The following is a 57,127-nucleotide window of genomic DNA, read 5'->3' as shown; positions in this document are numbered from 1 at the left end:
AGTCTGTAAGGTGATTGGACTGGATGACATGGCCAATCGAGGGAAAGTGGTATGGATACGGTGGGGCGGGCCGGGGGGCGGCTGGGAAGCCGGCAGCTGGCGGCGATGCTGCCGGAGCCGGCCGGGTTCCGGCCCGCGTACCGGTACCTGGCGCGGGCGGTGGGGGAGCTGATCCTGGACGGGCGGATCGCGCTGCATGTGCGGCTGCCGGCCGAGCGGGAGCTGGCCGAGGCGCTGGGGACGAGCCGGGCCACGGTCACGGCGGTGTACGACCTGCTGCGGGAGAGCGGGTACGCGCGCAGCAGGCAGGGCGCGGGCACCTGGACGGCGCTGCCCGAGGGCCGTACCCCGCGCGGGGTGACGAGGGCGCTGGGGGCGCCCGCGGCGGGCATCGACCTGGCCCGGGCGGCGCTGGGGCTGCCGCCGGCCGTGGCGGACGCGCTCGCCCGGGTCCGGGAGCGGCTGGCGGAGCACACCCACACCGCGGGCTACCACCCGTACGGGCTGGCGGAGTTGCGGGCGGCGGTGGCGGAGCGCTTCACCCGGCGCGGGCTGGCGACCGTACCGGAGCAGATCCTGGTGACCTCGGGCGCCCAGCACGCGCTGACGCTGGTGCTGGGCCTGCTGGCCGCGCCCGGCGACCGGATCGCGGTGGAGAACCCGTCGTACCCGAACGCCCTGGAGGCGATGCGGCGCGCCCGGCTGCGCACCGTCCCCGTCCCGGTGGCCGACACCGGCTGGGACACCGGGATCGTGGCGTCCACGCTGCGCCAGGCGATGCCCCGGCTGGCCTACCTCATCCCCGACTTCCACAACCCCACCGGCTGCCTGCTGCCGGACGCCGAGCGGGCCGGGGTGCTCGCCGCCGCCGGGCGCGCCGGCACCTGGCTGATCGTGGACGAGACGCTCGCCGAACTCGCCCTGGACGTCCCCGCACCCGCGCCGCTCGCCTCGCACGCGCCGCCGGGCGGGGCCGGGCAGGTCGTCACCATCGGGTCGATGAGCAAGACGCACTGGGCGGGCCTGCGCATCGGCTGGCTGCGCGCCCCCTCGCGGCTGGTCACCGAACTCGCCGCGCAGCGCGTCGCCTCCGACATGGGCGGCTCGGTGATCGACCAGCTCCTCGCGCTGGACCTGCTGTCCGCCGCGGACGGCGGCCCCGCGCCGGACCGGCTCGCCCTGCTGCGCGCCCGGCGCGACGCGCTGACCGGCGCCCTGGCCGCGGACCTGCCGCACTGGAGCTGGCACCTGCCGCCCGGCGGTCTGTCGCTGTGGGTCGACCTCGGCGCACCGGTCGCCACCGCGCTGGCCGAACGCGTCCTGGACTACGGGGTGCGGATCGAGGGCGGCGGCTACTTCGCCACCGACCCGGGCCTGTTCGAGCAGCGCCTGCGCATCCCCTACACGGCGCCGGCCGACACGCTGCGGGAGGCGGTGCGGCGGATGGCCGCGGCGCTCGCCGACGGGCTGCCGTCGCCCGCGGCGCAGCGGCGCCCGCACTGGATCGCCTGACCCCGGCGGCGGATCGCCCGCCTCCCGTGTGGTGTTGGGGTGGCTGCGGGTCACCCTGGCGGGGGACGGCCGGTCCGGTCGGCCGTCGCGCACGGATGCTTGCCGGGAAGATCCGGGTATGTCGCCCTCGGTGCCACCTGAGACCGCGCCCGCCGCCGGCCGGCCCGGCCGACCGTCGCCGCCCCGGGCGAAGCTGGCCCGCACCCTGACCACCCCGAAGGTCGCCTTCATCGCGGTGGCCGCGGCGGCCCCCCTGGCCACGGCGGTCGGCACGCTGCCGCTGTCCTTCGCGCTCGGCGCCGGCCCCGCGGTGCCCGCGCTGCTGCTGCTCGCCGGGCTCACCCTGCTCTGCTTCTGCTGCGGGTACGCCGCGATCAGCCGGGAGGTCGGCCAGGGCGGCGGCTTCTACGGGTGCGTCGCGCGCGGCCTGGGGCGCCCGGCCGCGGTCGGCGCCGGGATGGTCGCCGTGGTGGCGTACACCGCGGTCGTGGTGGCGCTGCTCGACGCGTTCGGGTACGCCGCGCAGGGCGTGGCCGCCGCGCACGGACTGCACCTGGCGTGGCAGGTGTGGGGCGCACTGGGGCTGGCCGCGGTGGGCGTACTCGGCTGCCGGCACGCCGGGGCGAGCGCCCGCGTGCTCGCGGTGTGCCTGGCCGGACAGGCCGCGGCGCTGCTCGCGCTCGACGTCGCGGTGCTCGCCGCGCACGGCACCGCCGCGCTCCCGGCCGCGTCCTTCGCCCCGCAGCGCGTGCTCGCGCCGGGCGCGGGCGTGTCGGTGATGTTCGCGTTCGCTTCGTTCGTCGGCTTCGAGTCGGCCGCGCTGTACGGGGCGGAGGCGCGCGACCCGGGCCGCAGCGTGCCGCGCGCGACGCTCCTGGCGGTGCTGCTGGTCGCGGCCTGCTCCGTGCTCACCAGCTGGGTCGCGGTCGGCGCGCTCGGGGCGGACCGGGTCCGCCCCACCGCGGCCGCGCACCTCGGGGACCTCTTCTTCGGCCTCGGCGCGCACTACCTGGGCGGCCCGGCCGCCACCGCCATGCAACTCCTGCTCTGCGCCAGCCTGTTCGCGAGCTGGCTCGCCCTGCACCACGCGGCCGCCCGCTATCTGCTGCTGCTCGGCCGGGACCGGCTGCTGCCCGGCCGGCTCGACGCGGTGCACCCGCGGCACCGCGCCCCGCACCGGGCCGGCGCCGTACAGACCGCATTGACCGCGGCGGTGGCGGCGGCCTGCGCCGCGGCGGGCCCGGACCCGTACCCCGGCATGTCCGCGCTGCTGGGCCTGGGCATCCTCGGTGTCATCGCGCTCCAGGCCGCCGCGTCGGTCGCCGTCCTCGGCTACTACCGCCGCCGGCCCGGCCACTGGTGGCACACCCGGCTCGCCCCGGCCCTGGGCGCGGCCGGCCTGCTGGCGGCCACCGTGCTGGTGCTGCGCGACTTCCCCGCGCTGACCGGCAGTTCGGACCCGGCCGTCACCGCACTGCCCTGGCTGCTGGCGGTGGCGGCGGCAGGCGGCGCCGCCTACGCATGCCGGCTGCGCGCGGCCCGCCCCGACCGCTACGCGCTCCTGGCGGGGCTGCGGGCCGGCGAGGGCCGCCCGGGCCTGCCGGCCCAGCGCGACCCCCGCGCCGCCCGCCGCACGGCCACCTGACGACGGCCGGCGCCTCACATCTGGCCCTCACATCTGACGGCCGGTCAGGCGGACGGCATCACCCCCACCACGCACTGCAGTAGGAGACACCCGAGTTGAGCTTGATGGTGACACCCGGCCGGTGCAGGCAGATCCGCGCGGAGACCTTCTTGGCCTTGCTGTAGGTCTTGCTGAAGGAGACGTGGTTGCTCTTGGTCACCTTGGAGTATCCGCCGAGCCGGCCGTCGATCCGGAACACCACGACGACCTGGCGGTTCTTGGGGGCGTGGTAGTGGTTGAGCTTGCCGCTGACCTTGCCCTTGTAGTAGCCGTGCCCGACGGACCGGTACGCGTGGACGATGTCGGTGTAGCCGTTGGCGCCGCTGCCGACCTGGGTCCACAGCCGCGCCCGGTCCGTCTGGCCGGCGACGTGCGCGGTGGCACCGCCCGGCGCGGTCGCCGCCGCGGCGGGCGTGCCGAGGGCGGCGCCCGCGCCGAGCAGCGCGGCCGACAGCGCGACGGTGATGCGTGTACTGGCGTTCATGGTCGTGGTTCCTCCGTTTCCCGTGGGATGGATGGGGCGTTGACCAGAAGTGTTCCGCGCGAGCGGACCGGGGTAATTGACCCATAGCGCACCGTTGTTGGCACACGGTGAAAAGCAGTGCGAGGGCGGGGAAATGGGCTGGGCTCAGATGCACACGGCCGACGTGCCGAAGGACGAGCGGTTCGGCTGGTGGCGCGACCTGCTCCTGAAGGACCTCGCGCCCACCCACATCGAAAGCCCCCACCGCGACGACTTCCGCGCCTCGAGCGCGGCGCTGGAACTCGGCCCCGTCAAGGTGTCCGTCCTGTCGTTCCCGCCGCTGGCCTCGGTGCGCACCGCGCGGCTGGTCCGGCGCGCCGACCCGGAGCTGTGGGAGCTGGGCTACCTGGCCGGCGGGATCATGGTGCTGGACCAGGCGCGCAACCACGCCCAGGTCACCGCGGGCGACCTGCTGCTGTACGACACGTCGCAGCCGGTGCGGATGCGGGTGACCCAGGGCGGCCGGCTGACCATCCTCCACCTGCCGAAATCCTCGGTGCCGGTGCCGGACCGGTCGATGCGGGAGCTGCTGTCGCGCCGGCTGCCGGCCCAAGGAGCCGGCTCCCTGCTCGCGGGGTTCCTCCAGGGGCTGGCCGGCGCCCAGTGGAGCGGGTGGGAGGCCGAACGCCTCGGCGCGGCCGCGGTCCACCTCGCCTCCGCCTTCCTCGGCGGCCTCGCCGACCGGGCGGACCTGCTGCCGCCGGAGACCCGGCAGAGCGTGCTGCTGCGCCGGGTCAAGGACTTCATCGAGGCGCACCTGTCCGACCCGGAGCTGTCGCCGCAGACGATCGCGGACGCCCACCACATCTCGGTGCGCTACCTGCACCACCTCTTCCGCCCGGAGCAGCGCACGGTCGCCGCCCTCGTCCGCGAGCTCCGGCTGGACCGGTGCCGTACCGACCTGGCCCGGCCCGGCCGCGCCGGCCACCCCGTCGCGGCGATCGGCGCGCGCTGGGGGTTCACGGACCCCGCGGTGTTCAACCGGGCGTTCAAGGAGGCATTCGGCATGCCGCCCGGCGCCTACCGCAGGTCGCTGGGCGCCTTCCGCGGCACCGCCGACCGCTCCTGACCGGCCCTGACCGGCCCTACGACGCGGCGCGGGCCCGGACGGCCTGGCGGCGGGCCGCCTGAAGGACGGCGAGGCTGGCCGCGGGCGGCATCGCACGGCTCTCCGCGGTGTCGAGCAGGCCCGGATACGGCCCGGGGGAGGCGGCAGCGCGGTAGCGGACCCCGGAGAAGTCGCCGAACTCCTCGGCGAAGAGCCGGTGCCGCCCGCCCGCCCGGACGAGTTCGGTGAGCAGCGGGGCGTCGGTGGGCTGGGCGTGCATGCCCACCAGCCGGACCGTGAGGGTGCCGCGGGCCACGAGCCCCAGCACATGGTCGAGTTGGTCGGCGGCCACCGCCGGGGCCAGCGCGACGTTCCACAGGTGGCACAGCACCATCTCGTCGAGGATCGCGGTGACCGGCACCCCCTCGGGCACCCGGGCCTGCGGCGTGAAGCGGTCGGCCGGCAGGTGGTGGGCGATGCGCAGCGCGTGGGCGTAGCCGGCCGTCCACAGCACCCGCGGGAAGACCGTCAGGGCGTAGACGCGGACCCGCCCGGCGCGTCCGACGCACGCCGCGAGCCGCTGCGCCCAGCCCGGCGCGAGGTCGTGCAGCGCCGCCGGGGTGGCGGCCCTGCGCGGGCCGGGCACCCTGGGCGCGCCGGGCCCGGCGGGCGCGCCCGGGTCCGTCATGACGGGGCGCCTGAGCCGCCGTCCGCGGCCGTGCCGGGCTCCGCCCGCAGGATCGCGGCCAACTCCGCGCCGAGCTTGGTCAGTTCGGCGCCCTCCGGCTCGAGCCGGCACTGCGGTCCGGCGATCACCAGCAGCACGCTGTCCGCGCCGGTCCCGGCGAGTACGATCCGCCCGTCGGCCATGTCCAGCACCAGCGTGCGGATGGCGCCGCCGTCGGCGTGCTCGGCCGCGCGCCGTGCGACGCCCATCATCGTGGCGGCCATCGCGGCCCAGTACTCGACGCGCTTGCCGTCCAGTCCGTACGCGCCCAGCGCCTCCCCGTCGGCGGTGACCACCAGGGCGCCGCGCACCCCCGGGACCGGTTCGAGGTGCTCCTCGACGGTCTTCTGCACGTCGGGGCGGACGGTGGGGATCATGGTGTCTCCGGATCGCTGTGGGAGTCGTGCCCCGCTGTCACGGCGTCACCGCCGCCTGTCGGCCAGGCGCCGGCTCCCGCGCGTCGCGCGGTCCGCGCGTGGCCGCCTGAGGAACCGTCACAGCAAAGGTCACGGCTTCACTATGCGCGTGCGTCCGATCACTCCGCAAGGGGCAAAGTGCATGATGCGGGGTGCCTGGCGGGGCCGGGCGTGGCAGACTGCGAGGTGGCCGCCGCGAGCCGGTCCGGCCGGGCGTACGTTTTCGAGGGGGATTCGAGGGGGAGCGCATCGCGGTGAGTGAACGTCGTGCCGCGCCCACGGTGTTGCAGATCTCGCTCGGCCGCAGGCTGCGGGACCTGCGCGAGCGGGCCGGGCTGTCGGCGGCGCAGGCGGGGGAGCGCATCCGCGTGGCCCAGTCCACCGTCACCCGCCTGGAGGGCGCCAGGACGTCCCTCAACTACACCACCGTCAAAGCCCTGTTGGAGCTGTACGGCGTGACCGGCGCGGAGGCCGTGGAGTTCCTCGCGCTGGTCGACAAGGCCAACGAGTACGGCTGGTGGCAGGACTTCCGCGACGTCCTGCCGGTCCGCTTCGGCGTGTACGTCAGCCTGGAGAGCGCCGCCGCCCAGATCCGCGCCTACGAACCGCAGGTGGTGCCGGGCCTGTTGCAGACCCCGGCCTACTGCGAGGCGGTGATCCGGCTCGGCTTCCCGGGCGACTCCGACGAGGCGGTGCGCCGCCGGGTCGCGCTGCGGCTCCAGCGGCAGCGCGTGCTGACCCGCGCGGACGGCCCGCCGTTCCTGTGGGCGGTGATCGACGAGACCGCGCTGCGCCGCCCGGCCGGCAGCAGCGCGGTGATGGCCGAGCAGATCGAGTGGCTGCTGCGGACGGCGGACCTGCCCAACGTGGCGCTCCAGGTGCACGCCTTCGAAGCGGGCCTGCACCGGGGCGCGTTCGGGCCGTTCACGCTCTTCCGCTTCCCGATCCCGGACTTCCCGGACATCGCGTGTGTCGACAGCCTGCGCGGCACCGCGTACCGGGACGAGACGGCCGACGTCGAGCTGTACCGCTCGACGTTCGAGCACCTGATGACCGGAGCACTGGCAAGGCGACGCACCAAGGGCTTCCTGGAGGCCCTGCGCAAGGAGTACCTGCGATGAACCCGACACACGTCGACAGCGCCCCCGCCGCCCTGGGGGCCGAGGGCTGGACCCGCCCGTGGAGCGGCACCAACGGCGAGGCCTGCGTGGAGGTCAAGCTGATACCCGGCCGCCGCGTCGCGGTCCGGCAGTCCACCGACCCCGGCGGGCCGGCACTGATCTTCCCGGCTGCGGCGGTGGCTCAGTTCGTGGCCGCGGCCAAGGACGGCCGGGCGGACTTCCTGGTCCGCCCGGACGCCCCGTGACCGGCCCCCGCACCGGCCCCGCACCGCGCCGGACCGTACCGACACCTCCCGGGAGACGACAGTGAACGAACCGGCGACCGAAGGCGGCCCCGCCACCGGCGACGAGGCGCACGTGCCCAGCCCGGCCCGCATGTACGACTACATCCTCGGCGGCAAGGACAACTTCGAGACCGACCGGGAGCGGGTGGACGCGGCCGAACGCGCCTACCCGGGGATCAAGGAGGCGGCCCGGATCAACCGGATGCTGCTGCTGCGCATGGCCCGGTACTTCGGCGAGCACACGGGCGTCGACCAGTTCATCGACGTGGGCACCGGCATCCCCACCGAGCCCAACTACCACCAGGTGGTCCAGGCGGCCCGGCCCGAAGCGCGCATCCTGTGCACGGACTTCAGCAAGACGGTGCTGCGCTACACCGAGAACCTCGCCGCGCAGGACCCCGAGGGCCGGATCTCCTACGTGCACGCCGACGTCCGGGAGCCGGAGAAGATCCTCGACGCCGCCCGGGCGCACCTGGACCTGAGCCGGCCGGTCGCGATGACGATGGTGGCGCTGCTGCACTTCATCTCCGACGAGTTCGACCCGCACGGCATCGTCAAGACCCTCACCGACGCGCTCGCGCCCGGCAGTTATCTCGCGATCAGCCAGGTCACCGGCGACTTCGACGCCGAGGGCGGCGACGGGGTGGTGCGGGTCTACCGGGCCGGCGGCACCCCGGCGCAGGTGCGGTCCTACGACGAGGTGGCGCGCTTCTTCGACGGCTTCGAACTGGTGGCGCCCGGCCTGGTGGTCGCGCCACGCTGGCACCCGGAGCTGGCGGTGCCGATGCCGTGGCCGGAGCCGGCCGGCAGCGACCGCACCCCGGTCTACGCCGCGATCGGCCGCAAGCGGTAGCGCGCCCGGCGCCGAGCCACGTGAGCGGCGCCGAACCACGTGAGCGGCCCGGACGGGAAGTCCCGTCCGGGCCGCGGTGCGCGGTCACGGCCCGCAGGCCGTCACCTCACTGGGCCAGCAGCGTGGAGGCGAGGGTGCCCGCGTTGTAGGAGCCCCAGCCGGTCACGAAGTCCCAGCCCTTGGCGGCGGAGAAGGCGCCGTTGCTGCCACTGGTGATGTCGTGGAAGCCGGTGCCGGCCGCGGTGTAGAGCGAGGGGTTGGCGAAGCCGAGGTTCGGCTTGCCGGCCGCGGCGGCCTGCTGGTTGTACAGCGCCGCGAACGCCGCCCACTCGGGCGCGGCCGCGCTGGTGCCGCCGACCTGGCCCCAGCTGCCCTGCGAGTAGATGGACACGCCCGGGCTCGGGTTGGCCAGCGCCGAGACGTCCGGCACCTGGCGCTTGCCGCCGCCCGCGCTCTGCTGGACCGAGGTCTGCCAGCTCGGGATGGTGAACTTGGTGGACACGCCACCGCCGCCGCCGGACCAGGCGGTCTCCTTGCTCCAGGCGTTCGCCGAGGTGACCGTCAGCGTGGTGCCGCCGACGCCCGTCACGTACGGGTCGGACGCCGGGTAGTCGACGGACTTGCCGCCGTTGCCCGCGTCGTCGGAGCCGTCGTCACCGGAGGCGGCGAAGAAGCCCAGGCCCTCGGCCGCGCCCTGCTTGAAGACGGCGTCCACGGCGCTGATGTTGGAGCTGGTGCGCTGCGACTCGGCGGCGCCCCAGCTGATCGAGGTGACGGGGATGCCGCTGTCGACGATCGCCTGGTAGGTGTCGACCTCGCCCGCGTCGGAGTTCGGGCCCTCGAAGACGGTGATGTTCGCGGCCGGGGCGACGGCGTTGAGCACCTCGATGTCGAGTTCGACCTCGACCTGCCCGTCGCCGAGCGAGCCGGAGCCGCCGTCCACCTTGCTCACGGTGGGCGCGGTGGAGCTGAGGCCGTAGTAGCTGTCGTACTTGGTGATGTTGGACTGCTGGAAGCCGTCGAACTCCAGCAGCGCGACCTTCTGGCCGCTGCCGGTGGCGCCGGAGACGTTGTAGCCGCCCTTGATCTGCGCCGGGGTGTAGCCGCCGCCGGGGCCGTTGTGCGGGGTGACCTGCGCCGCCTGGTGGTGCAGCAGGGCGCGGTTGTTCAGGCCGGAGACGTCGCCGACGATCGAGGCGATCGACGAGGGCACCGAGGGCGCGGCGGTGTTGGCGTAGAAGGTGCGGCCGGTGGCGCTGTCCTTGTAGTTCGACAGCGAGGTGCCGAACGCCTTCTTCACCTGGGCGGCGGTGCCGGTCGCGTCGACCAGCAGGTTGCCGGAGTGCACCTTGCCGACCTTCAGGCCCTGGCCGCGCAGGTAGTCGGTGACCTTCTGCACGTCGGCGTCGCTGCGGCCGTACGCGGCGGCGAACTGGGCCTTCGTCAGGTAGTGCCCGTAGGACGACGAGTGGGGGTCGCTGACCTTGGCGACGAAGGCGTCCAGCCCGGCCTCGTTGCGGGCCGTGAGGCTCACCGCGACGGATATCTGCTTTCCGGCCGCGACGTCACCGGTGCGGACCGCGTGCGAGGACAGGCCCGGCACCACGTCGCCGGACAGGGAGGTGCGGGCCGAGTCCGCTTGCGGGGCGGCGGCGTACGCGGCCGGGATCGCCGCGGCCAGCAGCGCCGGCGTCGCGGCGGCGACCAGCAGTTTCAGACGGAGCGTCACGAAGATCCTCCAGGAGGGGGGATGGTGTCCGGTTCGGGACGCCCACCACGCTAGGTGCGGCCGGGACGGCCGCATAAGCGTGGGAACCCTTGCGACGACTGTTAACGATGTGTTTCCTGTGGCGGACGTGGGGAAATAGTGGCCGGAGTGTGCCCGAGATGTGGGGGTCCGCGGGGTGTGGGTGCGCGAACACGGCGGAGGACTACGGCGGTTGGGCAGGTCGCGGCCGACCGGGCACGTCGGGAGGGCACTTCGGGCAGGCGGGTCGGGCGGGCGGGCCGGACTTACGGCGCGTCAGGCGGGGCGCGGACCCGCGGACGCCATCACATGGGCCAGTTCCGTCCTCGACCGGACGCCGAACTTGCGGTACAGCCGCGAGAGGGTGCCCTCCACGGTCTTCACGCTGATGAACAGCTCCGCGGCCACCTCGCGGTTGGTGGCGCCGCCGCGCACGAGGTCGGCGACCCGCGCCTCCGCGGGGGTCAGGCCCGCCGGGGTGGCGGCGCCGCGCACCACCGCGTCCACCCGGGCCAGTTCGTCGCCCGCGCGGGCGGCCAGCGGCGCCGCGCCGACCGCCTCGGCCAGCTCCAGCGCCTCGGCGAGCGCGGCCCGCGCCGCCGTACGGTGCCGGGCCCGGCGCTCCACCGTGCCGAGCGCGGTCAGCGTACGGACCAGCTCCACCGGCAGCTCCGACCCGCGCAGCCGCTGCACAGATGAACGCAAGCGCTCCACCCCCTCCTTCGCGTGCCCGGTCGCCGCCGCCAGCAGCCCCTCGGTGCGCTCCAGCGCCGCCAGCACACTGCCGGGCACCGCACCCGTCACCCGCGCGCGGGCCTGCCCGACCACGGCCGCCGCCGCGTTCGTCTCACCCGCGGTCACCAGCGCCTCGGCGAGGTCGGCGTGCCAGCCCAGCAGCGGCGGGTCCACCGCGCCCATCGCCGCGCCGATCTCCAGCGCCCGGCGCAGCGACTCCACCGCCTGCGCGGCCCGCCGCCGGTCGCCCGCGAAGAGCGCGGCCTGCCCCAGCGCCGCCAGCGCCCGCAGCAGGAACAGCTGGTCGCCGTCGGCCTGCGAGGCGGCCACCGCGTCGACCGCGAGGCGGCACGCGTGGTCGGTGTCCCCGCCGAACGTCTCGGCGAGCGCCGCCGCGTAGAGCGCGGGCGCGGACGTCAGCCCCGCGTCGGCGACCACCTGGGCGCAGTGCGCCGCGGTGCGCAGCGCCTCGCGGCACTCCCCGGCCCGCACCTGGACCCGGGTGAGCGCGACCAGCGACGCCACGTCCTGCTCCACGTCGGCCGCGCCACCGGTGGCGTCCAGCAGCGCCAGCACCTGCTCCCGGGCGGCGGCGACCCGGTCGGAGTCGAGGGTGAGGATCGCCCGCATCCGCTGGATGCCCCAACTGCGCGGCCCGTGGTCGGCGCGGGCCAGCGCCTGGTCCAACGCGGCCTCGGCGGCGGCCGGTTCACCGGTCAGCGAGCGCACCCGGGCGAGCGTGGACAGCGCGTCCACCTCCGTGCCGGTGTCGCCGACGGCCGCGGCGCGCCCGGCCGCGAGGAGCGCGTGCTCGGCCGCCTGCGCCAACTCCCCGCACAGCAGGCCGCGCAGGGCCGCCCAGTCGTACAGCTTCGCCTCCAGGGCCCGGTCCCCGGCCGCCTCCCGCAGCCCGTCCGTGATCAGCGCCGCCTTGTCGCGCAGCGCCTGGCCGGCGTTGCGCAGCAGCACCAGCCGGGCCGCGACCCGGCCGGGCGCGGAGGCGGAGGTGTCCAGCACGCGCTGCGCGATCCGCTCGGACTCCTCGCGGTGCCCGGCGTCGCAGGCGAACCCGGCGGCGGCCAGCAGTCGCTGGTCGTGCGGCCCGGTGCGGTCGGCCGGGGTGCGGCCGGCGGCGAGCGCGGCCAGCTCCGCTGCGGTGGCGGCGTCGCCGCGCTCGCGCGCGGTGTACGCGGCGGCCATCACCCGGCGGGCGGTCGCCTCGTCCGCCTGCGGGTGGGCCAGCGCCAAGTGGCGGGCCGCGGCCACGGGTTCGCCGACGGCGTCGGCCAGCAGCGCGTGGGCGCGGCGGCGGGCGGGGCCGGCGGCGTCGGCGCACAGCGCGGCCGGCAGCAGCGGGTGGCCGAACCGCACCGCGCCGGAGGGGTCGCAGGACGCGACACCGCACCGTTCGGCGGCCTCCAGCGCCGCCGCGGTGGCCTCGGTGCCGGCCGCCGAGCGCAGCAGCGCGAGCGTGGGGCGGGTGGCGGAGGCGGCCAGCAGCAGCACCGCGCGGACCGGCTCGGGCAGGGCGCGCACCTGCTCCAGCACCAGGGCGCGCAGCTGCGGGGGCACCGGCAGGTGCCCGTCGGCCGGCGACGGGGCGCCGGCGCGCAGCGCGCCGGCGCCCAACGCCAGCGCGTACAGCGGGTTTCCGGCCGCCGCGTGCAGCACCGCGCGCAGCACCGACGGCGGCAGGGTCACCCCGGCGGCGAGCAGCAGCAGCGTGACGTCGTCGTCGCCCAGCGCGGGCACCGCGACCTGGGCGCTGCCGGCCGGGCAGCAGTCGGCGCGCGCGGGCAGCGCGTCCTCGGCCACCCGCTCGGTCGCGGCGATCCGCACGTCCGCGCCGTCGAAGCGCCGTGCGGCGAACGCCAGCACCTCCGCGCTGGGCCGGTCCAGCCACTGCAACCCGTCGACCACCAGCACCACCGGCGCGCGCACGGCCAGCCGCCGCAGCGCCTCCAGCACCGCCAGCCGCACCGCGAGCCCGCCGTACGGCCCGACCGGGCCGTGCTCGCGCAGCAGCGCGGTGCGCAGCGCGGTGCGCGGCGCGGACGGCAGCGCCCGCACCACGTCCTCCGGTACCCGCGCGAACAGGTCGATGACGCCCAGGTAGGGCAGGGGGGTGTCGGCGGGCGCGGGGGAGCAGCGCAGGACGGTGGCGCCGGCGTCGGCGGCGCGCGCGGCGAGCGCGTCGAGCACCACGGACTTGCCGATGCCGGCCGGCCCGTGCAGCAGCAACCCGCCCTCCCGGCCCAGGTGTTGCCACGCCTCCTCCAGCAGCGCCTCGCGCCCGGTGGGCGCGGTCCACGGGCGCCGCAGCGGGCCGCCGCCGGTCCGCGGGGGCAGGGCGGCGGGGTGCGCGTACGGCCGGTGGACCGGTGCCGCGTCGGCGGCTTCGGGTGCCACGGTGCGAACCGACCTCCTCCTTCTCGGGCCGCGGGAACAGCGGGAACAGGTGGTCAGGACGTGTCCCGACCTGCGTCCATGACAATCACTGGGCGGGTGGCCTGTCAATGGCGCGCACCGCTGCGGCCTGCCCGTTTTCACGTGATGGTGACCGCGCGCAAGCCGCGGAAACGCGCCCGGCACCCGCCTGTCGCCTTCCCGGTGCGCCCGGCGCGCACCCCGCTGCCGCGCGCCGCGGGCGCTCAAATGATCACACTAAATCTTGCAAGAAAAAGTCGGTATTCAACGAAAGAGGATCTGGATATTGCGGCGATGTGTCGCAGCCGTTACGGTCCCTCGCGTTGCGGCAGTGTCGAAAGGAGCAAGACGTGTTCAGACGGTTGCGCAGTCTCAGACGCGCGGTCGCGGTCGCAGGCACCCTCTCGGTGCTCACCGCGGGCGGCGTACTCGGCCTCGCCCTCCAGCCGGCGGCGGCGGCCACCGCCGCGGCCGCCACCGGCGGCAGCGGCGCCAACCTCCCCTACACCGAGGTGCAGGCGGAGAACTCCGCCACCAACGGCACCGTGATCGGCCCGAGTTACGCCCAGGGACAGCTGGCCGACGAGGCGTCCTACCGCAAGGCGGTGACGCTCCAGGGCACCGGCAAGTACGTCACGTTCACCACGCCGGTCGCCACCAACTCGATCGACTTCCGCTACAGCATCCCGGACAGCGCCGGCGGCTCGGTCTACACCGCGCCGCTGTCGCTGTACGTGAACGGCACCAAGCAGCCGGACTTCACGCTGACGAACGCGTACTCCTGGTACTACGGCAGCTACCCGTTCACCAACACCCCGGGCAGCAACCCGCACCACTTCTACGACGAGGCCCACCGGCTGTTCACCACGACCTACCCGGCCGGCACCACCTTCAAGTTCCAGGTGGACTCGGGCGACACCGCGTCCTCCTACACGCTGGACTTCGCCGACTTCGAGCAGGTCGGCGCGGCGCTCACCCAGCCGGCCGGCTCCGTCTCCGTCACCAGCGAGGGCGCCGACGCCAGCGGCGCCGCGGACTCCACCGCCGCCTTCAACGCGGCGATCAGCGCCGCGGGTTCCGGCGGCACGGTGTGGATTCCGCCGGGCACGTTCAAGGTGCCCGGGCACATCAGCGTCAACAACGTGACGGTCGCGGGCGCCGGCATGTGGTACTCCACCGTCACCGGTGCGGCGCCCGGCTTCTACGGCAACTCCGCGCCGTCGCCGAGCACCAACGTGCACCTGAAGGACTTCGCGATCTTCGGCGACGTGCAGGAGCGGGACGACAGCGCGCAGGTCAACGGGATCGGCGGCGCGATGAGCAACTCCTCGGTCGCCGATCTGTGGATCGACCACCTGAAGGTCGGCGCCTGGATGGACGGCCCGATGGACAAGCTGGCCTTCAGCGGGATGCGCATCCGCGACACCACCGCCGACGGCATCAACTTCCACGGCGGGGTGACCAACTCCTCGGTGAGCGGCAGCGACATCCGCAACACCGGCGACGACGGCATCGCCACCTGGGCGGACTCCTCGCTGGGCGCGGACGCCAACGACACGATCTCCGGCAACACCGTCCAGTTGCAGATCCTGGCCAACGGCATCGCGATCTACGGCGGCCACGACAACACCGTCAGCGGCAACCTCGTGCAGGACACCGGCCTGGCCCAGGGCGGCGGCATCCACGTCGGGCAGCGCTTCACCTCCACCCCGGTGGGCACCACCACCATCAGCGGCAACACCCTGATACGTGACGGCAGCCTCGACCCGAACTGGCAGTTCGGCGTCGGCGCCCTGTGGTTCGACGGCAGCCAGGGCGCCATCACCGGCCCGATCAACGTCTCCAACGCCCTGATCGAGCAGAGCCCGTACGAGGCCGTGCAGTGGGTCGAGGGCACGGTGAGCGGGGTCAACCTGAGCAATGTGACGATCGCGGGCACGGGCACCTTCGCGCTCCAGGAGCAGACCGGCGGCGCCGCGAAGTTCACCAACGTCACCGCGACCGGGGTCGGCGCGTCCTCGCCGGTCTACAGCTGCGAGGGCGGGAACTTCGCGGTCACCGACGGCGGCGGCAACTCCGGTATCGACGGCACCCCGCTCTGCGGACCCTGGCCGACCCCGGTCTTCCCGCCCTACCCGGCCTCCGGGGTGACCGCCAGCCCGAGCGCGCTGTCCTTCGGCTCGGTCGCCACCGGCGGCACCAGCGCCGCGCAGTCCGTCACCGTCTCCAACCCGACCGGCTCCGCCGCGGCCGTCTCCTCGATCAGTGCCACCGGCGACTTCGCGCAGACCAACACCTGCGGCAGCTCCATCGCCGCCGGCGGCTCGTGCACGGTCAGCGTCAAGTTCAGCCCGACCGCGACCGGTTCACGCACCGGCTCGCTGACCGTCAACGCCGGCGGCGTCACCAGCACCGTCGCCCTGTCCGGCACCGGCACCGCGCCCGGCCCGGTGCTCGCCGCCGCCCCGGGCGGACTCTCCTTCGCCGCGGCCGTGGTCGGCGCCACCTCCGCCGCCCAGGCGGTCACCGTCACCAACTCCGGCACCACCGCCGCGACCGTCTCCGGCGTCTCGGCCACCGGCGACTTCGCGCAGACCAACAACTGCGCCACCGTCGCGGTCGGCGCGTCCTGCACCGTCAACGTCACCTTCAAGCCCACCACCGGCGGCGCCCGCACCGGCACCCTGACCGTGACCAGCAACGCCAACAACAGCCCGACCACCGTCGCCCTGAGCGGCACCGGCATCGACAGCGGCACGAACATCGCCGCCGGCAGGACCGCCACCGCCAGCAGCAGCAACTCCCCCTACGTCGCGGGGAACATCACCGACGCCGACACCTCGACGTACTGGGAGAGCGTCGCCGACGCGTTCCCGCAGTGGGCGCAGGTCGACCTCGGCTCGAACTTCTCCGTCGGCAAGGTCGTCCTGAAGCTGCCGCCGGCCACCGCGTGGGCCACCCGCAGCCAGACCCTGTCCGTGCAGGGCTCCACGGACGGCTCCACCTTCTCCACCCTGGTGGCCTCGGCCGCGCACACCTTCGACCCGGCCACCGGCAACACGGTCACCCTCACCTTCGACGCCGCCACCGCCCGCTACGTCCGGATCAACATTACCGCCAACACCGGCTGGAGCGCGGCCCAACTCTCCGACCTGGAGGTCTTCCCCAGCGGCAGCGGCACCACCACCCCGCCCTCCTCCGCGACCCTCGCCGCCAGCCCGACCTCGCTGGACTTCGGCAGCGTCGCCCCGGGCATCACCAGCACCGCGCAGTCCGTCACCCTCACCAACAACGGCTCCGCGGCGGCGCCGATCTCCTCGATCACCGCCTCGGGCGACTTCGCACAGACCAACACCTGCGGCACCTCGCTGGCAGCCAAGGCCAGTTGCACGGTGAGCGTCACTTTCACGCCCAGCACCACCGGGAGCCGCACCGGCACCCTCACCGTCACCGGTGACGCCTCCGCCGGCCCGACCACCGTCGCGCTGTCCGGCACCGGGACCGCCACCGTCAGCGCCGACCTGGCCCTGCACAAGGCGACCACCGAGTCCAGCCACACCGACGTCTACCCCTCGTCGAACGTGACGGACGGCAGCCAGGACAGCTACTGGGAGAGCGCCAACAACGCCTTCCCCCAGTGGGTCCAGGTCGACCTCGGCTCCGCGCAGAGCGCCAGCCGGGTGGTGCTCCAGCTCCCCGCGGGCTGGGCGGCCCGCAGCCAGACCCTGTCGCTGAGCGGCAGCACCGACGGCTCCACCTTCACCACCCTCAAGGCGTCGGCGAGTTACAGCTTCAACCCGACCGCGGCCAACACCGTCACCCTGACGTTCCCCGCGACCAGCCAGCGCTACTTCCGGCTGAACTTCACGGCGAACACCGGCTGGCCGGCCGGTCAGCTCTCCGAGTTCCAGGTCTGGAACATCTGACCCGCGACCGGGCCGGGACCGCCTGATCCCGGCCCCTCACCGGCGGTGCCGCCGGGCCGATCGGCCCGGCGGCACCGCCGCACGTCCGCCGCCGCACGTCCGCCGCGGCCCGCGGCCGGCGGGACGCCGACCGCGCCGTCATCGGCATCGGAGCAGGGCGGGCGCGCTCACTGCGTGACGGACCACACGAAGGTGGCCGAACCGGACACTCCTCTCGGGTCCTTGGCCGTCACGGTCACCGTGTAGGTCCCGGTGGCGGTGCCCGAGCCGGAGACGGTGCCGTTCGACGCGATACCGATGCCGGGCGGCAGCCCGGTCGCGGTGAAGGTGAGCGGCTGCGTGGTGTCGGAGTCGGCCGCCTGCACGGTGAACGACGCCGCCCTGCCCTTCGGGCTGCTGTAGCCGTGCGGATTGACCACGCCGACCGTCTCGGCGCCCGCCACCCCCGAGTTCGCGGTGACGTTCGCGCTGACGGCCGTGTTGGCCGGCGACACGCCGGCCGCCGAGGCACCGGCGGCGACCTGCCCGGTCAGGGTGTGCGCCAGGCCGGTCGAGCCGGACAGCGGCAGGCTGGCGGAGGAGTCCCCGACCTTGATCGCGTACGTGCCCGCGGCCGCCTCCCACTGGTTGTCCGCCGCCGACCAGGACGCCAGGTCGTGGACGGTGAGCGGGAAGGCGACCGTGGCGCTCTGCCCCGGGTCCAGCGACACCCGCTGGAAGCCTGCCAGTTGCTCCGGCGGGTCCTGGCTCGCCGCCGGGTCGCCGACGTACAACTGCGCCACGTCCGCGCCCGCCACCGACCCGGTGTTGGTGATCTTCGCGGTCACCGTGGCCCTGCCGTCGGCGTCGAAGGCCCCCACGCTCAGGTCGGAGAAGGAGAACTTCGTGTACGACAGCCCGAAGCCGAACGGGAAGGCGGGCGTGATGTTCTGCGACTGATACCAGCGGTAGCCGATGTGCACGCCCTCGCTGTAGACCGGCCCGGTCGGGGTGCCCGGCCACTGCGCGGTGGTCTGCGCCGGGACCTGGCTCAGGCTGCTGGGGAAGGTGACCGGCAGCTTGCCCGACGGGTCGGCGGCGCCGAAGATCAGCGCGGCCGTGGCGGCGCCGGTCTCCCCTCCGCCGTACCAGTTCTCGAACACGCCGGCGACCTTGTCCAGCCACGGCATGACCACCGGCGAACCGCTGTTGACCACCACGACGGTGTTCGGGTTCGCCGCGGCCACGTCGTTGATCATCGTCTCGTCCGTACTGGACAGGTCGAGCGTGGACAGGTCGCTCTCCTCGCCCTCCGGGGCGCTGACGTAGACGATCGCGTCGGTGGCGGCTTTGGCCGCGTCGACCGCCTGCTGGATGTCGGCGGTGCCGTTGTCGTCACCGGCGGTGTAGGTGACCTTGACGTTCGGGCCCACCGCGTCCTGCACGCCGGTCAGCGGCCAGACGGTGTTGGCGCTGGTGACCCCGCCGCTGCCGCCGCCGGCGAGTTCGACCGCGGCGCCGCCGTCGGTGCCGATGACCGCGACGGACCCGGTCATGTCCGGGTTCAGCGGCAGCAGCCCGTTGTTCTTCAGCAGCACGGTGCCCTCCTCACCGAGCTTCAGCGCGGTCTGCTGGTGCGCCTGCGTGGTGACGGTGGCGGAGAGCGACCCGGACGGCGGGTTGTCGAACAGGCCGAAGGCGAACATCTGGGTCAGGATGCGGGCCACCACGGCGTTCACGGTCGCCTGCTTCAGCGTCCCGGCGGTGAGCGCGGCGGAGACGTCGCTCGCGTCGGAGAACGGCATCGCCACGTCCATGCCGCCCTGGGCGTCCGCGACGGCGTTGCCCGCGGCCCCCCAGTCGGAGACGACGAAGCCGCCGTAGTCCGCCTGCTGGTCGAGCCCGCGCAGGAGCATCTGCGCGCTCGCGCACGAAGGCGCGCCGTTGACCACGGCGTACGAGCACATCATCGAGCCCGGCGCGGACTGCTCGGCCGCGGCCTGGAAGGGCGCCAGGTACAGTTCCTCGAGCGCCTTCTGACTGACCGTCTCGTTGTTCCCGCCGCCCGGGTACTGCTCCTGGTCGTAGGCGGCGGCGTGTTTGACCTCGGCCATCACCCCCTGGCTCTGGAGCCCCTCGACCTCCGCCGAGGTGACCTGGCCGGCCAGGTACGGGTCCTCGCCGTAGGTCTCGTAGGTCCGGCCCCAGCGCGGGTCGCGCACCAGGTTCGTCGTCGGGCCGAGCGCGACGTTCGCGCCCTTGCCGGCGAACTCCGCGCCCTTGGCCGCGCCCTCCTGCTGGATCAGCGCCGGGTCCCAGGTCGCGGCGGCGTTCTCGCCGTCGGGGAAGGCCGTCACACCGCCGTTGCCGTCACCGACCCCGGACGGGCCGTCCTCCAGGTTCAGCGCCGGGATGCACAGGTCCGGGATGCCCCCGACCTGGCCGATGTACGACGAACTGCCGTCTCCGGACAGCAGCGTGACCTCCTCGGAGCGGTTCATGGTGTCCAGCACCTGCTGCACCCGCTGGGCGACCGGCGCGGTGGAGCCCACCCACGGGCAGGTCCCGTTGCCGCCGTCGCCGTTGCCGCCGGTGACCGGCGGGGTCGTGGTCAGGCCGTAGACCTCGAACTCGAAGATCGAGTCACCGAACTGGGTGCCGCGAGCCGTCGCGTAGACCCGGATGTAGCGGGAGGTGGTGGAGAACGCCAGCGCGTCGGTGCCGCCGTCCCCGGTCGTCGTGGAGTACACCGGCGTCCAGTCGGTGCCGTTGCCGGAGACCTGGACCTGGTACGCGGTGGCGTACGCGGCTTCCCACAGCAGGTCCGCGCCGCAGATCTGCTGGGCGGAGCCGAGGTCGACCTCCAGCCACTGCGGGTCGGCGGCGGCGCTGGACCACCGGGTGCCGGGATTGCCGTCGGTGGCGCCCGTCGCCGGGTAGGCGGTCGCGTCCTGCGTCGAGGAGGCGGTGGTCGGCTGGTCCAGGGCGAGGTCGTCGGTGCCGCAGTACGTGGTGGGGGCGGTCCCTCCGGTGCCGCCGCTGCCTCCGCCGCCGCCCTGGGTGAAGGTCATGGCGTGGAAGTTCCAGCCGTTGGTGTCCTGGTCGACGGTGAGCGTCTGCCGGCCGGCCGGCAGGGTGACGTCGACGGTGACCGTGGTCCATGTCTCGTAGCCGCCGGTGTTGGGGGCGGCGACCTTGCCGGTCAGGTCGGCGCCGGAGGAGTCGGCGACGTGCAGCGCGTCGGTGATCCCGTACGGCGAGGCCAGCCGGAAGCCGATCGTGTAGTTCCCCGCGGCGGCCGCGTCGACGGTGTACGTGAACCACTGGCCCGGCGTGGTCCAGCCCATGTCGTACGCGCCGCCGGGCGCGCTGGTGCCCTGCCCGTCCGCGGTGGCCTCCAGGTCCACCCCGTCGGCGCGGTAGCCGTTGGCGCTGCCGTTCGTGGAGAGCACGTGGTAGGCGACGCCCTCGCCGCCGGTGTCGTAGTTCGCGGCCTCGACCGTGCCCGGGACGGCCGCCGGTGTGCCGCCGAAGGCACCGCCGCCGGCCGCCTGGGCCGAGGTGAGCGCCCCGGCGCCGGCCAGTGACAGGCCGAGCAGGGCCATCACCAGGACCAGCGTGCGCGCTATCGGGCCGCCGCGCGAGCGCCGTTGGTGCGAAGGCCGTTGGTGCGACGGCTGTAGGCGTGGGGGCTGCCGGCGGGGGGACCGTAGGCGCGGAAGCGGCCGGCGACGCGGCGGTCTCGATCTGCCGCGCTCGGGTTCCGGCGGCCGCGGCCGCGCGAGCGGGAGGAGCCTCATGGCGTTCCCTTCGGTTGCGTGTTCCGCTTCGGCGGTGCCATGCCACTCGGCCGGCCGGCGGGGGCCCGGTGGGCGGCCCGGGGCGTGCCGCGGCGGTGTGCGGGGACGTGGAGGACGGCCCGGTGCGCGGTACGCCGTTCCGTCAGCCGGCAACCGTGGAGTGGGGGTTCCGAGGCGGGTGGGGGAGAGTGCGGAGAGCGCTCTCCAAGATGCGGGCAAGGCTTCCGCCGCGTCAAGCGTCTGCGACGGACCAACGGGGTCGATCACGGCGGTGGGGCGCCGGGTGCCGGCGGGCGCCGCGCCCGGGGCCGGCCGACGCCATGGGTCCGACGGGGCCTACTCCAGGCCCCGCCCCCGCCGGAAGCGGGCCAGCCCGTCGGCGAGTTCCACCACCGGCTCCGGATACTCCCCGCACCCGGCGCGCTCCCGCGGGGACAGCTTCCACGGCTCGTGCACCGCCGCACCCGCCACCCCGGCCAACTCCGGTACCCAGCGCCGCACATAGCCGCCGTCGGGGTCGTAGCGCCGGGCCTGGAGCAGCGGGTTGAGCACGCGGTTGGGGCGCGAGTCGGTGCCGGTGCCGGCCACCCACTGCCAGTTGAGCTGGTTGTTCGCCACGTCGCCGTCGACCAGCAGCTCCAGGAAGTGCCGTGCCCCGATCCGCCAGTCCACGTAGAGCGTCTTGGTGAGGAAGCTCGCCGCCAGCAGCCGCCCCCGGTTGTGCATCCAGCCCTCGGCCCGCAGCTGCCGCATCGCCGCGTCCACCACCGGGTAGCCGGTCCGGCCCTGCCGCCACGCCTCGGTGTCAGCCTCCGCCGCCGCCCCCGTACGCCAACGGTCGTGCCGGGTACGGTAGTCGGCCGCCGCCACCGCCGGATTCGCCGCCAGCACCTGGTGGTGGAAGTCGCGCCAGCACACCTGCCGGACGAACGCCTCCGCGCCCGGCCCGCCCTTCGCCCGCGCCCGCCGCACCGCCTCCACCGGCGACAGCGTGCCGAAGTGCAGGTGCGGCGAGAGCCGCGACGTCGCGTCGCCAGCCAAATCATCGTGGCGGTCCTCGTACGCCTCGACGCCGTGCCGCATCCAGCTGCCCAGCAGCCGCCGGGCCACCGCCTCGCCGCCCGCGGCCAGTTCGGGCGACACCCCGCCGACCGCCGAGCGCGGTTCGATCCGCGCCGACCGCACGGCCGCCGGCACCCGTACCGTGCGCGGCGCCGGCAGCGGATCGCGCAGCCCCTCCTGCTGCCAGCGCCGGAAGTACGGCGTGAACACCGCGAAGTGCGACGAGCCGTTCGGGACGACCCGGCCCGGCGGCACCGCCGTGACCACCGCGTCATGGACGTGCAGCCGCCGCCCGTCCGCGGCCAGCGCGCGCCGCAGCCGCTCCTCGCGGCGCTGCGCGAAGGCGCTGCACCCGGCCGCCACATGGACGTCGGCGGCGTCCGCCTCCCGCGCCACCGCGCACACCTGCGCGACCGTCCCGCCCTCGCGCAGCACCAGCCGCCCGCCGCGCTCGCGCAGCCCCTGGTCCAGCGCGGCCAGGCAGTCCGCGAGGAACGCCAGCCGGTTGGGCGCGGCGAACCCGGCGGCCGCCACCGCCGGGTCGCGCACGAACAGCGGCACCACCTCGGCCGCGCCGGCCAGCGCGGCGCGCAGCGGCGGGTGGTCGTGCAGCCGCAGGTCCGAGGTGAACAGCACGACCGCGCGGGAGGTGCCGTCCGCGGAGCCGGCGGGCCGGGAGGCGCGGGCCGGGCTCATACGGCAGGCCCCTTCCCCGACGGCCGGGACCCGGGACCCTCCGGCGTACCACGGTCCTCGTCCGGCGTGAGGTCCCCGTCCGGTGTACGGCCCCCGTCCGGCGCCTGCTCCGCACGTTCCGCCGCCCGCGCGATGTTGCGGGCCATGCCGCCGAAGACGGCCGTGTGGAAAGGGGAGATGGCCCACCAGTAGAGGTGCCCGAACAGGCCGTGCGGCTGGAAGACGGCCCGCTGCCGGTAGCGGGTGCGGCCGTCCGGCCCGGTCCCGGCCCGCATCTCCAGCCACGCCGGTCCCGGCAGCCGCATCTCGGCGCGCAGCCGCAGCAGCTTCCCCCGTTCGATCTCCTCCACCCGCCAGAAGTCCAACGAGTCCCCGACCCGCAGCCGTTGCGCGTCCCGCCGCCCGCGCCGCAACCCGACCCCGCCCACCAGCCGGTCCAGCCGGCCGCGCACCGCCCACGCCAACGGGAAGGAGTACCAGCCGTGTTCGCCGCCGATCCCCTCGATCACCCGCCACAGCCGGTCCGGCGAGGCGGCCACCGGGGCCTCGCGGACGTCGGTGTAGAGGCTGCCGCCGGCCCAGTCCGGGTCGGTCGGCAGCGGGTCGCTCGGCGCGCCCGGCACCGACGCCGACGACCAGCGCGTGGTCACCTCGGCGTCCCGCACCCGTTGCAGCGCCAGCCGCAGCGCGGTGTCCACGTCGAGCGGCGCGCCCGGCGGATCGGGCACGTAGGCGGCGATGTCGTGCTCGCGGCAGACCACTTCGTGCCGCAGCGACTCCGCGAGCGGCCGCGCCACCCCCGCCGGGACCGGGGTCACCAGCCCCACCCAGCGGCTGGACAGCTTCGGCGTCAGCACCGGCACCGGCACGATCACCCGCCGCGGCAGCCCGGCCGCCGCCGCGTACCGCCGCATCATCTCCCGGTACGTCACCACGCCGGTGCCGCCGATGTCGAAGGTCCGGTTCACGTCCGCCGGGATGGCCGCGGCGCCCACCAGGTAGCGCAGCACGTCCCGCACCGCGATCGGCTGCATCCGGGTGCGCACCCAACTCGGCGTCACCATCGCCGGCAGCCGCTCGGTGAGGTAGCGCAGCATCTCGAACGACGCCGAACCCGACCCCAGGATCACCGCCGCCCGCAGCACCGCGGTCGGCACGCCCGACGACAGCAGGATCTCGCCGACCTCGGTCCGCGAGCGCAGGTGCGGCGAGAGCCGCCCCACCGGCACGCCGGGTGGGGTCAGCCCGCCCAGGTAGACGATGCGCCGCACCCCCGCCGCGCGGGCCTGCTCGGCGAAGATCCGCGCGGCCGTACGGTCGGTGTACTCGAACCCGGCGCCCGTACCCAGCGCGTGCACCAGGTAGTACGCCACCTCGACGTCTGCCAGGGCCGCGCGCACCGCGGCCGGGTCCAGCACGTCCCCGGCCGCGACCTCGACCCGGTCCGCCCACGGGTAGTCGCGCAGCTTCACCGGGGTGCGGGCCAGGCAGCGCACCGCGTAGCCGGCGTCGAGGAGTTGGGGCACGAGCCGGCCACCGATGTACCCGGTCGCCCCGGTCACCAGGCAGCGCGCTCCGGCGTGAGCTGTCATCGGCCCACCGTAGCGGACGCAGCGCACCGAATCGGTTACCGTGCGTGTGCGGTGTGCGGTGTGCGGTGCGACGCGTCATCGCGCGGGCGGCGGATCGGCGCGGGCGGGCCGGCGCAGTGCGGCATTCGGACGCGTGCGCCGCTCCCGCGGGTGAACCGGCAGGTGTCGGCCGAAGGGTACGGCGGCGCGCGGTGCTTGGCTCGGCGGGTCGGAGCACGCGCGTGCGGTCGGGGTCGAGGCGGTGGGTCATGGCGGGCGGGGCAGCCGGGGCGGAAGGCGCGGCGGGGACGGCGGAAGGTGCGGCGGGCGACGCGGACACGCTGCTGCGCAGCCGCAGCTACCTGGTCCTGCTGGCGTTCGCGGTGCTGCTGGGCGTACCGGTCTCGGCGGCGGCGTTCGGCTTCCTCGCGCTGGTCGGGAAGCTCGAACCGCTGCTCTACCACGACTTGCCCCGCGGCCTGGGGTTCGACGGGACACCGCCGTGGTGGCCGGTGCCGCTGCTCGCGGTCGGCGGGCTGCTGACCGCACTGTGCGTGCGGTACCTGCCCGGCCGCGGCGGCCATGAGCCCACTGACGGGTTCTCCGCCGCCGGCACTCCGGCGCTGACCGCGCTGCCGGGCATCCTGCTGGCCGCGCTCGCCACCCTGGCGTTCGGCGCGGTGCTCGGCCCGGAGGCGCCGCTGCTCGCGCTCGGGGGCGGGCTGGCCGCCGGGTCGGTCCGGCTGCTGCGCCCGGGGCTGCCCGCGCGCGTCTACGCGGTGGTCGGCGCCACCGGCAGCTTCGCGGCGGTCAGTTCACTGCTCGGCTCCCCGCTGCTGGGGGCGTTCCTGCTGATGGAGGCGGCCGGGCTGGGCGGGCCGATGTTGGGCCCGGTGCTGGTGCCGGGGCTGCTGGCGTCGGGCATCGGCGCGCTGATCTTCGTCGGCATCGGGTCCTGGACGGGCCTGGGGACGTACTCCCTGAAGCTGCCTAACGTGCCGAAGGCGGCCGACCCGACCGCGGCCCAGTTCGGCTGGGCGCTGCTGATCGGGCTGGCCGCGGCCCTGCTCGCGGCCGCGATCCGGTGGCTGGCACGGCGCTTGCGCGACCGGGTCGAGGTGCGCCGGCTGCCGCTGACGGTGCTGCTCGGCCTGCTCGTCGCGGGCCTGGCGGTCGCCTACGCGCAGGGCTCGGACAGGCCCGCCACCGACGTGCTGTACTCCGGTCAGAGCGCCATGGGCCCGCTGCTGTCCGGCGCGGCCGGCACTTCCGTCGGCACCCTCTTCCTGCTCCTGGCGTGCAAGGGCCTGGCGTACGCCGCGTCGCTGAGCGCCTTCCGGGGCGGCCCGATCTTCCCGTCCCTGTACGTCGGCGCCGCCGGCGGGGTGCTGATGTCGCACCTGCCCGGGCTGCCGCTGGTCGCCGCGTTCGCCACCGGCATGGGCGCGATGAGCGTCGCGGTGCTCAGGCTGCCGCTCACCTCGGTGCTGCTGGCCACGCTCCTGATCGGCCGGGACGGGCTGACCGTGATGCCGCTGGTGATCCTGGCGGTCGTGGTGTCGTACGTGGCGACGGCCGTCCTGTCCCGGCCGGCGCGGCCGCAGGGCCCGCAGGCCGCGCACGGCCCGCCCGCTCCGCCCGCCCCGCCGCACCCGGAAGGCGGCCCGCCGCACCCGCCGGGCTCCGCGCACCCGGCCGGCCCGTGAGCCGCGGGCCGAATCCCGCCGCCGCGCCGCGCGACCGCTTGCCTTCGAGCGCACTCCAGCTCCTAGCCTCGACCGCATGACCACACCACAGCAGCCCATCGCCTCCGGATTCGGCGCCGAGAGCACCGCGGCCGAGGTCCTGCGCGGCATCGACCTGACGGGGAAGCTCGCGGTCGTCACCGGCGGCTACTCCGGGCTCGGCCTGGAGACCACCCGCGCGCTGGCCGCGGCCGGCGCGCACGTCGTCGTGCCGGCCCGCCGCCCCGACACCGCGCGGGAGGCGCTGGCCGGGATCGACGGCGTGGAACTGGACGAGCTGGACCTCGCCGACCTCGGAAGCGTCGAGAAGTTCGCCGAGCGGTTCCTCGCCACCGGCCGCGACATCCACCTCACCATCAACAGCGCCGCCGTCATGGCCTGCCCCGAGACGCGGGTGGGCCCGGGCTGGGAGGCGCAGTTCGCCACCAACCACCTCGGCCACCACGCGCTGGTCAACCGGCTGTGGCCGGCCATCGAGCGGGGCCGCGGCCGGGTCGTCTCGGTCTCCTCCGCCGGCCACCACTACTCCCCGATCCGCTGGGACGACCTCCACTTCGACCAGGGGCACTACGACAAGTGGGAGGCGTACGGGCAGGCCAAGACCGCCAACGCGCTCTTCGCCCGCCACCTCGACACCCTCGCCCGCGACCGCGGTGTGCGCGCCTTCTCGCTGCACCCGGGCGGCATCCTCACCCCGCTCCAGCGCCACCTGCCGCGGCAGGAGATGGTGGACCGCGGCTGGATCGACGCCGACGGCAACCCGCTGAACCCGGCCGGCTTCAAGACCCCCGAACAGGGCGCCGCCACCCAGGTGTTCGCCGCGACCTCGCCCCAACTCGACGGCAAGGGCGGGGTCTACCTGGAGGACTGCGACATCGCGGCCCCCGCGGTGCCCGGCGGCCCCCGCACCGGCGTCAAGGACTACGCGGCCGACCCCGAGCAGGCGGCCCGGCTGTGGGCCCTGTCGGCGGAGCTGACCGGGGTCGACGCGCTGGGCTGACGAAGCGTCACTTAACCTCTGGTGTAGGTTGCTTGCGCGGCCGGACCGAACCGTCGCGACTCCGGTGCGGTCCGGTCCCCGGCTGCCCGGAAACCGCCTGCCCGGCCCCGGTCCGGCAGGGGCTGGTTGAATGCTCCCGTGCCCGCCACCTGTCCCGGTATCGACGTCCTGAGCGTCCTGTGCGGCCCCGACCGCCGCCACGGCAGCGAGGTCGCGGTCGTACGCGACGGGCGGCCGTATCCCGACCGGCACGCGCGGCAGGAGCTGGCGGCCCGGCTCGGCTGCCCGCACACCGTCTTCGTGGACGACCCGGAACGCGGCGCCGTCGAGGTGCACCGGCCCGGACAGGGCGTGGCGGCCGACCCGCACGCGCTGATCGGCGCGGCGTGGCTGCTGGACCTGGAGATCCTGGAACTGCCCGCGCTCGGCGACGTGTTCGCCCGGCACGACGGGGAGTTCGGCTGGGTCACCGCGGCCGCGGAGTGGCCCGGGCCGTGGGAGCTGCGGCAGTACGCCGACCCGGCCCAGGTCCTCGGGCTGCCGGTGGACGGCAGCGCGGAGCGCGTCTACGCGTGGGCGTGGGCCGACGAGGCGGCCGGGCGGGTCGTCGGCGCCGAACTCGGGCCGGGCGCCGGGTCCACCGGCGCGGGCGCGCTGCTGCTCGCCCACGAACTGCAACGGGCCCTGAACGTCACGCAGGCGCCGGGCGCGCAGATCCTCTGCGCGCCCGGCGCCGACGGCACCATCGAGATCGGCGGCCGGGTGTTCCTGGCCGCCGCCCGGTAGCCGCCCACCGGCCAGTGGCTACGGCGGCGGCTGCCGGGGACGTGGGCGGTCAGCCGTTGGGCAGGATGACCGCGCGCCCGTTGATCTGCCCGGCGTGCAGCCGCTCGTACGCCCGCGGCGCCTCGTCCAGCGAGAAGGTCTCGGTGTGCACGGAGACCTCGCCGGTGCGGGCCAGCGCCAGCACCTCCTGGAGCTCGCCGCGGCTGCCCCAGTACGGGGCGTACGCCGTCACCTCGAACGGCAGCGCGCCGAACCCGACCGGCAGCGTGCCGCCGGCGATCCCGACGACGGCCACCTCGGCCTCGATGCCGGCCACGGCCGCGGCCGTGCGCAGGGTGGGTTCGGCGCCGACGAAGTCGAAGACCGCCTGCGCGCCCAGCCCGCCGGTCAGCTCGCGGACCGCGGCGCCCGCCTTGTCGTCGGAGAGCACCGCCTCATGGGCGCCGACCTCGCGCGCCAGCCGCAGCTTGTCCTCGCTGACGTCCAGGGCGACGACCCGGGCCGGGCTCAGCGCCCGCAGCAGCTGGATCGCGGTGTGCCCGAGGCCGCCGGTGCCGATGACGACCGCGGTGGAGCCGGGCACCAGCTTGGGCAGCGCCCGCTTGATCGCGTGATAAGGCGTCAGGCCCGCGTCGGTCAGCGGCACCGCCGCCACCGGGTCGAGCCCGCCCAGCGGCACCAGGTGGCGCGGGTCGTCCACGAGCAGGTACTCGGCGATGGCGCCGGGCGCGCCGAGCCCGGGCGGGCGGATGCCCAGCTCGTCGGCGCGCAGGCAGTAGTTCTCCTTGCCCTCCGCGCACTTGGCGCACTGGCCGCAGCCCCAGGGGCCGTAGACCGCGACGGCGTCGCCCTCGCGGACCCCGGTCGCGCCCGCGCCGAGCGCGACCACGGTGCCGACGCCCTCGTGGCCGAGGGTGAGCGGCAGCTGGTACGGGAAGCCGTCGGCCGGCCAGCTCATCACGGCGATGTCGCTGTGGCACACGCCGGCGGCGGTGACCTTCAGGAGCACCTGGCCGGGGCCGGGCTCGGGGTCGGGAACGGTCACCACCTCGGGAGCGGCGCCGATGGTGCGGTACTGCAGGGCCTTCATGGGGGTTCTCCTCTCCAGCGGGACGGATCTCGCGGCTCAGACGGCGGTGTAGGCGCCGTCCACCAGGTGGTAGCTGCCGGTGACGAAGGAGGCGCGGTCGGAGAGCAGGAACCCGATCAGCTCGGCGACCTCCTCGGGCCGGCCCAGCCGACCGGCCGGGTGCAGGCCGACCAGCGCGGCCCGCGCCTGGTCGTCCATCGCCTGGAGCAGCGGCGTCTCGATGAAGCCGGGGCCCACGGAGTTGATCCGGATACCGCGCGCGGAGTACTCGGCCGCCGCGGACTTCGTCAGCCCGACCACGCCGTGCTTGGCGGCCACGTAGGCGGGCGAGCCGGCGAAGCCGACGGACCCGAGGATCGAGGCGACGTTGACGATGGCGCCGCCGCGGCCGGTGGCCTCGATGGCGGGCAGCTCGTGGCGCAGGCAGTAGAAGACGCCGTCGAGGTTGGTGCGGATGACCCGGTCGTACGCGGCGATGTCGTACGCGCCGGTGGGCGCGCTCGGGCCGCCGATCCCGGCGTTGTTCACGGCGAGGTCGAGGCCGCCGAAGGTCTCGGTGGCGAAGGCGACGGCCGCCGCCACGGAGTCCGGGACGGTCACGTCGAGGGTGGTGGCCGCGGCAGACAGCCCGTCGGCGGTCAGGGCCGCGGCGGCCCGCTCGGCGCCGGCGGTGTCGTAGTCGGCGATGACGACGTGGGCGCCGCCGGCGGCCAGCAGCCGGGCGGTGGCCAGGCCGATGCCGGAGGCGGCGCCGGTGACGAGAGCGGTGCGGCCGGCGAACTCGGTGGAGCCGGTGGCCGGGGTGGAGCTGGGGGTGTTGCTCATGGTGTTCTCACTCATCGGTAGTGCGTGATGGTTCGGTGGTGCGTGATGGTGCGGTGCTGCGGTGTGCGGCCGCCGAGGCGGCCTGGCTGGAGAGGACGTCGTAGGCGCGCTCGACCAGGTCGGTGAGGTCGGCGCCCGGGCCGCCGGGGGCCGCCGTGTCCTGCGGGGTGTGGGCCCAGGCGCGCAGCGCGGCGGTCAGCACGCCCGCCGCGGCCTCCACGACCACGGCCGGGCGCAGGTCCCGCAGGGTGTCGGTGCCCAGCCGCTCGGCGACGATCCGCACCGACTCGTCCTGCGCGTCCACACGGATGCGCTCGTAGGCCGCGAACAGGGTGGGCTCGGAGTCGAGCAGGGCGATGATCCGGCGCATCTGCGGCCGCAGATGGCGGGCCGGGGTGCGCGGGTCGGTGAGCCAGGCGCGGACCGCCCGGCGGTAGGCCAGCAGCGGCGGCTCGTCGGCGGGGCGGGTGCGCAGCAGCGCGTTGATCCGCTCGCCGTCGTCGCGGACGAAGCCGAGCGCGGCATCCTCCTTGCCGGTGAAGTACCGGCTGAAGGTGCGGCGGGTGACGTCCGCGCGTTCGGCGACGGCCTCCACCGTGGTGGCGGCCAGCCCCCGCTCCAGAATCAGCTCGACCGCGGCGGTGGCGAGTGCCTCCCGGGTGCGGCGGGCCCGCAGCAGCCGCCGGTCGGTCCCGGCGGTGCCGCGCTGTCCTGGTACGTCGGCGTCCATGGGTACGACGCTACGCCCGAATGTCCCGGTGGGACATTTTTCCCGGTGAGACAAATGTCCCACCGGGACGGATGTCTCACCGGGACATTTCGGCCCGGCGAGGGTGTAGAAGGGGCCGCGGGAAGGGCACCCGAAGGCGCCCCGCGGGCGTCAGCCGGTGGTCGGCCGGTAGGCGTACACCGTCGTGGCGACCTCGCACACGCTCGGCGGCACGATCTCCACCCGCAGCAGCTTCGCCGCCGTGTCGTAGTCGATGCCCTCGGCCTCGAAGGTGCCCGAGCAGATGCTGCTCTGCGGGAGCTGGAAGAGCGTGGTGACCTGCCCGGTGACCGCGGTGCCGTCCAGCGCGTGCGGCAGGTCGACCTGGACGACGTCCTTCGCCGCGTCGTCGGAGGAGCACACCAGGCGCGTCGCGGAGACGAAGTCGCAGCCCTGGATGTCGTCGACGCTGCGGTCCAGCGTGATCTGCCCGGCCTGCGGGAGGGTGCCGCCGGTGGCCGGCGTCGAGGAGTTGGTCAGCGGCGCGGGGAAGACCTGGAGCCGGCCCTCGGTGCCCCACTCGCCCTCCACCAGCCACTGGGCGTCGGGGGAGACCGCGGCGAACGAGTTGTTCAGCAGCTCGCCGGAGTCCAGCGGGTGCGTGTAGTCGTAGGTCGCGCCGGACGGCGTGGTGACCTCGAAGAGCTTCGACGTGGCGTCGTCGCCGCCCTGGTAGGCGTCGTAGACGTAGCCGCCCACGATGTCCGGGTCGCCGACGTGGTTCCAGCCCTGGACCCGCAGCCGCAGCGGCACCGAGCCCAGGCCCCGGGTGAGCAGCGAGCCGTCGGCCTTGGTGGCGATGCCCTCGCCGCCGGTCACGGAGTTCACCGTCGAACTGCCCGCGGCCACCCAGCCGCCGGGGGAGTCGTCCGCCCGGGCGGACGCGGTGCCCAGGGCGGTGGCGGCGGCGATGGCGATGATCAGGGCGGTCGCGCGGCGGCGCAGTGCGGTGGCGTTCACAAAAACCCCCAAGGTGGTCGGGCGGAGCGCTCGGCATGCCCGGCCCCGACCACGTGCGCGGGCGCGGTGGCGGGCTCGGGCGCCCCGACCCTAGCCCCAGCGGTATCACCCGCACCACCATGCCCCGGCCAACTCGCCCTGAACTCCGCGCCCGTGACGGCCCACCACACGGGCCCGGGGCCCGCCGCCCGGGCCCGGGCCCTCGCGGACCGAACCTGACCGCATTGCTCCCTACCGTTGGGGGCATCACGACGGACGGCGCCGGAGAGCCGGGGCCGCAGGACCGAGAGGTGCACACCCATGCCGAGCCTGGTGAACGCGGAGACCGACGAGCGCGACGCCCTGCTTCAGTTCCTCGACGCCCAGCGCGGCGCGCTGCGCCGGGCGGTGCTGGGGCTCACCGACGAGCAGGCCGCCGCCCACCCCAGCGCCAGCACGATGTCGCTCGGCGGCCTCGTCAAGCACGCGGCGCGCCGCGAGCACGACTGGGTGCAGGTGGTCCTGATGGGCCGCCAGGAGCCCCAGCGCGTCCAGGGCCCCGAGGACTGGGCCGACGAGTTCCAACTGCTGCCCGGCGAGCGGCTGTCCGACGTCCTCGCCGAACTCGACGCGGTGGCGCGCGCCACCCGGGAAGCCGTCGCCGCCCTGCCCACCCTCGACGTCGGCGTCGCGCTGCCCGAGGCGCCGTGGTTCCCCAAGGACGCCAAGCGCAGCGCCCGCTGGATTCTGCTCCACCTCATCGAGGAGCAGGCCCGGCACGCGGGCCACGCCGACCTCATCCGCGAATCGCTGGACGGCGCCCTGGAGTTCGAGCTGCTCGCCCAGGAGCAGAGCGGGCAGCAGGAAGGGTAGCCACGCGCCCGCGGCTGAGCGCCAGAGCCGGGGCGGGGGCCGGGGCCGCGCGGGTCAGTGCCCGCCGCGGCCCAGCCCCGGCACCCCCAGCGCGGACAGCCCGTTGAGCACCACATCGACGCCGACCGCCGCCAGCAGCAGCCCGAGCAGGCGGCTGAGCAGTTCGATGACGGTGTGGTGCGTCCGGCGCAGCAGCGGCGCCAGCACCAGCACGCAGGCCAGGTCGAGCACGATCACCGTCTCGTACGCGCCCACGACCGTGCCGCGCCAGGACCACGAGTCGCGCTCGGACGCCTCGATGAGGATCGCGGTCAGCGCCAGCGGGCTGACCACGAACGGCATCAGCAGCACCCTGATCCCGCCCACCACGTCCGGCTGGTCCTCGTCCGGCGCCTCGACGCCCAGATGCACCCCGAGCACCAGGCCGATCGCGTAGATGAAGAAGATGATGCCGCCCGCCACCAGCAGCGCGGGCGCCGAGATGTGGAACAGCTCCAGCAGCCAGGGCGCCGTGAACCCGGCGAGCGCGCCCACCGCCAGCGCCAGCACCGACGACAGCAGCGCGATCAGCCGCAGCCGCCCGCGCTCGTGCAGGCGTGCCAGGTGCGCGAACGACAGCAGCACCTTCGGCGGGCCGACGACGGAGAAGAAGGTGATGAACGCGGCGGCGAAGCTCTTGGTGACCATGGGGCGCATCCTCGGCCCGCCGCCCCCGCCCGCGGCGGACCGACCCGCCCGCGCCACCCGTCCCGCCGCTACGATGTGGCGGTCGTCGCAGAAGGAGAGTTGAGGTGCCCGGTCACCGAAGCGCGCGCTGACGCCGTAGGTCGTCTCCGACCCGTCATCGCGTGCTGCCCCTGAACACGGTCGGCGCCCGGCAACGGCGCCCGCCCGGTACCGGCCTGCGGCCGGCGCGCGGCACAGCGAGCCCTTCCCTGCCCGGTCCCGGGGCGCGGCAACCGCGCGCCCCCCGCCACCGGCGCCGCTGTTCGCGACCCAAGGGGCACCCGTGCCGACCGTACCGCCGCCGCCTCCCGCACACGTTCCGCCGCCCGCACCCACCCGTGCCGAACCCCCTGCCGGGCTGCTGCGGGACCCCGACTTCCGGCGGTTCTGGTCCGGCCAGACCGCCTCCCAGCTCGGCGAGCAGGCCGCGGCCACGGTGCTGCCGCTGCTCGCCGTCGTGGAGCTGCACGCCGGGCCCGGCCGGCTCGGCCTGCTGCGCGCCGCCGAGCAGGCGCCGATCCTGCTGCTGTCGCTGCTGGTCGGCGTGTGGGTGGACCGCCGCCGCTCCACCCGGGTCATGGTCCTCGCCGACCTCGGCCGCGCCGCCGTCCTCGCCGCGGTCCCACTCGCCTACCTCCTGGGCGGGCTCGGTCTGCCGCTGCTGCTCGCCCTGTCCTTCCTCACCGGCTCCCTGTCGGTGTGCTTCGACGTGGCCTACCAGTCCACGCTGGTCCGGCTGGTGCCGCGGCAGCGGCTCACCGAGGGCAACGGCGTGCTCGAAGGCAGCAGGTCCGCCGCCCGGATCGCCGGGCCCGCGCTCGGCGGGGGACTGGTCTCGCTGCTGGGCGCGCCTTTCGCCGCCGCGGGCTGCACCGCCCTGTTCGCGCTGTCCGCACTCGCCGTGCGCCGGGTCCGGCCGGGCGGCCACCATGCCGCTGACACACCGTCACCCGGGGCCGGCGGCGTACGACGGCAGATCCGCGAGGGGCTCCGGCTCGTCGTACGCGACCCGGTGCTGCGCGCCGTCGGCGCCGCGTCGGCCCTCTTCCAGTTCTCCTTCGCCGCCCTGATGACCGTCTACCTGCTGTTCCTGCCGCGCACCCTGCACCTGTCCGGCGGCGCGGTCGGACTCGTGCTCGCCGCCACCGGCCCGGGCGCGCTGGCGGGTTCGGCGCTGGCCGCACGGCTGCCGTCCCGGCTCGGCCTCGGCCCGGTGCTCGTCGGGTCGGCCGCGCTCGCCGACGGCGTGATGCTGGGCGTGCCCGCGCTGCACGGCTCCGGCCCCGCCACGCTCGCCGCCCTCACCGCGGTCAACGTCCTGTTCGGCGCCTTCGGCCAGCTCGTCGACGTGACCACCACGGCGATCCGGCAGGCCGCCACGCCCGTACGGTTCCAGGGCCGCGTGGTGGCCACCCTCAACGTCGCGGGCATCGGCATGGGCCCCTTCGGCTCCCTGCTCGGCGGCGCCCTCGCCGCGTACTGCGGCCCGCGCACCGCGCTGCTGGCGACCGCCGCCGCCCTCGTGCTGTCCCCGCTGTACATGGCGTGCTCCCCGCTGGCCCGGCTCGGCCGGCCGGCCCCGGCACACCGCGCGGAGCGCCGACTGCCGTGACATGTACGGGTATGGGGCAGGAGCGGGCCGGGCGGTGGGGACACGCCGGAGGCGGGCACCCGCCCCCGGCCGGGCGCCCGGCAGGGCGTGAACTAGCCTTGCGGCCCATGGGAAACGGGAGCCCGGCGGGAGAATCGGGGTCAGTGAGCACACCGTCGACGCATCCGGGCCGCGCGGCCGAGCCGCCCGCCGCGCGGTCGGACTACTGCGCGGGCTGCCGCCGCGCCCTCAACGGCGCCTTCATGTGCCCGGGATGCGGCGCCTACGCACCGGACATCGACCCCCGCGGCCCGGCCGGCCGCGCACCGGTCGACCTGCCGCCGGCACCCGCGGAGGACGCGGACGCCGACGGGACCGCGACCGCTGCCACCACGGCCCTGCCCGCCGCGGCCGCCAAGGTGGCGCTCCCGCCGGAGGAACCCGCCGCCAGGGAACCGTCCGGGCACGCGCCGCCCGGCATATCCGGCCCGGCCGCCGGCTCCGGCACCGCCGAGGACACCCCGGAGCCGGGTGAGGAGCGGCAGCGCAGGAACCGCCGCCGAGCCGCGGTCGTCGCCGCGTTCGCCCTCGTCGGCGCCGGGATCGCCGCGGCGGTGATATCCGCCGGCTCGTCCTCCTCCTCCCGCCCGCCCGCCGTGTCCGTCTCCGACGACCCGTCATCACCCGGCCGTACGGGCCCCGGCGCCGCCACCGCCACCGCGAGCCCGCCGCCCGGCAGCCACTCCGCCGCGCGCCCCCGCACCTCCGCCGCGGCCCCGCCCGCCGCGGACCCCGGCATCTCCGCGTCCGCCGCCCCCACCACACCCCGCGCCCCGGGCACCACGGCCTCCGGCAGTGTGACGACCCCCAGCGCCGCCACGTCCCCGCCGCGGAGCGCCACCCCCACCGGCACCGGGTCCTCCTCGCCCACCCCGAGCCCGAGCCGCAGCTCGCCCTGCGTGTTCGGGCTCTGCCTCAACTGACCCCGCCGGCCAGGGTGTCGGCCAGACCGGTCGCGAAGAGCGAGGTACCGGCGCCGCCGCGCGGGTGGACGTGGTCGATCCACAGCAGGTCCAGGTGCCCGGCGACATCGGTGTACCAGTCGTCCAGCAGCACCTCGGGGTGGCGGGCGTGGTAGTCGCGCACCGTGCTGTTGACGCTGTCCTGCCAGGGGAACGGCCCGCGGACGGTGGTCAGCACGATCCGCCGGTCGCCGACCACCTCGCGCACCCGGTCCACGTCCTGCGCGCCGAAGGTGGCGTTGGTGCCGAGCGCGAGGACCACGGTGCCGCGCAGCTCGTGCCGGGCCAGCAGCTGCGCGCAGATGTCCGGCGCGTCCTCCATCATCCGCCCGACCTGGGCGTAGAGCCGGACACCGGGCAGCAGGCGGTGCAGGTCCTCCGCGGAGCCCAGCGTGATGGAGTCGCCGATCACCGTGACGTCGCTGCCGTCCACGGTGCCGTCCACGCCGCCGGGGGCGGGGGAGGGCGCGGCGGCCGGCTGGGACGGGGCGGCCGACGGCCCGGAGTCCGCGGGGGGCGCGGGCACCGGCGCCGGGGGAGGGGCCGCGGCGCGGGACGCGCCGTGCGGCGCGGCCGCGCGGGCGTCACCGCCCTTCCCGGCGAGCGTCGCCTCGTACTGCGCGCCGGCTCGCAGCTGGTTCTCCAGGGCGCTGGGCGCCGACGCCGGGCTGGCCAGCACCGCGGCGGTGGCGAGGGCGGCCGCGCCGGCCAGTACCGTGAGCGCCGGATGGCGCCGGGGGAGCCGGCCCCACGCGGTGCGGCCGTACCGCGGCCAGCCGTGGAGCCTGCCGCCCGGCGCCGGCGCCGGCGCCGGCACCGCCGCGGCCGGGCCGTCCGCCGCCCCGTCCGCCGCTCGCTCCGCGGTCTTCGCGGCGCCCGCGCGCTCCCGCAGCAGTGCGGTCGGGCGCCGGACCAGCCGCCGCGCGGCGACCGCCAGCGGCAGCGGCGCGAGGAGCTCCAGCAGGCGCACCGACGTGGAGGTGTCCGGCCACAGGGCGTTCACCGTCACCACGACCGGCCAGTGCCACAGGTACAGCCCGTACGAGTGCCGGCCGAGCAGCCGCAGCGGCGCGGTGTCCAGCAGCCGCGGCTGGGCGCCGAGCGCGCAGCCCGCGCAGACGGTGGTGGTCGCGGCGGCGACCGCGGCGAACCCCCACCCGTACATCACGCCGTTGCCCGGGCCGAGCACCGCGAAGGCGACGAGGACGGCCAGCGCGGTCCGTACGGCGTCCCGGCCCCGGTGCGGCAGCCGGTCGGCGTACCGGGCCAGCGCGGGCAGCGCCAGCGCGGCGGCGCACCCGGCCAGCAGCGCCCCGCAGTGCGAGTCGGTGCCGAAGTACGCCCGGGAGCCGCCGGAGGCGCCGGGCCCGAGGGCGTGCATCCGCCACAGCGAGACGGCCGCGCCGCCCGCCGCCAGCAGCGCGAGCAGCGCGGCCGTCATGCGGCGGCCGCGGCGCAGCGGCAGGAGCGCGGCCAGCAGCAGCGGCCAGACCAGGTAGAACTGCTCCTCCACGCTCAGCGACCACAGGTGCTGGAGCAGCGGCGGGCTGCCGAAGTGGTGGAAGTAGTCGGCGCCCTGGTGGATCTGCCACCAGTTGTTGACGAACGCCAGCGAGGCCAGGGTGTCGCCGCGCAGCCCGTCGCCGATGCCGGTGCCGAGCCCGGCGGTCAGCCGCGCGGTGGCCGCGCAGGCGGCCAGCACCAGCAGGAGTTCGGGCAGCAGGCGCAGCGCGCGGCGCCGCCAGAACCCGGCGAGCGCGATCCGGCCGGTCCGCCGGTGCTCGCCCACCAGCAGGTGGGTGATGAGGAACCCGCTGATGCCGAAGAAGACGTCCACCCCGAGGTAGCCGCCGGGCAGCCAGCCCGGGTGCACGTGGTAGGCGACGACGGCGGCGACCGCCAGGGCGCGCAGTCCGTCCAGCCCGGCCAGGCGCGGGGCGGGCACGGACGGCCCGGGCTCGCGGGCGGCGCGCGGGACGGTGCGGGTGCGGGCCGGGCCCTTGACGGGGGCGCCCTTTGCGGCGGCGCCCTTGGCGGCCCGCGCGGGCCGGGCCGCCGGTCGGGGCACCGGGGAGGCGGCGGAGGGACGGGACTCGGGCGGCGGGGCAGACGAAGGCACGCTCCACCGTAGGAACGCCTTCGCCGGCCCCGCGCGGCCTGATCGACCATCAGAACTAACGGATCATCAGACCATCACCCGAACGTGCGACGCGGTCAGTAGTGGATCGGCCCGCGGACGCCGCCGCCGGCCAGCACCGGGTCGCCGTTGAGCGCCACGCTCTTCGGGCTCGCCAGGAACGCGATGACGTCGGCGACCTCCGCCGCGGTCACGATCCGCCCGATCGAGATGTCCGCCGCGGCCCTGCGCTCCACCTCCTCCGCGCTCACCCCGTGCGCGGCCGCCATCGCGGCAAGGGTTTGCGGGGTCTTCTCGGTACGGGTGAAGCCCGGGTGCACCACCACCACGTTGACACCCTGCGGGCCCAACTCGTCGGCGAGGTTCTTGCTCAGCGCGGCCACCGCCACATTGCGCACCGAGCCCACCACGGACCCGGTCTGACGGGCCGCCAGCCCGCTGATGTTGATGACGCGGCCCCAGCCGCGCTCGACCATCCCGGGCGCGAACGCCCGCGCGGTGCGCAGATAGCCGCGCACCTTCACGTTGAACTGGGCCTCCAGCTCCTCCTCCGGGAAGCTGCCGGGGTTCGGAGTCGCGGCGGAGTTCACCAGGATGTCCACCCCGCCCAGCGCCCGCACCGCCTCCTCGGCCAGTGCCGCCACCGACGCGTCGTCCCCGGTGTCGGCCCGCAGCCCCACCACCGTACGGCCCGGCCCCGCAACCGCCTTCACCTCTGCCACCGCCGCGGCCAGCGCCTCGGCCCCCCGCGCGACGAGTCCCACGTCCGCGCCCTCCGCCGCCAGCGCCTTCGCGGTGGCCAGCCCGATGCCCCGGCTTGCACCGGTGACGAGGGCACGGCGGCCGGTCAGTTCGAGATCCACGAGTACATCCCTTTCGATCCTTGCGGTCCCCCCTCCTCCTGACCAATCCCCCCGCCCGCCCCCGTGTTCCCCACCACCCGCCGCCGGAGCGGGATCGGGGGCCGAAGGGGCAGGCACGGGGGTCGGGGTGGGCCGCGGGGTGCGGAGCCGGCCTGCTACTGGGAGCCGGCGGCGAACTGCGGGTCCTTCTTCTGGTCGTAGACCTCCTTGCCGGCCGCGTCGTAGGCGTGGACGTACGGGGTCGCCATCGCGGAGAAGTACTTGGGGGCCGGCGTGCCGACGGAGAACGCCGCGCTGTAGAAGAACGCACCGCCCGCCATGACCGCCGGATACTCGGTCGCGTCCTCCCCGTAGCTGACGGTGATCTTGGCGATGCCGGAGGTGTAGTGCCCGGCCCCGAGGGAGAGGTAGCGCCCCGAACCGGCCGGCTCGCCGACGGAGTCGAAGTACTCCACGAGGTGACCGGTGCCCCACAGGCGGTTGTTGACGAACGTCGGCGGGTGGTCCTGGCTGCTCCCCTTCTCGCCCTTGGCCTCGCACTGCACGTACTGGCCGGCCGAGTCGACGGCGATCACCGCGCCGTCCCAGTCCGTGGACGCGGCAGGGGTACGGACGGCGATCACCGCGTGGTAGTTCGACGCGTCCGATCCCAGGCACGAGGCCAGGATCTTGGTGGCCGTCCCGGGTGCGATCGGGGTCGTGGCCGTACCGGTGACGGTGAACGTCCCGGAGGTGGCGGAGGCGCTGGGGGACGACGGCCGCGTCGAGCCGGTCCCCGCTCCGGCCGGCGGAGAGACCCGGCCCGCACTCGGTGAGGCGGCCGCGCTCGTCGCCCGTCCGCCGCTGCCGGCCCGGACCGGCTGGGCCGCCCCCTGCCCGCTGAAGACGGTCACCGCCGCGACGCTCGCCGCCGCGACTGCGGCGGCGATGCCCAACGGCAGCCCCCACCTGCGGGCGAACGAGGCCGGCTTGTCCTCTGGATCGATCTTCATCAGTAGGTCCTCTCGGAGCCGCCGGTGATGCGGCAGCTCACGATCAGGGGGAGGCGCGGGAACACCTGGCGAGTCGTTCATCGTGCGCCCTCCTCCGCGGTGACGGGATTCTTCGAACCGGAAGACGACGCGGCGGCCCCTGGTCCGCCGGCGAGGTCGGCCCCCAGCCTGCGCCGCGCGCGGTGCAGCCGGGACTTGACGGTGCCCACCGCCACCCCCAGCGCCGCCGCGGCCGCCTGCTGGTCCAGGCCCGACCACACGCACAGCTCGACGACCTCGCGTTCATGGCGCGGCAGCCGGGCCAGCGCCCGGTGGATCTGCGACATCCGGCGCTCGTCGTCCACCCGGCCGGCCACGCGGTCCGCGTGGTCGCCCGCCGGCTCGTCATGGGAGACGAGCCGGTGCAGCAGTGCCTCGGCCCGCCGCAGGCGCCGCCGGGTGTTGGACACCAGGTGCTCGGCGATGCCCAGCAGCCACGGCAGGGCCGAGTCGCGGTCCAGCACGATCTCCGAACGGCGGCGCCAGGCGTGGAGGAACACCGTCGAGGTGAGGTCCTCGGCCTCCGACCAGTCGGCGGTCCGCCGGAACAGGTGGTTGTAGACGGTCTTCGCATGGCGGTCGAAGATCCGCCCGAACGCCTCGCGATCGCCGTCGACCGCCCAGGCCCACAACACCCGGTCGGATATGCCTTCCTCCGCCGCGGTGGGGCCAACGTCGTTCACTTCCATGCCCTGTACGTGTCCGGCACCGGGCCGAAGGTTCCCGCCGCCCGCACTCCACCGCGCCCGGAGCCCGCCGCCCGGCGCCCGCACCGGCCGCCGATCGGCGGAGGAGGGTTGGCCGTGCCGACGAATCCCGCCCCCATGGCCAGGGGCATGGGGGCGCCCCCAGCCGACGGGGCCTGGCACGCACGCTCTCCCCCTGCCTACGGCGGGAGGCGCCCCCAGCGTCGTCGGCCGTCGGCGCGGCCCGCTGCGCTCTGTTCCCCCCCAGAGCTTCGCCTGGGAGGGACCCCCGCCCTTCCGGCGGGACGACGCTATGTGTCCGACACGGCCTAATCGTCGGTGGGGGCGGGGGTCGTGGCCGGGTCGGGGATGCGGGGGAGGACGTCCTTGAGGTAGCTGGCCACGGTGGCTTCGATGCCGACGTCGTGCTCGGCCTGCTCGGAGAGGTACCAGCGGTGTTCGAGGAGCTCGTGGTAGATCTGCGCGGGTTCCATGCTGCCGCGCTGGTCGAGGGGGACCAGGCGGACGGTCGGGCGGAAGACCTGGCGGACCCAGCGGTGGGCGAGGACCTCCGGGCGGGCGCCGAGCGGGTCGCCGGGGGCGTAGTCGTCCTGCGTGGTCATCCACTGCTCGAGGTCGTTGAGGAGGCTGCGGGCCTGGTTCTCCTCGGTGTCCAGGCCGGTCAGCCGCAGCAGTTGGCGCTGGTGGTGCCCGGCGTCCACGACCTTGGGCAGGAAGGTGACGGTGTCACCGCCCGGCGAGCGCTGGATCTGCATCTCGGCGACGTCGAAGCCGAGGTCGTTGAGGCGGCGTATCCGGCGGTCGATGTAGTGCCGCTTGCCCGCCGGGTAGACGGACTCGCGGGTCAGTTCGTGCCACAGGTCGGCGTAGCGGGAGCAGATCGCCTCGGCGAAGGTGACCGGGTCCACCGAGGGGTGCAGGGAGCCGCCCGCCTCCAGGTCCATCAGCTCGCCGGCGATGTTCACCCGGGCCAGGTCGATGTCGTAGTCGCGCTGCCCGGCGCTGAGCCGCGGCTGTATCTGGCCGGTCTCGGCGTCCACGAGGTAGGCCGCGTACGCCCCGGCGTCACGGCGGAAGAGGGTGTTCGACAGGGAGCAGTCGCCCCAGGCGAAGCCGACCAGGTGCAGCCGCACCAGCAGCACCGCCAGCGCGTCGAGCAGGCGGCTGACGGTGCCGGGCCGCATCGTGGTCTCGAACATCGACCGGTACGGCAGCGAGCCGCCCAGGTGCCGGGTGACCAGCGCCGGTTCCAGCGCGGTGCCGTCGGCCGCCTCGCGGCCGGTGACGACCGCGATCGCGTCGACCGCGGGGATCGCCAACCGGTCCAGGTCCCGCAGGAGTTCGTACTCGCGGGCGGCGGCCCACTCGCTGACCTCCTTGACCGCCACGACCTCGTCGCCGGCGCGGGCGAAGCGCACCACGTGCCGCGAGATGCCGCGCGGCAGCGCGACCAGCGTCTCGTCGGGCCACTGTTCGAGCGGCAGACCCCACGGCAGGTCGAGCAGGTCGGCGGGGTGGCCGGCGTCAATGACCCTGATCTGCAACGGCATGGTGCTTCCGGTCCTCTCGTAGGACCGCAGGCTACAGGCTGTGCCGCGCCGCCCACGAGGTCACCGCGGCCCCGATCGCGTCCGGCCGGTCCTCGGGCGCGAGGTGGCCGGCGGGCCCGCAGTGCTCGGTCTCCAGCGCGGCCATGTGCCGGTGTGTGGGGGCCTGCGGCGGGCCTGGCGCCGTAGCCGCTCACTATCGTTAGTCCGACAAACACAACGGAGTACGATGCGGCCATGGACACCGCGCACGATGAGCCGCTTCCGGATGACGGGGTCGACCGGGCCGGGCGGGGCGAAGGGGCGGCAACGCCGCGGCGGCTCGTGGCGCTGCCCAGCCGCCTGCTGAACCTGGCCGCGGCCCAGGGCGAGCGGATGGTCAGCGGCCGGCTGGCCGCGGCCGACGCCCGCAAGTGGCACTACGCCGTGCTGGCCGCCCTGGAGGAGTACGGCCCGGCCAGCCAGGCCACGCTGAGTCGGCGCACCGGCATCTACCGCAGCGACCTGGTCGCGGTGATCAACGAGCTGGAGGCCCGGGACGCGGTCCGGCGCGCCCCCGACCCCGAGGACCGCCGCCGCAACGTGGTCACGCTCACCCCGGACGGCCGCGACCACCTGCACCGCCTCGACACCGTTCTCGACACGGCCCAGGAGGACCTGCTCGCCCCGCTCACCGACGAGGAGCGGACCGAGCTGACCGCACTGCTCACCCGGCTGCTCGCCCACCACACCGCCCACCCTGAGGGCGCGGTCGGCGAGCCCGCCTTGTCCGGCCGCTGACCCCGCGAGAGCGCCGCGGAGATCCGGACGACGGGCTACTCCTCGCGCGCCGCCGCCCGCAGCACCGTGCCCTGCGCGACCGCGCACAGCGTCTCGGCGCCGTCGGCGGCCACCGCGTACAGGTCGCACCGGCACACCGCCTGCCGCCGCCCGGCCTGCACGGTCTGCGCCCGCGCCACCAGCCGCACCCCGGTGCCCGGCCGGAGGTACTGCACGGTCAGCCCCCCGGTCAGCACCGCCGGACCCAAGACCGACCCCGCGGCGAAGGTGATCGCGTTGTCGGCGGCGTAGGCAAGCACTCCGCCGTGCAGGAATCCGTTCTGCTGCCGCAGGTCGTCGCGGACGGCGACCTCCAGGACCGCGGCGCCGCCGCCGAACGCGGACAGCTCCGCGCCGAGCAGCCGGCTGAACGGCTGGGCGCCGAGCGTGGCGCGGGCCGCCTCCAGGTCCAGAGCGGGTGCGGCCGCCGGGTCGTGGTGGGGTGCGGGGCTCATCAGCGGTTCCCTTCCTCCGTCGCCTGACCGGGCACCGGGCCCGGGTCCGTACTGGGGGCCGGCTCGAGGTACGACAGCAGCTCGCGCGCGGCCGGGCTCGGCCGCGCGCCCCTCGGCAGCGCGACCGACACCTCCCACGCGGCGCCGCCCGGACCCGTCACCGGCACCGCCGCCAGCGTCGCCGCCTGCTCCTTGCGGGAGATCGGCCGGGGCACCACCGCGACCCCCAGCCCGTGCCGGACCAGGTCGATCAGCGTGTGGACGTCGTACACCTCCAGCGCCACCCGCCGCGCCGCGCCGCACGCCGCGAACGCCCGGTCGGTCAACTGCCGCGCGCCCCAGTCCTGGTGCCAGTCCACGAACGTCTCACCGGCCAGCGCCGCCCACTCCACCCGCGCGGCGCCCGCCAGCGGATGCCCCGGGTCGCACAGCAGCACCATCGGCTCGGCGGTCAGCGGCAGCAGCCGCACCCCGTCGGGCGGCGGGCCCGGCAGCGAGACGAACGCCAGGTCCAGCCGGCCGTCCGCCACGTCCTGCGCCAGCACCGCGGAACCCGCCTGCCGCAGCCGCACCTCGACGCCGCCGTGGCGGGCCCGGAAGCGCGCCAGCAGCGCGCCGACGTCCACCGTCACGCACTGCTCGGTGCCCACCGCGAGGCTGCCGCGCAGCAGGCCCTGCACCGCCGCCACCGCCTCCTTCGCGGCGCGGGCGCCGGCCAGCGTGCGTGTCGCCTCGCCCAGCAGTGCCCGCCCCGCGCCGGTGAGTTCGACACTGCGGGTGGTCCGCACGAACAGCGGCGAGCCCAACTCCCGCTCCAGCGCGCGCACCGCCGCCGACAGCCCCGACTGCGACACCAGCAGCCGCCGCGCGGCCTTGGTGAAGTGCCGCTCCTCGGCGACGGCCACGAAGTACTCCAGCTGGCGCAGTTCCACGATTGAGAAACCTAGTCGATGAATGCGTTCTCTTTCTCCTGTTGGACGGGATCGGCGGGCCGGGGACAGCATGGTGCGCGGCCCGGCACCCGCCGCGCGTACGGAGCGAAACCGGAGGAACCGCATGGAGTACCGCACCCTCGGCAGCAGCGGCGCGGGCGTCTCGGCGCTGGCGCTCGGCACCATGACGTTCGGCGCCGAGACCGACGAGAAGGGCGCGTTCGCGCAGCTCGACCGGTTCGTCGCGGCCGGCGGCACCCTCGTCGACACCGCCGACGTCTACAGCGCCGGAGTCTCCGAGGAGATCATCGGCCGCTGGCTGGCGGCGCGCCCCGCCGACATCACCGGCCGGGTCGAGATCGCCAGCAAGGGCCGCTTCCCGATGGGCGACGGCCCCAACGACGCCGGGCTGTCCCGCCGCCACCTCGACCGCGCGCTCGACGCGTCGCTGCGCCGGCTCGGAGTCGACTGCATCGACCTCTACCAGGTGCACGCCTGGGACCCCTACACCCCCGTCGAGGAGACGCTGCGCTTCCTCGACGACGCGGTGCGGCGCGGCCGCATCCACTACGTGGGCCTGTCCAACTTCACCGGCTGGCAGCTCCAGAAGGCCGTGGACGTCGCCGACTTCCGCGGGCTGGCCCGCCCGGTCACGCTCCAGCCGCAGTACAACCTGCTGGCGCGGGAGATCGAGTGGGAGATCACGCCCGCGTGCGTCTCGGCGGGGCTCGGCCTGCTGCCGTGGAGCCCGCTCGGCGGCGGCTGGCTGACCGGCAAGTACCGCAGGGACGAGCTGCCGACCGGGGCGACGCGGCTCGGCGAGGACCCCGAGCGCGGGGTCGAGGCGTACGGGCGGCGCAGCCGGGTGCAGCGGACCTGGGACGTCGTCGACGCGGTGCGGGCGGTCGCCGAGGAGCAGGGCGCGTCGATGGCGCAGGTCTCCCTGGCCTGGCTGCTCGGCCGGCCCGCCGTCACCTCGGTGATCCTGGGCGCGCGCACGCTGGAGCAGCTGGAGGACAACCTCGGCGCGGCGGACGTGCGGCTGACCGGCGAGCAGGTGGAGCGGCTGGACGCGGCCAGCGACCCGGGCGCGGCGGACTACCCCTACGGCGGGCCGGGCGTCGCCCAGCGCGGCCGGAACATCCGCGGCGGCCGCTGACGCCTCCGGCGGTGTCCGGCGGCTGGGGGCGGTGGTGCCGGGGCGGTGGTGCCGGGGCGGTGGGGCCGGCTCCTGCGCCGGACGTTGCGGCTGGTCGCGACGCGATACGCTCGGCCGGAAACGGAGGGCGGAGTCGGATGGGGACGCACGAGCGCTGGACGCGGCTGCTGGAGGTACTCGGCGACCGGGGCCGGATCAGCGTGGCCGAGGCGGCCGAACTGCTGGACGTCTCCGCCGCCACGGTGCGCCGGGACATGGAGGAGCTGGGCCGGCAGCAGCTGCTCACCCGGACCCGGGGCGGCGCGGTGCTCAGCGGCGTGGCCTACGACCTGCCGCTGCGCTACAAGGCCGGGCGGCAGGCCGACGAGAAGCAGCGCATCGCCCGGGCGGCGGCCGCGCTGATCCCGCCGGGCGCGGTGGTCGGCGTCAACGGCGGCACCACCACCTCCGACGTCGCCAGGGAACTGGCGATGCGCGCCGACCTCGCCGAGCGCGGCAGCGCCACCGCGCTGACCATCGTGACCAACGCCATCAACATCGCCAACGAACTGGCGGTGCGCCCCTATGTGAAGACGGTCGTCACCGGCGGCGTGGCCCGCCCCAGCTCCTACGAACTGACCGGCCCGCTGGCCACGATGGTGCTCCAGGCGATCTCGCTGGACTACGCGATCCTCGGGGTCAACACCGTCGACCCGCGGTTCGGCGCGGCCACCCATGACGAGGGCGAGGCGAGCGCGAACCGCGCGATGGCCGAGCGGGCCGAGCACGTGATCGTGGTCGCCGACTCCACCAAGCTCGGGAAGCGGGCGTTCGCCCAGGTCTGCGACGTGTCGGCGATCTCGGTGCTGATCACCGACCGGAACGCGCCGGAGGAGCTGGTGGCGGAGTTCACCGCCGAGGGCGTCGAGGTCTCCTGCGTCTGACGTGTCCGATGCGTCCTCCGATACGGCTGATGCGCCCATCATCGGGCATCCCCCGTGCGCGGTGGGCAAGTGTGCCGCACTCCGGGGCCGTACGGGCCCGGTTGCCGCCAACGCGCCCCTCGCGCAAGGGAGATGCCCGATGATGGGCGTATGACGAACGGCACGTCCGGTTCCGGGGCCGCGCCGCTGCCCGGGCCGCCGCACCTGGCCGGGGTGACCGCGCCGGCCGACCGCCCGGGCACCATGTCCGAGCGCTTCTGGGCCGAGCTGCTGGAGGTCGGCTGGGCGGCGCGGCTGCGGACCGCGGACGGCCGGAGCCGGTTCCGGCTGCACTACTGCGGGGAGCGGTACGACGGGCTGATCGTCGGCGGCGACCTGCCCGCGCTGGTGTACGCGGTCGGCGCGCCGGGCGAGCGGATTCTGCTCTTCGACGGCGCCGTCCACGGCTACGACGCCATGTTCTGCGACCGCCGGGACGCGGACGGCCTGCGCGCCCGCCGCGCCGACCGCGTCTACGTCGACGCCGACGGCGAGGACACCTTCGAGCTGGTGGTGTGGGTCGGCTACGGCATCGACTGGGACGACGAGCGGGAGACCCTCACCGACCCGGGCGAACCCGGCCTGGTCACGCTCGCCGACGGCCGCCGCATGCCGTTCGAGGCGGCCCGGCACGCCGCCTTCGACGCCGTGGCGATCACCGCGACGAACGCCTGCGGCCGGGCCACCGACGTGGTGGCCGAGGAACTGGCCTGAGCGGCACGCAGAGCCGTGCCCGTACAACCCGTAGCCGTAGCCGTACCCGTATCCGGGGCCTTACCCGTATCCGGGGCCTCGCCCGAACGTGCCTCAGTGCCAGGGCAGTTCGGCGCGGTGGCGCCAGTACTCGGCCGGCGGCTCGGCCAGTTCGGCGAGGGCCGCGAGCTGGTCGGCGGTCAGCTGCACCTCGCGGGCCCGCAGGTTGGCGGTGAGCTGGCCGGCGGTCGCCGCGCCGGACAGCACCACGTCGGCCCACGGCTGGTGCAGGGCGGCGGCGAGCGCGAGCGCGTCGGGCGTGGTGCCGAGCGCGGCCGCGAGCCGGCCGAGCACCGGCTCGGTGCGCGCGTCGGGCGCGGCCAGCCGCCCGTTGGCCATGCCCTCCTTGACCATCACCCGGCAGCCGGCCGCGTGCGCCTCGGCGAGCGCGGGGCCCGCGGACGGTTCGAGCGGGTTCCAGGTGGACTGGACGCTGCGGAACAGCGGGCGGCCGTCGACGGTCACCTCGAGTGCCGCCCGGATCGCGTCGGCCTGCGCCGGGCCGCTGGTGCTCAGGCCCACCCGCACGCCCTGCGCGGCGAGTCCGGCCAGCGCGCGGTGCAGGGCCGGGTCGGTGAGGGCGGGGCTGCCGGGGGTGATCGAGTGCACCTGGTACAGGTCGAGCCGGTCGCCGAGCAGCGCGCGGGTCTCGGCGACCTGCCGCTCGTAGGTGGCCAGGCTGTGGTCCTTGACCTCATGCGCCTCGGCGTCCGTACGCCAGTCCGCGGTGTAGGTGTAGCCCCACTTGCTGGAGACCACCACCCCGGCCGGCTCCCGCAGGTCGAGCCACTGCGCGAGGAACTCCTCGGAACGCCCGTACGACCGGGCCGCGTCGAAGTCGCGCACCCCCTCGGCGTAGGCGAGGTCGAGCAGTTCGTGGGTGCGGCGGCGCATCGCGGCCACACTGCGGTCGGCGGGCAGGTCCCGGTCGCGGCCGAGGGTGATGTAGCCGGGGCGGCCGACCGCGGCCAGGCCGAACCCGATCCGGGCGGCGGGTGCGGGCCCGGCCGCGGGCGGGCCGGCGGGGGAGTGGGGCGGTGTGGCCACGGGGGCTGCTCCTGCGGTGGTGCGGGGACGGTCGGGCGGCGGGCGCGTCGGCGGTGGAGCCCCCGCGACCACCGCGCGCCTACGTGGCCGTCGCCAGGACCTCCGCCAGCGCGGCGGCCGCTTCCTGCGCGTCCGGCCCCTGCGCCCGCACGATCACCGTACGCCCGCGGGTGGCGCCCAGGCTCATGACGGCCAGCACGCTGGCCGCGTTGGCGGTGCGTTCCCCGTACTGGAGCAGCGCCGCGGCGGCGAAGCGGGCCGTGGTCTGCGCGATCTGCCCGGCCGGGCGGGCGTGCAGATCGGCCGGGAGCAGCACGGGGATCTCGACGGACGGGCTGTCGGCCGGTGCCGCGGCCGGGGCGCCCGGAGTGTGGGGCGCGGCGGGTGCGGAGCGTTCAGAGCTTGCTGACATGGCGTGCCTCCGTGGCGGCGGTGAGTACGGCGGTGAGGTCCGCGCCGGCCGCGGCGGTGACCGCGGCGGCCACGGCACCCTCGACGAAGGGGGCGTCGGCGATGACCACTCCCTCGCGCGGGTGGTCTTCCAGGACGGCCCGCGCCGTGAGCACGGAACTGCCCAGGTCCGGCAGGACCAGCACCCCGGCGCCGCGGTCGGCGTCCTTGACCGCGGCGGCGATCCGCGCGTAGCTGGTGCCGATCCGGCCGTCGTCGGTGCCGCCGGCGACGGCCACCGGGACGGCGGCGGAGCCGATCTGGCCGAGCAGGGAGCGCAGGCCCGCGGCCAGTTCGGGACTGTGGGACACGAGTACGATGCCGACAAGTTCCGTCATGAACAGCGATGCTAAATCTCGGAACGGTATTCAGCAATACTGAACGAAGAGGTTTTCCCATGGTGCAAGCGGTGCAGCGTGCCGTCCGGATTCTCCGGGAGCTGTCGGTCACCGGCCCCCGGCTGGGGGTCACCGAGCTCGCCGAGCGGCTCGGCGTGGCCAAGCCGACCGTGCACGCCCTGCTGCGCACCCTGGAGGCCGAGGGCCTGGTGGTGCAGGACCGGGACAGCTCGAAGTACCAGCTCGGCCCGTATCTGGTGCAGTTGGGCAACTCCTACCTGGACACCCAGGAGTTGAGGTCGCGCGCACTGACCTGGGCGGACCTGCTGGCGCGCCGGGCGGGCGAGGCGGTGTGGGTCGCGGTGCCCACCGGCGACCGCATGCTGGTGGTGCACCACGCCTTCCGCCCCGAGGGGGCCGTGCAGATCCTGGAGGTCGGCGCGTCCATCCCGTGGAACACCTGCGCGCTCGGCAAGGCGGTGGCGGCCTTCGCGCCCGAGGAGGAGCGCGAGCAGCTGCTGTCCGGCGAACTGACGGTGCTCACCGGGGCGAGCATCACCGCGCGCGAGCCGCTGGCCGCGGAGTTGGCGCAGGTCAGGGCGCGCGGCTATGCGCTGGAGGACCAGGAGTCGGCGATCGGCGACGCCGGGGTGGCCGCGCCCGTCTTCGACCGCTCCGGCGCCGTGGTCGGCGCGATCGGCGTGGTCGGGCCGGTGGAGCGGCTGCTGGCGGAGCCGGCCCGGCAGGAGTTGGCCGTCGCGGTGCGCGAGACCGCCCGCAACCTCTCCCGCGACCTCGGCGCGCCGCGCGGCACCTCCCGGGGCGCCACCGGCTGAGCCGCCGTCCGGCCGCCGTCCGACCACCGGCCGAACCGCCTTACGGCCCCGCCCGGTTCGCGCCGCCCGTGCGCCGGGACCTGCTCCCGGGCGCCGGTGTGCGCCGCGCCGTGCTCCCGTCCGCCCCGCGGGCTCCGCCAACGCACGCTGGACCGTAGCGAGTTGGCGGGCGGTGGGCCGCCGGGACCCCTTGACACCGCGGAAACGCCCCCTTAACTTCCGATTACGTTCATCATTAATGAACGTCATTCGGTAATAGGGGGATCGTCGTGAAGAAGCTGATCAACGAGCCCGGCACCGTGCTCGACGACGCCCTGGCCGGGATCGCGGCCGCGCACAGCGACCTGCTGTCCGTGGACACCGACCACCGCGTCATCACCCGGGCCGGGGCCCGGCGGCCCGGCAAGGTCGCGCTCGTCTCCGGCGGCGGCAGCGGCCACGAGCCGCTGCACGGCGGCTTCGTGGGCACCGGGATGCTCGACGCGGCCTGCCCCGGCGAGGTGTTCACCTCCCCGGTGCCCGGCCAGATGGTCGCCGCCGCGAAGGCCGTGGACACCGGCGCGGGCACCCTGTTCGTGGTCAAGAACTACACCGGCGACGTGCTGAACTTCGAGATGGCCGCCGAACTCGCCGCCGAGGAGGGCCTGTCGACCGCCGCGGTGCTGGTGGACGACGACGTCGCGGTACGGGACTCCACCTTCACCGCGGGCCGCCGCGGCACCGGCGGCACCGTGTTCGTGGAGAAGATCGCCGGCGCCCTCGCCGAGCGCGGCGCCCCGCTCGCCGACGTCGCCGACGTCGCCGCACGCGTCAACGCCGCCACCCGCTCCTTCGCCGTCGCCCTGACCGCCTGCACCGCGCCCGCGGCCGGCAAACCCGGCTTCGAACTGCCCGACGACGAGATCGAGATCGGCGTCGGCATCCACGGCGAGCCCGGCCGCCACCGCGGCAAGCTCCGCCCGGCCCGGGACATCGTCGCCGACATGCTCGCCGCCGTCCTCGCCGACCAGCCGCTCGCCGCCGGCGACGAGGTGCTCGTCATGGTCAACGGCCTCGGCGCCACCCCGCTGCTGGAGCTGTACATCGTCTACCGCGAGGTCGCCGCCCTGCTCGCCGGGCGCGGGGTGCGCGTCGCCGGGAACCTCGTCGGCAACTACGTCACCAGCCTCGACATGGCCGGTGCCTCGATCACCGTCTGCAAGACCACCGACGACCTGCTCGCCCTGTGGCGCGCGCCGGTGCACACCGCCGCACTGCGCTGGGGCATCTGAACCGGCTGGACCGGCTGGACCGGCTGGACCGGCTGAACCAGCGGAACCCGCTGAACCGGCGGCACCCGCTGACACCGCACCGACGAACCGACGCACCGACGAACCGACGAACCGAACGGAGAGCCCGTGGACACCGCCCTCGCCCGCGCATGGGTGCAGGCCATCGCCGCGGCAATGGACACCCACCAGGACCGGCTGACCCGACTCGACTCCGCCATCGGCGACGCGGACCACGGCGCCAACATGCACCGCGGCTTCGCGGCGGTCGCCGCCGCCCTGCCCCAGTACGAGGTGGCCACGCCCGGCGCGGTGCTGGTACGGACCGGCTCGCTGCTGATCTCCGTGGTCGGCGGCGCGTCCGGGCCGCTGTACGGCAGCGCCTTCCGCGCGCTCGGCACGGCGCTCGACGCTGCGGACGACCCGGCGGACGGACCGGCAAGCACCGGCGGGACCGTGCGGGTGGCCGGGGCGCTCGCCGCCGGGCTCGCCGGAGTACGGCGGCTCGGCGCCGCCACCGAGGGCGACAAGACGATGATCGACGCCTACGCGCCCGCGCTCGTGGCGTTCCGCGTGTCCGCCGAGGCGGGCGCGGGCCTCGCGCAGGCGGCCGCCGCCGCGGCCGACGCCGCCGAACAGGGCATGCGCGCCACCACCTCCATGCAGGCAAGGAAGGGGCGGGCGTCCTACCTCGGGGCGCGCAGCATCGGCCATCAGGACCCCGGCGCCACCTCCACCGCGCTGATCTTCCGCGCGCTGGCCGACACCGCCGCAGCGGCGAAGGACGCACGGTGACCGCCCGCCGCCGCTACCCGGGCCAGAGCGCCGCCCCGGGCACCGCGCTCGGCGAACTCCACCGCACCGACCGCCCCTTACCGCCCGCGGCCGCCGACGATCCCCCCGGCGGCCGGGGCCAGGACCGGGACCGGGACCGCGCCGGGGCGCGGCTCGTCGCGGCCTTCGACCGCGTCGCCGACCGCCTCGACACCGTCGCGGGCGGCCTGCGCACCCGGGGCGAGAGCGAGCAGGCGGACATCATCGAGGTCGGCGCGCTCATCGCCCGCGACCCCGAACTGCGCCGGCACGCCCTGCATTTGACCGCCGAAGGGGCCACCGCGGTGGCCGCGGCCGGCACGGCGGTCGACGCCCAGGCCCGCGCCATCGCCGCGATCGGCGACCCGGTGCTCGCCGAACGGGCCGCCGACGTACGCCAGGTGGGCCGCCGGGTGCTGGCGGTGCTGCACGGCGTCCACGAACCCCCGCCCGGGCGGCCGCTGGTGCTGGCGGCCCGCGAGATCGGCGCCGCGGACCTGCTGGAGCCGGGCCGTACCGTGGTCGCGGCGCTGTCGATGACCGGCGGGCCCAACTCGCACGCGGCGATCGTGGCCCGTTCGGCGGGCATCCCGCTGCTGCTCGGCGTCGACCCGGACGTGCTCGAACTGCCCGACGGCGTGCCGGTGCTGGTCGACGCGGCCGCCGCCGTGGTCCACCCCGACGACGCGGAGCGGGCCGCCGCGCTCGCCGCCGTCGCGGCCCTGCGGGAACGGCGGGCCCGACTCGCCGCCGCCCGCCACCTGCCGGCCCGCACCGTGGACGGCCACCACGTCACCTTGCGGGTCAACGCGGCCACGCCCGCCGACGTACGGGCCGGGCTGGCGGCGGGCGCGGACGGCGTCGGCCTGCTGCGGACCGAACTGCCCTTCCTCGACGCGGCGCGCTGGCCGACCCGCGCCCGGCACACCATCGCGCTCGGTCCGGTGCTGGCCCCGCTGGCCGGGCGCACCGCCACCGTCAGGACCCTGGACTTCGCCGACGACAAGCTGCCGCCGTTCCTGGCGGAGGACCCGGACGAGGACGGCCCGGCGCGCCGGTTCGGCGGCGCGGGCGGCGCGGGCGGCCAAGGTGAAGGCGGGGGAGCGGAGGGCGGCGGCGCCGGCCGCGGTGTGGACTGGGCCACCGGCCGGCCCGCGGTCACCGGCCGCCGGATCGGCCGCGGGCTGCCGCTGATGCTGGCCCGGCCCGACGCGTTCGGCGAGCAGTTCACCGCGCTGCTCGCGGCGGCCGCGGGCGCCCGCGCCGACCTGCGGGTGATGATCCCGATGGTCGCCGGCGTCGCCGAACTGCGCGCCTGCCGGGCCCTGCTGGACCGGGCGGCGGCCGAACTCGGCCTGCCCGCACCCCCGTTGGGGATCATGGTGGAGCTGCCGGAGGCGGTGCGGCGGATCGAGGAACTGGCCGCGGAGGCCGCGTTCCTGTCGCTGGGCACCAATGACCTGACCTGCCAACTGCTGGGCCTGGACCGGCGGGACGCGGCGGCCGGCCCCTCGGCCACCGCCCACCCGGCGGTGCTGCGCGCGATCGCGACGGTGGTCGCCGCCGCCCGCACCCACCGCCGCCCGGTGTCGGTGTGCGGTGACGCCGCCGCGCACCCGAGGGTGCTGCCGCTGCTGGTCGGACTCGGCTGCGACACCCTGTCGGTGGCCCCGGCGGCGCTCGACGAGGTACGGGCCGCGGTCCGCCGCCTCGACCACGCCGCCTGCAAGCGGACGGCCACCGAGGCGCTGACGCTGCGCACCGCGGACGAGGTCCGCCGCCTGGTGCGCGACCGGCTGCCCCTGCCGCCGGGCTGACGCCCCGCGGCCACACAGAACGGGGGCGGGCTCACCTGAAGTGCCGGTGAGCCCGCCCCTCCCAGAACCCGGCGGTGTCAGGCGGCCGGGTTGGTGGTGATCTGGCCGGAGCCGCTGTCCTTGAGCCAGGTCGACCAGCTCAGGTTGTAGTCCGCGTAGCCGTTGTCACCGGCGGCCTTGCCGCGCGGCGAGCCGGAGATCGTGATCGGGTCGCCCTGCTTGATGAAGTTGTAGAACCACTTCGCGTCCGCGAGGGAGAGGTGGACGCAGCCGTGCGAGCCGTAGCTGTGCCCCGGGTACGGGTCGCCGGTGGAGTAGTGCACGTAGGTGCCCGAGGTCGTCAGGTGCACGTCCCACGGCAGCGTCAGGTCGTAGTAGTCGGGGCTGGACTTGTTGCAGCTGATCCCGACGCTGCACGAGGTCATCCGGACCTCCTTCGCCTTGTCGATGACGGCCATCGTGCCGTCCCACGACGGGAAGGACGGGCTGCCCGCGTCGATCGGGAAGGTCTTCACCACGGTGCCGTTGTGCGTCACCTTCATGCTGTGGCCCTTGACGGAGACGCTCGCCTCGTCGTCGTCGCCGATGGTGAAGCTGTGGACGTAGGAGTGCGTGCCGTAGCGGCCGTTGCCGTTCGGGACGTTCTTCAGCTCCGCGTCCAGGGTGACCTTCGTGCCCGGCTTCCAGTAGGTCTCGGGCCGGAAGTCGACCCGGGTGCTGCTGAACCAGTGCCAGGCGCCGGTGGTCGGCACCGAGGTGGATATCTTCATCGCCTTCTCGACGCCGGCGCGCGCCGAGGTCGCCACCGGGTTGGAGAAGACCACCGATATCGGCATCGCCACGCCGACGGTGGTGCCCGTCTGCGGCGTGATCGTGTCCAGCAGCATCGCCGGACCGAGCGGCTTGGGCGTGGTCGGCTTCGGGCTGGCGGTCGTCGCCGAGGCCGATGAGCCCGCCTTGGCGTCGTCCTTCGGCGGTGTCGAAGCGGACGAATTCCCACCGCACGCGCTCGTGCCGGCGAGCACCGCGCCTGCCACGAGGGCGATCCCCATACTGGTCCTGACCCGACCCATGTACCTGTACTCCGCTCATATCACTGCACCGGCTGCGACTACAACGGTAAGACTCCTCGGCGATCACTGCGGTTCCGGCCCTCGGTAAAACGGATGCCAAGCTTTCGAACCGACCCCGGACAGTGACGAGATGACGGCCGTCCTCACCTACCGTGCCGGTCGCGGGGCGGTCGCGCCACCATGGGCATGCTGGCCCCACCCGCACACAGCGGCTGCCCGTCCTGAGGTCAGCGGCCTGCCGGCGGCACCGTCGTGAAGGGGCGCCGGCAGGTGCGGTCCCTCTTTCGGAACGGCTGCGCCGGGGAGTTCGGATCATGACGCATCTCACACGGCGCAGCGTGCCGCGGGGTTCGGGCGCGGCGGAGCTCGGCGGCGAACGGGTCCCGACGTGCTCGGACTTGAGGACCCGTGCCCCCCTCGGGAGCCAAGGGGGCGCGGCGCCGGGGGCCCGGGCCGGGCGCGGGAAGCGGCCGGCCGTCACAGGAACTTGAGGATGTCCTCCACCCGCTCCTTCGCGTCGCCGAAGAGCATCTGGCTGTTCTCCCGGAAGAACAGCGGGTTCTGCACCCCGGCGTACCCGGTGTTCATGGACCGCTTGAAGACCACCACGTTCTCCGCCTCCCACACCCGCAGCACCGGCATGCCCGCGATCGGGCTCGCCGGGTCCTCGGCCGCGGCCGGGTTCACCGTGTCGTTGGCGCCGATCACCAGGACCACGCCGGTCTGCGCGAGGTCGTCGTTGATCTCGTCCATCTCCAGGACGATGTCGTAGGGCACCTTCGCCTCGGCGAGCAGCACGTTCATGTGCCCCGGCAGCCGCCCGGCCACCGGGTGGATGCCGAAGCGCACCTCCACCCCGCGCTCGCGCAGCCGCCGGGTGAGGTCGGCGACCGGGTACTGCGCCTGCGCGACCGCCATGCCGTAGCCGGGGGTGATCACCACAGAGGAGGCGTCGCGCAGCAGTTCCGCGGTGTCCTCGGCGCTGATCTCGCGGTGCTCGCCGTACTCGCGGTCGTCCGAGGCCGGCGCCTCCATGCCGAAGCCGCCGGCGATCACCGACAGGAACGAGCGGTTCATCGCGGTGCACATGATGTAGGACAGGTACGCACCGGAGGAGCCGACCAGCGCGCCGGTCACGATCAGCAGGTTGTTGTCGAGCAGGAACCCGGACGCGGCCGCCGCCCAGCCGGAGTAGCTGTTGAGCATGGAGACCACCACCGGCATGTCGCCGCCGCCGATGGACGCGACCAGGTGCAGGCCGAGCGCCAGGGCGACCGCGGTCACCGCGATGAGCAGCCCGACGTCCGGCGACGCCACGAACGCGGCGGTCAGCCCCACGAACGCCACGAGCGCGCCCACGTTGAGGTAGTTGCGGCCCGGCAGCATCAGCGGGCTGGACCTGATCCGCGCCGACAGCTTCAGGAAGGCGACGATCGAACCGGTGAAGGTGACCGCGCCGATGAAGATCCCGATGAACACCTCGGCGTGGTGGATGCCGAGCAGGTCGTGCGCGATCTCGGTCTGCCGGCCGCCCTTGGCCTCCACTTCGAGGTAGCCGTTCCAGCCGACGAGGACCGCGGCCAGGCCGACGAAGCTGTGCAGGATCGCGATGAGTTCCGGCATCCCGGTCATCTCGACCCGGCGGGCCCGCCACAGGCCGATGCCCGCGCCGACCACCATGGCGGCGGCCAGCAGGCCGATCCCGGTGGCGGCGATGCTGCGCGAGGCCAGCCCGATGGTCGCGGCGAGCGCGATCGCCATCCCGGAGATGCCGAAGACCACCCCGGAGCGGGACGTCTCGTGCTTGGAGAGCCCGGCCAGGCTCAGGATGAACAGCAGTGCGGCGACGATGTAGGCCGCCTGCGCGGCGGTCGATGCAGTCATCGCGCATCAGTCCTTGGAGAACATGCCGAGCATGCGGCGGGTCACGGCGAAGCCGCCGAAGATGTTGATCGACGCCAGCAGGATCGCCACGAACGACAGCACGGTGACCGCGGTGTGGGCGTGGCCGATCTGGAGCAGCGCGCCGACCACGATGATCCCGGAGATCGCGTTGGTCACCGACATCAGCGGGGTGTGCAGCGCGTGGTGCACATGCCCGATCACGTAGTAGCCGATCACGATGGCCAGCACGAACACCGTGAGGTTGCCGATGAGCTGGGCCGGGGCGAAGCCGGCGAGCAGGAACAGCACGGCCGCGACCGCGCCGACCGCGGTGTAGCGGCGGCCCGCGGTGAGCGGCTGTTTTCCCCGTCCCGCGGGCGGGGAAGGCGGTGGCGCGGCGCCGGCCGCGGGCGCGGGCGCCGCCGAGACCTGCACCGGGGGCGGCGGCCAGGTCTTCTCGCCGTCGCGCACCACCGTCACCGAGCGCTGCACCACGTCGTCGAAGTCCAGCACCAGCTGCCCGTCCTTGCCGGGGGTGAGCAGCTTCAGCAGGTTGACCAGGTTGGTGCCGTACAGCTGGGACGCCTGGGTCGGCAGCCGCCCGGCCAGGTCGGTGTAGCCCACGAGGGAGACCTGGTTGGCGGTGGTGACGACCTGTCCGGCGACCGTGCCGGCCACGTTGCCGCCCTGCGCGGCCGCCATGTCGACGATCACGCTGCCCGGCCGCATGCTCGCCACCATCTCCTCGGTGATCAGCAG

At 75.1% G+C, this 57,127-nt stretch carries 47 protein-coding genes (1 of these 47 cut by a window edge); 21 read left to right on the top strand and 26 right to left on the bottom strand.

Translation table 11 applies throughout. From position 1 onward, the window contains the following. Positions 1 to 51 precede the first annotated feature (51 nt). The gene (gene yczR, locus WA788_RS13250; RefSeq protein WP_335976622.1) at positions 52 to 1,512 is read left to right on the top strand and encodes a MocR-like transcription factor YczR; all 1,461 of its coding nucleotides are present in this window, start codon (positions 52 to 54) and stop codon (positions 1,510 to 1,512) included. Positions 1,513 to 1,630: 118 nt separating this feature from the next. Next, positions 1,631 to 3,157 carry an APC family permease gene (locus tag WA788_RS13245; RefSeq protein ID WP_335976620.1) on the top strand — a complete coding sequence of 509 codons (1,527 nt, stop codon included), beginning with the start codon at positions 1,631 to 1,633 and terminating at the stop codon, positions 3,155 to 3,157. A gap of 58 nt (positions 3,158 to 3,215) precedes the next feature. Here the strand turns inward: WA788_RS13245 and WA788_RS13240 are convergent, their stop codons facing one another. Beyond that, positions 3,216 to 3,680, bottom strand: a complete 465-nt coding sequence (locus WA788_RS13240) for a hypothetical protein (RefSeq protein WP_335976616.1) — start codon at positions 3,678 to 3,680, stop codon at positions 3,216 to 3,218. 148 nt (positions 3,681 to 3,828) lie between these two features. Here WA788_RS13240 and WA788_RS13235 point away from each other — a divergent pair, with 148 nt between their 5' ends. After that, entirely contained in the window at positions 3,829 to 4,788 is a 960-nt protein-coding gene (locus tag WA788_RS13235) for a helix-turn-helix domain-containing protein (protein ID WP_335976615.1), read from the top strand. Positions 4,789 to 4,804: 16 nt separating this feature from the next. Here WA788_RS13235 and WA788_RS13230 read toward each other — a convergent pair whose 3' ends face one another. Both WA788_RS13230 and WA788_RS13225 read right to left on the bottom strand, forming a co-directional pair. Then, positions 4,805 to 5,455, bottom strand: a complete 651-nt coding sequence (locus WA788_RS13230; RefSeq protein ID WP_335976613.1) for a Scr1 family TA system antitoxin-like transcriptional regulator — start codon at positions 5,453 to 5,455, stop codon at positions 4,805 to 4,807. Then, on the bottom strand, positions 5,452 to 5,871 hold the full coding sequence (locus WA788_RS13225) for a roadblock/LC7 domain-containing protein (RefSeq protein ID WP_335976611.1): 420 nt from the start codon (positions 5,869 to 5,871) through the stop codon (positions 5,452 to 5,454). Before WA788_RS13225 ends, WA788_RS13230 begins: the two co-directional genes overlap by 4 nt. Positions 5,872 to 6,164: 293 nt before the next feature. Here WA788_RS13225 and WA788_RS13220 point away from each other — a divergent pair, with 293 nt between their 5' ends. The 3 genes from WA788_RS13220 (at position 6,165) to WA788_RS13210 (ending at position 8,168) form a co-directional block, all read left to right on the top strand. Continuing rightward, a complete protein-coding gene (locus tag WA788_RS13220; RefSeq protein ID WP_335976608.1) occupies positions 6,165 to 7,031 on the top strand; it encodes a helix-turn-helix domain-containing protein in 867 nt (288 codons plus the stop codon). Further along, complete coding sequence (locus WA788_RS13215; RefSeq protein WP_335976605.1) at positions 7,028 to 7,276, top strand: DUF397 domain-containing protein; 249 nt, start codon at positions 7,028 to 7,030, stop codon at positions 7,274 to 7,276. The genes WA788_RS13220 and WA788_RS13215 overlap by 4 nt, the downstream gene beginning before the upstream one ends. Positions 7,277 to 7,337: 61 nt before the next feature. Next, a complete protein-coding gene (locus tag WA788_RS13210) occupies positions 7,338 to 8,168 on the top strand; it encodes an SAM-dependent methyltransferase (RefSeq protein ID WP_335976602.1) in 831 nt (276 codons plus the stop codon). Positions 8,169 to 8,274: 106 nt separating this feature from the next. Here WA788_RS13210 and WA788_RS13205 read toward each other — a convergent pair whose 3' ends face one another. Continuing rightward, complete coding sequence (locus WA788_RS13205) at positions 8,275 to 9,897, bottom strand: S53 family peptidase (RefSeq protein WP_335976599.1); 1,623 nt, start codon at positions 9,895 to 9,897, stop codon at positions 8,275 to 8,277. Positions 9,898 to 10,191: 294 nt separating this feature from the next. Beyond that, a complete protein-coding gene (locus WA788_RS13200) occupies positions 10,192 to 13,059 on the bottom strand; it encodes a helix-turn-helix transcriptional regulator (protein WP_335976597.1) in 2,868 nt (955 codons plus the stop codon). A 368-nt stretch (positions 13,060 to 13,427) separates the two neighbouring features. On the opposite strand from WA788_RS13200, the gene WA788_RS13195 reads away from it, so the two are divergent. After that, positions 13,428 to 17,003, top strand: a complete 3,576-nt coding sequence (locus tag WA788_RS13195) for a choice-of-anchor D domain-containing protein (protein ID WP_335976595.1) — start codon at positions 13,428 to 13,430, stop codon at positions 17,001 to 17,003. Between the two features lie 167 nt (positions 17,004 to 17,170). On the opposite strand, the gene WA788_RS13190 is transcribed toward WA788_RS13195, so the two are convergent. The 3 genes from WA788_RS13190 to WA788_RS13180 all read right to left on the bottom strand — a co-directional run bounded on the left by WA788_RS13190 (position 17,171) and on the right by WA788_RS13180 (position 24,132). Continuing rightward, the gene (locus WA788_RS13190; RefSeq protein ID WP_335976928.1) at positions 17,171 to 20,587 is read right to left on the bottom strand and encodes a glycoside hydrolase family 3 C-terminal domain-containing protein; all 3,417 of its coding nucleotides are present in this window, start codon (positions 20,585 to 20,587) and stop codon (positions 17,171 to 17,173) included. 531 nt (positions 20,588 to 21,118) lie between these two features. After that, the gene (locus tag WA788_RS13185) at positions 21,119 to 22,540 is read right to left on the bottom strand and encodes a cryptochrome/photolyase family protein (protein WP_335976593.1); all 1,422 of its coding nucleotides are present in this window, start codon (positions 22,538 to 22,540) and stop codon (positions 21,119 to 21,121) included. Continuing rightward, entirely contained in the window at positions 22,537 to 24,132 is a 1,596-nt protein-coding gene (locus WA788_RS13180; protein ID WP_335976590.1) for an SDR family oxidoreductase, read from the bottom strand. Before WA788_RS13180 ends, WA788_RS13185 begins: the two co-directional genes overlap by 4 nt. A gap of 248 nt (positions 24,133 to 24,380) precedes the next feature. Here WA788_RS13180 and WA788_RS13175 point away from each other — a divergent pair, with 248 nt between their 5' ends. From WA788_RS13175 to WA788_RS13165, 3 genes are all read left to right on the top strand, one after another. Next, positions 24,381 to 25,817, top strand: a complete 1,437-nt coding sequence (locus tag WA788_RS13175) for a chloride channel protein (protein ID WP_335976587.1) — start codon at positions 24,381 to 24,383, stop codon at positions 25,815 to 25,817. A gap of 76 nt (positions 25,818 to 25,893) precedes the next feature. Further along, the gene (locus WA788_RS13170) at positions 25,894 to 26,856 is read left to right on the top strand and encodes an SDR family NAD(P)-dependent oxidoreductase (RefSeq protein WP_335976584.1); all 963 of its coding nucleotides are present in this window, start codon (positions 25,894 to 25,896) and stop codon (positions 26,854 to 26,856) included. Between the two features lie 138 nt (positions 26,857 to 26,994). After that, a complete protein-coding gene (locus WA788_RS13165) occupies positions 26,995 to 27,642 on the top strand; it encodes a PhzF family phenazine biosynthesis protein (protein ID WP_335976582.1) in 648 nt (215 codons plus the stop codon). A 49-nt stretch (positions 27,643 to 27,691) separates the two neighbouring features. Here the strand turns inward: WA788_RS13165 and WA788_RS13160 are convergent, their stop codons facing one another. The 4 genes from WA788_RS13160 to WA788_RS13145 form a co-directional block, all read right to left on the bottom strand. Next, positions 27,692 to 28,732, bottom strand: coding sequence for an NAD(P)-dependent alcohol dehydrogenase (locus tag WA788_RS13160; RefSeq protein WP_335976578.1), 1,041 nt, complete (start codon positions 28,730 to 28,732; stop codon positions 27,692 to 27,694). Between the two features lie 36 nt (positions 28,733 to 28,768). Next, positions 28,769 to 29,557 (bottom strand): SDR family NAD(P)-dependent oxidoreductase, encoded by a 789-nt coding sequence (locus WA788_RS13155; protein WP_335976926.1) that lies wholly within the window; start codon positions 29,555 to 29,557, stop codon positions 28,769 to 28,771. Between the two features lie 7 nt (positions 29,558 to 29,564). After that, on the bottom strand, positions 29,565 to 30,287 hold the full coding sequence (locus tag WA788_RS13150; RefSeq protein ID WP_335976575.1) for a TetR family transcriptional regulator: 723 nt from the start codon (positions 30,285 to 30,287) through the stop codon (positions 29,565 to 29,567). Positions 30,288 to 30,437: 150 nt separating this feature from the next. Next, positions 30,438 to 31,286, bottom strand: coding sequence for a hypothetical protein (locus WA788_RS13145; RefSeq protein WP_443034023.1), 849 nt, complete (start codon positions 31,284 to 31,286; stop codon positions 30,438 to 30,440). 300 nt (positions 31,287 to 31,586) lie between these two features. Here WA788_RS13145 and WA788_RS13140 point away from each other — a divergent pair, with 300 nt between their 5' ends. Next, a complete protein-coding gene (locus WA788_RS13140) occupies positions 31,587 to 32,138 on the top strand; it encodes a DinB family protein (RefSeq protein ID WP_335976572.1) in 552 nt (183 codons plus the stop codon). 54 nt (positions 32,139 to 32,192) lie between these two features. On the opposite strand, the gene WA788_RS13135 is transcribed toward WA788_RS13140, so the two are convergent. Then, positions 32,193 to 32,825, bottom strand: a complete 633-nt coding sequence (locus tag WA788_RS13135) for a MarC family protein (protein ID WP_335976569.1) — start codon at positions 32,823 to 32,825, stop codon at positions 32,193 to 32,195. Between the two features lie 322 nt (positions 32,826 to 33,147). Here WA788_RS13135 and WA788_RS13130 point away from each other — a divergent pair, with 322 nt between their 5' ends. Together WA788_RS13130 and WA788_RS13125 are read left to right on the top strand one after the other, a co-directional pair. Further along, positions 33,148 to 34,476: an MFS transporter gene (locus WA788_RS13130; protein ID WP_443034022.1), complete on the top strand. Its 1,329-nt coding sequence runs from the start codon at positions 33,148 to 33,150 to the stop codon at positions 34,474 to 34,476. Between the two features lie 143 nt (positions 34,477 to 34,619). Beyond that, on the top strand, positions 34,620 to 35,438 hold the full coding sequence (locus WA788_RS13125) for an SCO2400 family protein (RefSeq protein ID WP_335976567.1): 819 nt from the start codon (positions 34,620 to 34,622) through the stop codon (positions 35,436 to 35,438). Here the strand turns inward: WA788_RS13125 and WA788_RS13120 are convergent. From WA788_RS13120 to WA788_RS13100, 5 genes are all read right to left on the bottom strand, one after another. After that, a complete protein-coding gene (locus tag WA788_RS13120) occupies positions 35,431 to 37,596 on the bottom strand; it encodes an acyltransferase family protein (RefSeq protein ID WP_335976565.1) in 2,166 nt (721 codons plus the stop codon). The two genes, WA788_RS13125 and WA788_RS13120, sit on opposite strands and share 8 nt — an antisense overlap. A 95-nt stretch (positions 37,597 to 37,691) precedes the next feature. Beyond that, positions 37,692 to 38,477 carry an SDR family NAD(P)-dependent oxidoreductase gene (locus WA788_RS13115; RefSeq protein WP_335976563.1) on the bottom strand — a complete coding sequence of 262 codons (786 nt, stop codon included), beginning with the start codon at positions 38,475 to 38,477 and terminating at the stop codon, positions 37,692 to 37,694. Positions 38,478 to 38,632: 155 nt separating this feature from the next. Then, on the bottom strand, positions 38,633 to 39,469 hold the full coding sequence (locus WA788_RS13110) for a hypothetical protein (RefSeq protein WP_335976561.1): 837 nt from the start codon (positions 39,467 to 39,469) through the stop codon (positions 38,633 to 38,635). Between the two features lie 77 nt (positions 39,470 to 39,546). Then, the gene (locus WA788_RS13105) at positions 39,547 to 40,197 is read right to left on the bottom strand and encodes an RNA polymerase sigma factor (protein ID WP_335976558.1); all 651 of its coding nucleotides are present in this window, start codon (positions 40,195 to 40,197) and stop codon (positions 39,547 to 39,549) included. 326 nt (positions 40,198 to 40,523) lie between these two features. Continuing rightward, positions 40,524 to 41,765 (bottom strand): DUF4032 domain-containing protein, encoded by a 1,242-nt coding sequence (locus WA788_RS13100; protein ID WP_335976556.1) that lies wholly within the window; start codon positions 41,763 to 41,765, stop codon positions 40,524 to 40,526. A 234-nt stretch (positions 41,766 to 41,999) separates the two neighbouring features. On the opposite strand from WA788_RS13100, the gene WA788_RS13095 reads away from it, so the two are divergent. Next, a complete protein-coding gene (locus tag WA788_RS13095) occupies positions 42,000 to 42,542 on the top strand; it encodes a MarR family winged helix-turn-helix transcriptional regulator (protein ID WP_335976554.1) in 543 nt (180 codons plus the stop codon). Between the two features lie 35 nt (positions 42,543 to 42,577). Here WA788_RS13095 and WA788_RS13090 read toward each other — a convergent pair whose 3' ends face one another. Beyond that, positions 42,578 to 43,036 (bottom strand): PaaI family thioesterase, encoded by a 459-nt coding sequence (locus tag WA788_RS13090; protein WP_335976551.1) that lies wholly within the window; start codon positions 43,034 to 43,036, stop codon positions 42,578 to 42,580. Next, positions 43,036 to 43,968 carry a LysR family transcriptional regulator gene (locus tag WA788_RS13085; protein ID WP_335976549.1) on the bottom strand — a complete coding sequence of 311 codons (933 nt, stop codon included), beginning with the start codon at positions 43,966 to 43,968 and terminating at the stop codon, positions 43,036 to 43,038. The genes WA788_RS13090 and WA788_RS13085 overlap by 1 nt, the downstream gene beginning before the upstream one ends. A gap of 124 nt (positions 43,969 to 44,092) precedes the next feature. Between WA788_RS13085 and WA788_RS13080 the strand changes: the two genes are divergently transcribed. The 3 genes from WA788_RS13080 to WA788_RS13070 all read left to right on the top strand — a co-directional run bounded on the left by WA788_RS13080 (position 44,093) and on the right by WA788_RS13070 (position 46,803). Continuing rightward, positions 44,093 to 45,127: an aldo/keto reductase gene (locus WA788_RS13080; protein WP_335976547.1), complete on the top strand. Its 1,035-nt coding sequence runs from the start codon at positions 44,093 to 44,095 to the stop codon at positions 45,125 to 45,127. Between the two features lie 137 nt (positions 45,128 to 45,264). Then, positions 45,265 to 46,050 carry a DeoR/GlpR family DNA-binding transcription regulator gene (locus tag WA788_RS13075; protein WP_335976544.1) on the top strand — a complete coding sequence of 262 codons (786 nt, stop codon included), beginning with the start codon at positions 45,265 to 45,267 and terminating at the stop codon, positions 46,048 to 46,050. A gap of 150 nt (positions 46,051 to 46,200) precedes the next feature. Further along, positions 46,201 to 46,803: a hypothetical protein gene (locus tag WA788_RS13070; protein ID WP_335976541.1), complete on the top strand. Its 603-nt coding sequence runs from the start codon at positions 46,201 to 46,203 to the stop codon at positions 46,801 to 46,803. A gap of 93 nt (positions 46,804 to 46,896) precedes the next feature. Here the strand turns inward: WA788_RS13070 and WA788_RS13065 are convergent, their stop codons facing one another. The 3 genes from WA788_RS13065 to dhaM form a co-directional block, all read right to left on the bottom strand. Continuing rightward, positions 46,897 to 47,889, bottom strand: coding sequence for an aldo/keto reductase (locus WA788_RS13065; RefSeq protein WP_443034021.1), 993 nt, complete (start codon positions 47,887 to 47,889; stop codon positions 46,897 to 46,899). 79 nt (positions 47,890 to 47,968) lie between these two features. Next, positions 47,969 to 48,301, bottom strand: a complete 333-nt coding sequence (locus WA788_RS13060) for an HPr family phosphocarrier protein (RefSeq protein ID WP_335976539.1) — start codon at positions 48,299 to 48,301, stop codon at positions 47,969 to 47,971. After that, positions 48,285 to 48,677, bottom strand: a complete 393-nt coding sequence (gene dhaM / locus WA788_RS13055; RefSeq protein WP_335976537.1) for a dihydroxyacetone kinase phosphoryl donor subunit DhaM — start codon at positions 48,675 to 48,677, stop codon at positions 48,285 to 48,287. Before dhaM ends, WA788_RS13060 begins: the two co-directional genes overlap by 17 nt. A 59-nt stretch (positions 48,678 to 48,736) precedes the next feature. Between dhaM and WA788_RS13050 the strand changes: the two genes are divergently transcribed. The 4 genes from WA788_RS13050 to WA788_RS13035 all read left to right on the top strand — a co-directional run bounded on the left by WA788_RS13050 (position 48,737) and on the right by WA788_RS13035 (position 53,411). Then, a complete protein-coding gene (locus WA788_RS13050) occupies positions 48,737 to 49,513 on the top strand; it encodes an IclR family transcriptional regulator (RefSeq protein ID WP_335976534.1) in 777 nt (258 codons plus the stop codon). Positions 49,514 to 49,782: 269 nt separating this feature from the next. Continuing rightward, the gene (gene dhaK, locus WA788_RS13045; protein WP_335976532.1) at positions 49,783 to 50,784 is read left to right on the top strand and encodes a dihydroxyacetone kinase subunit DhaK; all 1,002 of its coding nucleotides are present in this window, start codon (positions 49,783 to 49,785) and stop codon (positions 50,782 to 50,784) included. A 126-nt stretch (positions 50,785 to 50,910) separates the two neighbouring features. After that, positions 50,911 to 51,576 carry a dihydroxyacetone kinase subunit DhaL gene (dhaL, locus tag WA788_RS13040; RefSeq protein WP_335976531.1) on the top strand — a complete coding sequence of 222 codons (666 nt, stop codon included), beginning with the start codon at positions 50,911 to 50,913 and terminating at the stop codon, positions 51,574 to 51,576. Continuing rightward, positions 51,573 to 53,411 carry a putative PEP-binding protein gene (locus WA788_RS13035; RefSeq protein ID WP_335976530.1) on the top strand — a complete coding sequence of 613 codons (1,839 nt, stop codon included), beginning with the start codon at positions 51,573 to 51,575 and terminating at the stop codon, positions 53,409 to 53,411. The genes dhaL and WA788_RS13035 overlap by 4 nt, the downstream gene beginning before the upstream one ends. Before the next feature lie 77 nt (positions 53,412 to 53,488). Here the strand turns inward: WA788_RS13035 and WA788_RS13030 are convergent, their stop codons facing one another. The 3 genes from WA788_RS13030 to WA788_RS13020 form a co-directional block, all read right to left on the bottom strand. After that, positions 53,489 to 54,484 carry a L,D-transpeptidase gene (locus tag WA788_RS13030; protein WP_335976528.1) on the bottom strand — a complete coding sequence of 332 codons (996 nt, stop codon included), beginning with the start codon at positions 54,482 to 54,484 and terminating at the stop codon, positions 53,489 to 53,491. Between the two features lie 477 nt (positions 54,485 to 54,961). Then, on the bottom strand, positions 54,962 to 56,368 hold the full coding sequence (pntB, locus tag WA788_RS13025; RefSeq protein ID WP_335976525.1) for a Re/Si-specific NAD(P)(+) transhydrogenase subunit beta: 1,407 nt from the start codon (positions 56,366 to 56,368) through the stop codon (positions 54,962 to 54,964). A gap of 6 nt (positions 56,369 to 56,374) precedes the next feature. After that, a protein-coding gene (locus WA788_RS13020) for a Re/Si-specific NAD(P)(+) transhydrogenase subunit alpha (RefSeq protein ID WP_335976920.1) crosses the window boundary here: on the bottom strand, positions 56,375 to 57,127 show its 3' portion. The gene runs 816 nt beyond the window's last position; only the last 753 of its 1,569 coding nucleotides appear in the window; its start codon lies beyond the right edge, outside the window; its stop codon occupies positions 56,375 to 56,377.

Origin of the sequence: Streptomyces sp. CA2R106 (assembly GCF_037034245.1) — a bacterium.
GTDB lineage: Bacteria > Actinomycetota > Actinomycetes > Streptomycetales > Streptomycetaceae > Actinacidiphila.
This window is presented reverse-complemented; position numbering and strand designations above follow the sequence as displayed.

Excerpts from the sequence above, each read along its gene's own strand:
- WA788_RS13215 (WP_335976605.1), top strand. The coding sequence starts at position 7,028 with ATGAACCCGACACACGTCGACAGCGCCCCCGCCGCCCTGGGGGCCGAG.
- WA788_RS13140 (WP_335976572.1), top strand. The coding sequence starts at position 31,587 with ATGCCGAGCCTGGTGAACGCGGAGACCGACGAGCGCGACGCCCTGCTT.
- WA788_RS13170 (WP_335976584.1), top strand. The coding sequence starts at position 25,894 with ATGACCACACCACAGCAGCCCATCGCCTCCGGATTCGGCGCCGAGAGC.
- WA788_RS13155 (WP_335976926.1), bottom strand. The coding sequence starts at position 29,557 with ATGAGCAACACCCCCAGCTCCACCCCGGCCACCGGCTCCACCGAGTTC.
- WA788_RS13245 (WP_335976620.1), top strand. The coding sequence starts at position 1,631 with ATGTCGCCCTCGGTGCCACCTGAGACCGCGCCCGCCGCCGGCCGGCCC.
- WA788_RS13100 (WP_335976556.1), bottom strand. The coding sequence starts at position 41,765 with ATGCCGTTGCAGATCAGGGTCATTGACGCCGGCCACCCCGCCGACCTG.
- WA788_RS13230 (WP_335976613.1), bottom strand. The coding sequence starts at position 5,455 with ATGACGGACCCGGGCGCGCCCGCCGGGCCCGGCGCGCCCAGGGTGCCC.
- dhaM (WP_335976537.1), bottom strand. The coding sequence starts at position 48,677 with ATGACGGAACTTGTCGGCATCGTACTCGTGTCCCACAGTCCCGAACTG.
- WA788_RS13185 (WP_335976593.1), bottom strand. The coding sequence starts at position 22,540 with ATGAGCCCGGCCCGCGCCTCCCGGCCCGCCGGCTCCGCGGACGGCACC.
- WA788_RS13095 (WP_335976554.1), top strand. The coding sequence starts at position 42,000 with ATGGACACCGCGCACGATGAGCCGCTTCCGGATGACGGGGTCGACCGG.
- WA788_RS13050 (WP_335976534.1), top strand. The coding sequence starts at position 48,737 with ATGGTGCAAGCGGTGCAGCGTGCCGTCCGGATTCTCCGGGAGCTGTCG.
- WA788_RS13075 (WP_335976544.1), top strand. The coding sequence starts at position 45,265 with ATGGGGACGCACGAGCGCTGGACGCGGCTGCTGGAGGTACTCGGCGAC.
- WA788_RS13105 (WP_335976558.1), bottom strand. The coding sequence starts at position 40,197 with ATGGAAGTGAACGACGTTGGCCCCACCGCGGCGGAGGAAGGCATATCC.
- WA788_RS13060 (WP_335976539.1), bottom strand. The coding sequence starts at position 48,301 with ATGTCAGCAAGCTCTGAACGCTCCGCACCCGCCGCGCCCCACACTCCG.
- WA788_RS13180 (WP_335976590.1), bottom strand. The coding sequence starts at position 24,132 with ATGACAGCTCACGCCGGAGCGCGCTGCCTGGTGACCGGGGCGACCGGG.
- WA788_RS13240 (WP_335976616.1), bottom strand. The coding sequence starts at position 3,680 with ATGAACGCCAGTACACGCATCACCGTCGCGCTGTCGGCCGCGCTGCTC.
- pntB (WP_335976525.1), bottom strand. The coding sequence starts at position 56,368 with ATGACTGCATCGACCGCCGCGCAGGCGGCCTACATCGTCGCCGCACTG.
- WA788_RS13110 (WP_335976561.1), bottom strand. The coding sequence starts at position 39,469 with ATGAAGATCGATCCAGAGGACAAGCCGGCCTCGTTCGCCCGCAGGTGG.
- WA788_RS13225 (WP_335976611.1), bottom strand. The coding sequence starts at position 5,871 with ATGATCCCCACCGTCCGCCCCGACGTGCAGAAGACCGTCGAGGAGCAC.
- WA788_RS13030 (WP_335976528.1), bottom strand. The coding sequence starts at position 54,484 with ATGGGTCGGGTCAGGACCAGTATGGGGATCGCCCTCGTGGCAGGCGCG.
- WA788_RS13175 (WP_335976587.1), top strand. The coding sequence starts at position 24,381 with ATGGCGGGCGGGGCAGCCGGGGCGGAAGGCGCGGCGGGGACGGCGGAA.
- WA788_RS13190 (WP_335976928.1), bottom strand. The coding sequence starts at position 20,587 with ATGGCCCTGCTCGGCCTGTCACTGGCCGGCGCCGGGGCGCTCACCTCG.
- yczR (WP_335976622.1), top strand. The coding sequence starts at position 52 with ATGGATACGGTGGGGCGGGCCGGGGGGCGGCTGGGAAGCCGGCAGCTG.
- WA788_RS13135 (WP_335976569.1), bottom strand. The coding sequence starts at position 32,825 with ATGGTCACCAAGAGCTTCGCCGCCGCGTTCATCACCTTCTTCTCCGTC.
- WA788_RS13160 (WP_335976578.1), bottom strand. The coding sequence starts at position 28,732 with ATGAAGGCCCTGCAGTACCGCACCATCGGCGCCGCTCCCGAGGTGGTG.
- WA788_RS13090 (WP_335976551.1), bottom strand. The coding sequence starts at position 43,036 with ATGAGCCCCGCACCCCACCACGACCCGGCGGCCGCACCCGCTCTGGAC.
- WA788_RS13235 (WP_335976615.1), top strand. The coding sequence starts at position 3,829 with ATGCACACGGCCGACGTGCCGAAGGACGAGCGGTTCGGCTGGTGGCGC.
- WA788_RS13070 (WP_335976541.1), top strand. The coding sequence starts at position 46,201 with ATGACGAACGGCACGTCCGGTTCCGGGGCCGCGCCGCTGCCCGGGCCG.
- WA788_RS13080 (WP_335976547.1), top strand. The coding sequence starts at position 44,093 with ATGGAGTACCGCACCCTCGGCAGCAGCGGCGCGGGCGTCTCGGCGCTG.
- WA788_RS13150 (WP_335976575.1), bottom strand. The coding sequence starts at position 30,287 with ATGGACGCCGACGTACCAGGACAGCGCGGCACCGCCGGGACCGACCGG.